General features: G+C 70.6%; 52 protein-coding genes (2 of these 52 running past the window's edge). 30 read left to right on the forward strand and 22 right to left on the reverse strand.

Going from position 1 to position 56103, the window contains the following annotated elements:
• The 9 genes from fliF to AC3RXZ_RS07445 all read right to left on the reverse strand — a co-directional run.
• A protein-coding gene (gene fliF, locus AC3RXZ_RS07405; protein ID WP_491493609.1) for a flagellar basal-body MS-ring/collar protein FliF crosses the window boundary here: on the reverse strand, nt 1–416 show its 5' end (the start). The gene continues 1234 nt to the left of window position 1, outside the view; only the first 416 of its 1650 coding nucleotides appear in the window; the start codon lies at nt 414–416; the stop codon falls past the left edge of the window.
• Nucleotides 416–748 (reverse strand): flagellar hook-basal body complex protein FliE, encoded by a 333-nt coding sequence (fliE, locus tag AC3RXZ_RS07410; protein ID WP_374208988.1) that lies wholly within the window; start codon nt 746–748, stop codon nt 416–418. The genes fliF and fliE overlap by 1 nt, the downstream gene beginning before the upstream one ends.
• Complete coding sequence (locus AC3RXZ_RS07415) at nt 748–1140, reverse strand: flagellar basal body rod protein FlgC (protein ID WP_243230484.1); 393 nt, start codon at nt 1138–1140, stop codon at nt 748–750. Before AC3RXZ_RS07415 ends, fliE begins: the two co-directional genes overlap by 1 nt.
• Nucleotides 1137–1481: a flagellar basal body rod protein FlgB gene (locus tag AC3RXZ_RS07420; RefSeq protein ID WP_243230485.1), complete on the reverse strand. Its 345-nt coding sequence runs from the start codon at nt 1479–1481 to the stop codon at nt 1137–1139. The genes AC3RXZ_RS07415 and AC3RXZ_RS07420 overlap by 4 nt, the downstream gene beginning before the upstream one ends.
• A gap of 109 nt (nt 1482–1590) precedes the next feature.
• Nucleotides 1591–1878 carry a hypothetical protein gene (locus AC3RXZ_RS07425; RefSeq protein ID WP_491493610.1) on the reverse strand — a complete coding sequence of 96 codons (288 nt, stop codon included), beginning with the start codon at nt 1876–1878 and terminating at the stop codon, nt 1591–1593.
• Nucleotides 1875–2261 carry a flagellar export chaperone FliS gene (gene fliS / locus AC3RXZ_RS07430; protein WP_243230497.1) on the reverse strand — a complete coding sequence of 129 codons (387 nt, stop codon included), beginning with the start codon at nt 2259–2261 and terminating at the stop codon, nt 1875–1877. Before fliS ends, AC3RXZ_RS07425 begins: the two co-directional genes overlap by 4 nt.
• Before the next feature lie 2 nt (nt 2262–2263).
• Nucleotides 2264–3646, reverse strand: coding sequence for a flagellar filament capping protein FliD (gene fliD, locus AC3RXZ_RS07435; protein WP_243230508.1), 1383 nt, complete (start codon nt 3644–3646; stop codon nt 2264–2266).
• Between the two features lie 60 nt (nt 3647–3706).
• Nucleotides 3707–4582 (reverse strand): flagellin N-terminal helical domain-containing protein, encoded by an 876-nt coding sequence (locus AC3RXZ_RS07440; protein WP_243230511.1) that lies wholly within the window; start codon nt 4580–4582, stop codon nt 3707–3709.
• 94 nt (nt 4583–4676) lie between these two features.
• Nucleotides 4677–5495, reverse strand: a complete 819-nt coding sequence (locus AC3RXZ_RS07445) for a sigma-70 family RNA polymerase sigma factor (RefSeq protein WP_491493611.1) — start codon at nt 5493–5495, stop codon at nt 4677–4679.
• Between the two features lie 195 nt (nt 5496–5690).
• Between AC3RXZ_RS07445 and AC3RXZ_RS07450 the strand changes: the two genes are divergently transcribed.
• From AC3RXZ_RS07450 to AC3RXZ_RS07490, 9 genes are read left to right on the forward strand one after another with little or no spacing between them, the layout of a single operon-like run.
• Nucleotides 5691–6173: a flagellar protein FlgN gene (locus AC3RXZ_RS07450; protein WP_491493612.1), complete on the forward strand. Its 483-nt coding sequence runs from the start codon at nt 5691–5693 to the stop codon at nt 6171–6173.
• Nucleotides 6174–6185: 12 nt separating this feature from the next.
• A complete protein-coding gene (gene flgK, locus AC3RXZ_RS07455) occupies nt 6186–7592 on the forward strand; it encodes a flagellar hook-associated protein FlgK (protein ID WP_491493613.1) in 1407 nt (468 codons plus the stop codon).
• Nucleotides 7593–7605: 13 nt separating this feature from the next.
• The gene (gene flgL, locus AC3RXZ_RS07460) at nt 7606–8487 is read left to right on the forward strand and encodes a flagellar hook-associated protein FlgL (RefSeq protein ID WP_243230531.1); all 882 of its coding nucleotides are present in this window, start codon (nt 7606–7608) and stop codon (nt 8485–8487) included.
• Entirely contained in the window at nt 8484–8855 is a 372-nt protein-coding gene (gene fliW / locus AC3RXZ_RS07465; protein ID WP_243230532.1) for a flagellar assembly protein FliW, read from the forward strand. Before flgL ends, fliW begins: the two co-directional genes overlap by 4 nt.
• A gap of 23 nt (nt 8856–8878) precedes the next feature.
• Nucleotides 8879–9502, forward strand: a complete 624-nt coding sequence (gene tsaB, locus AC3RXZ_RS07470; protein WP_243230535.1) for a tRNA (adenosine(37)-N6)-threonylcarbamoyltransferase complex dimerization subunit type 1 TsaB — start codon at nt 8879–8881, stop codon at nt 9500–9502.
• Nucleotides 9499–9981: a ribosomal protein S18-alanine N-acetyltransferase gene (gene rimI / locus AC3RXZ_RS07475; RefSeq protein ID WP_491493614.1), complete on the forward strand. Its 483-nt coding sequence runs from the start codon at nt 9499–9501 to the stop codon at nt 9979–9981. The genes tsaB and rimI overlap by 4 nt, the downstream gene beginning before the upstream one ends.
• Nucleotides 9978–11048 carry a tRNA (adenosine(37)-N6)-threonylcarbamoyltransferase complex transferase subunit TsaD gene (tsaD, locus tag AC3RXZ_RS07480; RefSeq protein WP_491493615.1) on the forward strand — a complete coding sequence of 357 codons (1071 nt, stop codon included), beginning with the start codon at nt 9978–9980 and terminating at the stop codon, nt 11046–11048. Before rimI ends, tsaD begins: the two co-directional genes overlap by 4 nt.
• Nucleotides 11045–11500: a hypothetical protein gene (locus AC3RXZ_RS07485; protein ID WP_491493616.1), complete on the forward strand. Its 456-nt coding sequence runs from the start codon at nt 11045–11047 to the stop codon at nt 11498–11500. The genes tsaD and AC3RXZ_RS07485 overlap by 4 nt, the downstream gene beginning before the upstream one ends.
• A gap of 3 nt (nt 11501–11503) precedes the next feature.
• The gene (locus AC3RXZ_RS07490) at nt 11504–12616 is read left to right on the forward strand and encodes a hypothetical protein (RefSeq protein ID WP_491493617.1); all 1113 of its coding nucleotides are present in this window, start codon (nt 11504–11506) and stop codon (nt 12614–12616) included.
• Nucleotides 12617–12622: 6 nt separating this feature from the next.
• Here the strand turns inward: AC3RXZ_RS07490 and AC3RXZ_RS07495 are convergent, their stop codons facing one another.
• Entirely contained in the window at nt 12623–13891 is a 1269-nt protein-coding gene (locus AC3RXZ_RS07495; protein ID WP_491493618.1) for a class I SAM-dependent methyltransferase, read from the reverse strand.
• A gap of 158 nt (nt 13892–14049) precedes the next feature.
• Here AC3RXZ_RS07495 and groES point away from each other — a divergent pair, with 158 nt between their 5' ends.
• The 3 genes from groES (at nt 14050) to AC3RXZ_RS07510 (ending at nt 16805) form a co-directional block, all read left to right on the forward strand.
• On the forward strand, nt 14050–14346 hold the full coding sequence (gene groES, locus AC3RXZ_RS07500; RefSeq protein WP_017203655.1) for a co-chaperone GroES: 297 nt from the start codon (nt 14050–14052) through the stop codon (nt 14344–14346).
• Between the two features lie 139 nt (nt 14347–14485).
• Entirely contained in the window at nt 14486–15415 is a 930-nt protein-coding gene (gene rarD / locus AC3RXZ_RS07505; RefSeq protein WP_243230545.1) for an EamA family transporter RarD, read from the forward strand.
• Between the two features lie 133 nt (nt 15416–15548).
• The gene (locus AC3RXZ_RS07510) at nt 15549–16805 is read left to right on the forward strand and encodes an ABC transporter substrate-binding protein (protein WP_243230552.1); all 1257 of its coding nucleotides are present in this window, start codon (nt 15549–15551) and stop codon (nt 16803–16805) included.
• A 54-nt stretch (nt 16806–16859) separates the two neighbouring features.
• Here AC3RXZ_RS07510 and AC3RXZ_RS07515 read toward each other — a convergent pair whose 3' ends face one another.
• From AC3RXZ_RS07515 to AC3RXZ_RS07530, 4 genes are read right to left on the reverse strand one after another with little or no spacing between them, the layout of a single operon-like run.
• Nucleotides 16860–17657 carry an ABC transporter ATP-binding protein gene (locus AC3RXZ_RS07515; protein WP_243230554.1) on the reverse strand — a complete coding sequence of 266 codons (798 nt, stop codon included), beginning with the start codon at nt 17655–17657 and terminating at the stop codon, nt 16860–16862.
• Nucleotides 17654–18661, reverse strand: a complete 1008-nt coding sequence (locus AC3RXZ_RS07520) for an ABC transporter ATP-binding protein (RefSeq protein ID WP_374208989.1) — start codon at nt 18659–18661, stop codon at nt 17654–17656. Before AC3RXZ_RS07520 ends, AC3RXZ_RS07515 begins: the two co-directional genes overlap by 4 nt.
• Nucleotides 18651–19628, reverse strand: coding sequence for a branched-chain amino acid ABC transporter permease (locus AC3RXZ_RS07525; RefSeq protein WP_243230556.1), 978 nt, complete (start codon nt 19626–19628; stop codon nt 18651–18653). Before AC3RXZ_RS07525 ends, AC3RXZ_RS07520 begins: the two co-directional genes overlap by 11 nt.
• A 3-nt stretch (nt 19629–19631) precedes the next feature.
• Nucleotides 19632–20984, reverse strand: a complete 1353-nt coding sequence (locus tag AC3RXZ_RS07530; RefSeq protein WP_243230558.1) for a branched-chain amino acid ABC transporter permease — start codon at nt 20982–20984, stop codon at nt 19632–19634.
• A gap of 215 nt (nt 20985–21199) precedes the next feature.
• On the opposite strand from AC3RXZ_RS07530, the gene guaB reads away from it, so the two are divergent.
• Nucleotides 21200–22702, forward strand: coding sequence for an IMP dehydrogenase (gene guaB / locus AC3RXZ_RS07535; RefSeq protein WP_243230567.1), 1503 nt, complete (start codon nt 21200–21202; stop codon nt 22700–22702).
• 84 nt (nt 22703–22786) lie between these two features.
• Here guaB and AC3RXZ_RS07540 read toward each other — a convergent pair whose 3' ends face one another.
• Complete coding sequence (locus tag AC3RXZ_RS07540) at nt 22787–23185, reverse strand: hypothetical protein (protein ID WP_243230569.1); 399 nt, start codon at nt 23183–23185, stop codon at nt 22787–22789.
• Between the two features lie 141 nt (nt 23186–23326).
• Here AC3RXZ_RS07540 and AC3RXZ_RS07545 point away from each other — a divergent pair, with 141 nt between their 5' ends.
• From AC3RXZ_RS07545 to AC3RXZ_RS07555, 3 genes are all read left to right on the forward strand, one after another.
• A complete protein-coding gene (locus AC3RXZ_RS07545) occupies nt 23327–24685 on the forward strand; it encodes an MFS transporter (protein ID WP_491493619.1) in 1359 nt (452 codons plus the stop codon).
• Nucleotides 24682–26133 (forward strand): pyridoxal phosphate-dependent decarboxylase family protein, encoded by a 1452-nt coding sequence (locus AC3RXZ_RS07550; protein WP_491493620.1) that lies wholly within the window; start codon nt 24682–24684, stop codon nt 26131–26133. The genes AC3RXZ_RS07545 and AC3RXZ_RS07550 overlap by 4 nt, the downstream gene beginning before the upstream one ends.
• Nucleotides 26134–26210: 77 nt before the next feature.
• Nucleotides 26211–27899 (forward strand): ABC-F family ATP-binding cassette domain-containing protein, encoded by a 1689-nt coding sequence (locus tag AC3RXZ_RS07555; protein WP_491493621.1) that lies wholly within the window; start codon nt 26211–26213, stop codon nt 27897–27899.
• On the opposite strand, the gene AC3RXZ_RS07560 is transcribed toward AC3RXZ_RS07555, so the two are convergent.
• A complete protein-coding gene (locus tag AC3RXZ_RS07560; protein ID WP_491493810.1) occupies nt 27900–28985 on the reverse strand; it encodes an FAD-dependent oxidoreductase in 1086 nt (361 codons plus the stop codon).
• Between the two features lie 94 nt (nt 28986–29079).
• On the opposite strand from AC3RXZ_RS07560, the gene AC3RXZ_RS07565 reads away from it, so the two are divergent.
• The 3 genes from AC3RXZ_RS07565 (at nt 29080) to AC3RXZ_RS07575 (ending at nt 35861) form a co-directional block, all read left to right on the forward strand.
• A complete protein-coding gene (locus AC3RXZ_RS07565; RefSeq protein ID WP_243230898.1) occupies nt 29080–30198 on the forward strand; it encodes a GuaB3 family IMP dehydrogenase-related protein in 1119 nt (372 codons plus the stop codon).
• A 54-nt stretch (nt 30199–30252) separates the two neighbouring features.
• Nucleotides 30253–31008, forward strand: coding sequence for an SURF1 family protein (locus AC3RXZ_RS07570; protein WP_491493811.1), 756 nt, complete (start codon nt 30253–30255; stop codon nt 31006–31008).
• 227 nt (nt 31009–31235) lie between these two features.
• Nucleotides 31236–35861, forward strand: coding sequence for an ExeM/NucH family extracellular endonuclease (locus AC3RXZ_RS07575; RefSeq protein ID WP_491493622.1), 4626 nt, complete (start codon nt 31236–31238; stop codon nt 35859–35861).
• Between the two features lie 57 nt (nt 35862–35918).
• On the opposite strand, the gene AC3RXZ_RS07580 is transcribed toward AC3RXZ_RS07575, so the two are convergent.
• Complete coding sequence (locus tag AC3RXZ_RS07580; RefSeq protein ID WP_491493623.1) at nt 35919–36527, reverse strand: glyoxalase; 609 nt, start codon at nt 36525–36527, stop codon at nt 35919–35921.
• Nucleotides 36528–36634: 107 nt separating this feature from the next.
• Here AC3RXZ_RS07580 and AC3RXZ_RS07585 point away from each other — a divergent pair, with 107 nt between their 5' ends.
• Together AC3RXZ_RS07585 and guaA are read left to right on the forward strand one after the other, a co-directional pair.
• A complete protein-coding gene (locus tag AC3RXZ_RS07585) occupies nt 36635–37168 on the forward strand; it encodes a DUF3817 domain-containing protein (RefSeq protein ID WP_491493624.1) in 534 nt (177 codons plus the stop codon).
• A complete protein-coding gene (gene guaA / locus AC3RXZ_RS07590; RefSeq protein ID WP_491493625.1) occupies nt 37165–38742 on the forward strand; it encodes a glutamine-hydrolyzing GMP synthase in 1578 nt (525 codons plus the stop codon). Before AC3RXZ_RS07585 ends, guaA begins: the two co-directional genes overlap by 4 nt.
• A 75-nt stretch (nt 38743–38817) precedes the next feature.
• Here the strand turns inward: guaA and AC3RXZ_RS07595 are convergent, their stop codons facing one another.
• On the reverse strand, nt 38818–40794 hold the full coding sequence (locus AC3RXZ_RS07595; protein WP_491493626.1) for a TPM domain-containing protein: 1977 nt from the start codon (nt 40792–40794) through the stop codon (nt 38818–38820).
• Between the two features lie 198 nt (nt 40795–40992).
• Here AC3RXZ_RS07595 and AC3RXZ_RS07600 point away from each other — a divergent pair, with 198 nt between their 5' ends.
• Nucleotides 40993–41418, forward strand: coding sequence for a YciI family protein (locus tag AC3RXZ_RS07600; RefSeq protein WP_243230591.1), 426 nt, complete (start codon nt 40993–40995; stop codon nt 41416–41418).
• A 1-nt stretch (nt 41419) separates the two neighbouring features.
• Nucleotides 41420–42700, forward strand: a complete 1281-nt coding sequence (locus AC3RXZ_RS07605; RefSeq protein ID WP_491493627.1) for an RNA polymerase sigma factor — start codon at nt 41420–41422, stop codon at nt 42698–42700.
• Nucleotides 42701–42776: 76 nt separating this feature from the next.
• Here AC3RXZ_RS07605 and AC3RXZ_RS07610 read toward each other — a convergent pair whose 3' ends face one another.
• Together AC3RXZ_RS07610 and AC3RXZ_RS07615 are read right to left on the reverse strand one after the other, a co-directional pair.
• Nucleotides 42777–43049, reverse strand: a complete 273-nt coding sequence (locus AC3RXZ_RS07610; protein WP_243230594.1) for a GlsB/YeaQ/YmgE family stress response membrane protein — start codon at nt 43047–43049, stop codon at nt 42777–42779.
• Nucleotides 43050–43175: 126 nt separating this feature from the next.
• Nucleotides 43176–44090 carry a Bax inhibitor-1/YccA family protein gene (locus tag AC3RXZ_RS07615; protein WP_491493628.1) on the reverse strand — a complete coding sequence of 305 codons (915 nt, stop codon included), beginning with the start codon at nt 44088–44090 and terminating at the stop codon, nt 43176–43178.
• Between the two features lie 87 nt (nt 44091–44177).
• On the opposite strand from AC3RXZ_RS07615, the gene AC3RXZ_RS07620 reads away from it, so the two are divergent.
• Nucleotides 44178–45164, forward strand: coding sequence for a glycerophosphodiester phosphodiesterase family protein (locus tag AC3RXZ_RS07620; protein WP_491493629.1), 987 nt, complete (start codon nt 44178–44180; stop codon nt 45162–45164).
• Nucleotides 45165–45173: 9 nt separating this feature from the next.
• Here AC3RXZ_RS07620 and AC3RXZ_RS07625 read toward each other — a convergent pair whose 3' ends face one another.
• Nucleotides 45174–45572, reverse strand: coding sequence for a YccF domain-containing protein (locus AC3RXZ_RS07625; RefSeq protein ID WP_243230600.1), 399 nt, complete (start codon nt 45570–45572; stop codon nt 45174–45176).
• Between the two features lie 97 nt (nt 45573–45669).
• Here AC3RXZ_RS07625 and AC3RXZ_RS07630 point away from each other — a divergent pair, with 97 nt between their 5' ends.
• The 3 genes from AC3RXZ_RS07630 (at nt 45670) to AC3RXZ_RS07640 (ending at nt 50959) form a co-directional block, all read left to right on the forward strand.
• Nucleotides 45670–46716 carry an ABC transporter ATP-binding protein gene (locus tag AC3RXZ_RS07630; protein WP_491493812.1) on the forward strand — a complete coding sequence of 349 codons (1047 nt, stop codon included), beginning with the start codon at nt 45670–45672 and terminating at the stop codon, nt 46714–46716.
• Nucleotides 46713–47732 carry an ABC transporter permease gene (locus AC3RXZ_RS07635; RefSeq protein ID WP_491493630.1) on the forward strand — a complete coding sequence of 340 codons (1020 nt, stop codon included), beginning with the start codon at nt 46713–46715 and terminating at the stop codon, nt 47730–47732. Before AC3RXZ_RS07630 ends, AC3RXZ_RS07635 begins: the two co-directional genes overlap by 4 nt.
• Before the next feature lie 119 nt (nt 47733–47851).
• Nucleotides 47852–50959, forward strand: a complete 3108-nt coding sequence (locus tag AC3RXZ_RS07640; protein ID WP_491493631.1) for a lamin tail domain-containing protein — start codon at nt 47852–47854, stop codon at nt 50957–50959.
• A gap of 62 nt (nt 50960–51021) precedes the next feature.
• Here the strand turns inward: AC3RXZ_RS07640 and AC3RXZ_RS07645 are convergent, their stop codons facing one another.
• Nucleotides 51022–51420 (reverse strand): pyridoxamine 5'-phosphate oxidase family protein, encoded by a 399-nt coding sequence (locus AC3RXZ_RS07645; protein WP_491493632.1) that lies wholly within the window; start codon nt 51418–51420, stop codon nt 51022–51024.
• Between the two features lie 70 nt (nt 51421–51490).
• On the opposite strand from AC3RXZ_RS07645, the gene AC3RXZ_RS07650 reads away from it, so the two are divergent.
• The 3 genes from AC3RXZ_RS07650 to ligD all read left to right on the forward strand — a co-directional run.
• Complete coding sequence (locus tag AC3RXZ_RS07650; RefSeq protein ID WP_491493633.1) at nt 51491–53908, forward strand: ATP-dependent helicase; 2418 nt, start codon at nt 51491–51493, stop codon at nt 53906–53908.
• Between the two features lie 54 nt (nt 53909–53962).
• Complete coding sequence (locus tag AC3RXZ_RS07655; RefSeq protein ID WP_491493634.1) at nt 53963–55114, forward strand: SseB family protein; 1152 nt, start codon at nt 53963–53965, stop codon at nt 55112–55114.
• Between the two features lie 83 nt (nt 55115–55197).
• Nucleotides 55198–56103, forward strand: the 5' portion of a protein-coding gene (gene ligD / locus AC3RXZ_RS07660) for a non-homologous end-joining DNA ligase (protein WP_491493635.1). It continues 147 nt past the right edge of the window; 906 of the gene's 1053 nt are visible here — the first part of the coding sequence; the start codon lies at nt 55198–55200; the stop codon falls past the right edge of the window.

Raw genomic sequence — 56103 nt, forward strand, 5'->3', positions numbered from 1 at the left:
AGTTCGCCTTCGATCGCGCGCTTGTAGGTGACCGACTGCTGGAACTCCGAGGAGGTGACCCCCATCTCGTCGAGCAGCGTGTACCCGCCCGAGCTCGCGCTGGGGATGCCCGCGGCCGCGGCCGTGAGGCGCTGGTCGTACACATCCGCCTCAGGGACGAGCACGGTGCCTCCGCCGTCCGTGAGCTCGTAGGAGACGCCGGCCGAGCGCAGCTGCTCCACGACCGTGTTTGCGTCGGTCGCGCTCAGGCCGGAGAACAGCGGAGTCATGTGAGGGCGGCTCATCCAGCCGACCAGCGCGATCGCGCCCAGCAGCACGGCGGCGATGCCGATGATCGCGAACGTGCGCTGAGCGAGGGTGAATCCGGCGACCGCGCGGCCGAGCCGCTGGAAGACGCCGGTGACGGCCTTGGGCATCAGGCCTGCATCCGCATGATCTCATTGAAGGCGTCGACGCCCTTGTTGCGCACGGCCGCCACGAGCTCGAGTGTGACGGCGGCGCGGCTCGAGGCGATCATCGACGCATGGATGTCGTTCAGATCGCCCGTGACGGCCGCGACCTTGAGGGAGTCCGACTCCTTCTGCAGGCCCTGCAGCTCGTCGACGGCGTCGGCCATCCGCGTCGCGAAGCCGGAAGCGCCGTCTGTACTCTCCGGCGCCCCCGGGACCGAGATGCGATCCGCGACGGTCGGGACGGCGGAGAGGCCGGACGCGACTCCCGCGATCGACTCGATGCCGCCCAGCGCCATCAGCTGCGTCCGATCTGGAGCGCGGACTCATACGTGTTGCGGGCACGGTCGACCACGGCGGCGCTGGCCTCGTATCCGCGCTGAGCCAGGATGAGCTGGCTCATCTGGTCGCCGAGGTCGATGTCCGGAAGCCGCACGAAGCCCTCGGCGTCCGCGAGCGGGTGATCGGGCTGGTAGGCGAGCCGCCCCTCGGCGTCGCCGAGAGCGGTACCGGCGACGTAGACGCCCGGTGAGGCGTCGCTGGTCTGCACGAGCACGTAGCGTTCGCGGAACGCCGCACCGTCGGTCGCGGAGACGGTGTTGATGTTGGCGATGTTGTCGCTGAGGGCGTCCAGCCACTTGCGGTGGACGGTCAGCCCGGTGCCGGCGATGCCGATCGCGTCGAAGGTCATGACGTCGTCCGCATCGCCGTGCGCAGAGACGAGAAGGAGCCGTTGATCGCCTGCGTCGCGAACTGGTACCGCAGCATCGTGTCGATGCCGGACAGCGTCTCGGTGTCCAGGTTGACGTTGTTGCCGTCCAGGCGCGTGGGCTCGAGGGACCGCGCGGTCGTGGCCGTGACGTCTCCGTCGCCGGCCGCCACCGAGGACGCCAGCGCCTCTTCGAACAGCACGCGCTTGGCGTGATAGTCGGGGGTGTTGATGTTGGCGATGTTGTCGGCGATCGCGCGCTGACGCAGCGCGAGGCCGTCCAGGGCGCTCGAGAGCGCCGTCATGGTCACAGAATCGAACACGAACTCGGTTCCCGTCGGTGGCGAGGTGGCCGATCCCTGGCCGCATCTGGCGAGCTATCCCTGCTCGGAATGCTCTATCGGACGCCGCGTCCGGTTCGTAAGCCGCCGCTCACGCCTGCGTGTCGAGATACGCCGAGCCTCCGCGTGCGGCCGGGATCCGTCCCAGCGCGTCCCGCTGGCCGCGGAGGTCGCGCAGCACGGCGCGAGTGCGCTCGCGCTGCGCCCTCTGCCGATCGAGCAGCCGGCGCACGCGGCCTTCGAGCTCGCGAGGCAGCGGCGCGGCGGGCGGCTCCCAGGGGGCGAGCACTTCGCCGGAGGCCTCGTCCCCGGCCGCCGCGATCGTCTCGAGATCCCGCTCGAACCGCTCCAGCAGGGCGACCCACGCAGGATCGGTCATGCGGATGCCGCCCCGAGATCGGCGGACGCCGCATGCCACGCGTCGCGCAGCGGTGCGACGAGTTCGCGGCACGCGTGCGCCTGCTGGGGGTCGCGATCGACGTTGGCGGCGATGAGCGTCCGGGTCAGGAACGCGTAGATGTCGCGCAGTCCCTGACTGCCGCTCCACGCGTCGGTGAGCGTCGCGGACAGTTCGGCGACGATGGCCTGCGCGTGCTGCAGCTGCCGGTTCGCGTCGGCCCCGTCGCCGCGGCGCAGCGCGGCCTCCCCGCGATCGATGTCCAGCAGCAGCCGGTCGTAGAGCATTGTGAGGAGGCGCTGCGGTGTGGCCGACAGCACGGCCTCCTCCTGATAGCGCTGCTGCGCGCGGACGGCGGCGTTCATGCTCAGGCTCCCTGCTTCGACGGGGACAGGCTCGCGAGCTGCGAGGTGAGGTAGTCGGACTGCGACTGCATCTGCGACAGCATGGTCTCCAGCCGCGCGTAGGTGCGCTCCAGGGTCGCGCGTCGCTGTTCGAGGCGTACGTCCCAGCGTTCGATCTGCTCGCCGAGCGAACGCACCTCGCTCTCCTGTCCCAGGATGCGGGCCGTGAGCAGGCCGTCGTAGCGGTCGGAGTAGGTCTCCGCCGTCTCCTGGACCCGCGCGGCGATCGCGGAGACCAGGCTCTGGACGGCATCCGGGTCCTTCGCGAGCGCCGCCGTGAAGGTCTCCTCGTCGAAGGACAGCGCGCCGTGGCGGTCGAGGGAGATGCCGATGGATGAGGGAGACGTCCCGCCGACGGGGTGCTGCACGGCACCCGCGAGCGCCTGACGCAGCGCGCGCACCGTGCTGTCTCCGGTGAAGACTCCGAGCGTCGTGGCCGTGCCCTGCCCGTCCGCGACGGTCGCCTTCGAGCCGTTGTCGATCCGGGTGAGGAGGCCGGCGAGCTGCGAGACGAAGTCGGCCGTGGCCTTGGTGCGTCCCTCCACGTCGGTGTCGACGCCGACGGTCACCGGATCCGCGGATGCCCGGGCGATCGTGACGTCGACGCCGGCGAAGAGGTCCGTGAAGGTGTTGGTGGAGCTCGTGACGACCTGCTCCGCCGCGGTCCCCGCCCAGAGGCGGATCCGGGCGTCGGCGCCGGTGGTGATGACGGCGCCACCGGGCTCCGCAGCGAGGTCGACGGCGGTGCCGGCGGCCACCGAAGCGGCATCGCCGCGATGGATCCGGAACGCGGCGTCCTGACCGGTGTCGGCCGAGGTGAACTGCAGGCGCTGCAGCGGGGCTCCTGCGGCGTCGGTGCCGGCGGACACGACCATCGCGGAGATCCCGAGTCCCGCACCGTTGACCGCGCGTGCGATGTCAGCCGCGCTGCCGGAGGCCGCGGAGATCTCGGTGAGCTCGCCCGCGGCGTTCTCGATCGTGAGGACGGCGGGCGCCTCCGGCCGCTGCGCGAACGCGGCGGTGACGACGGAGTGGCGCGTGGCGACGCGGTCGACGACGATGTCGGTCGTGAGAGGAGACGCCTCGGGGCGGGCGGTCACCGCGACGGCATCCGAGGAGGACGTCGCGCGCATCCCTGCGAGCGCCGAGCCGTCCGCGGCGGCCTTCGCGCGCGTGGCGAGGTCCTGCAGGGAGCTGTTGAGCGTCTGCAGCTGCGAGATGATCAGGCCCTTGTCGTCCGCCTTGGCCTTGAGCAGCGTGCGCGGGATGGCGTGCACGTCCATCAGGGCGTCGATGAGGGCCGTGGTGTCGAGGCCGGAGACGAGCCCGTCGAGTGAGAGTGCCATGTCGACCTTCCGGAATCAGCCGGTGCCGGGACGGCGGACCGCCCCGGCACCGGAAGGGGATCAGCGCAGCAGCTGCAGCACGCCCTGGTTGACCTGGTTCGCCTGAGCCAGCATGGCCGTGCCCGCCTGCGACAGGATGTTCGCAGCCGTGAACTTGACCATCTCGGACGCCATGTCGGTGTCGCGGATGCGGCTCTCGGCGGCGGCGAGGTTCTCGGACGAGACGTTCAGCGAGTTGATCGTCGACTCGAAGCGGTTCTGAGCGGCACCGAGGCCTGCGCGGGCCTCCGAGACGCTCGTGATCTGCGCGTCGATCGTGCCGATCGCCGCGAGTCGTGCCGCAGCCGCGGCATCCGCGTCCGCCGCACCGGCCTGCTCGAGGTCGAGAGCGCTGATCGCGGTGGCCACGGCCGTGATGTCGGCGCCGGTCAGGTCCACCGCGATCTGGTCGTTCGCGGCCGTCGCACCTGCGCCCACCTGGAAGGTGAGCTTGCCCGTTCCGTCGCCGGCCGTCGCACCCGTCAGCAGGTCGATGCCGTTGAAGTTCGTGCCGGAGGCGATACGGCTCAGCTCCTCGCCGAGGGCTGCGACCTCGGTCTGGATCGCGGCGCGCGAGTCCGCATTGTTCGAGTCGTTGCCGGCCTGCACGGCGAGGTCGCGGACCCGCTGCAGGATCGAGTGGACCTCGGTCAGGGCGCCTTCTGCGGTCTGGATGACCGAGATGCCGTCCTGGGCGTTGCGCGCGGCGACGTTCAGTCCGTTGACCTGCGAGCGCAGGCCCTCGGAGATCGCGAGGCCGGCGGCGTCGTCCGCCGCGCGGTTGATCCGCAGGCCGCTGGACAGCTTCTCCAGCGACTTGGACAGGTCGTTCTGCGTGTTGGACAGGTTGCGGTAGGCGTTGAGCGCCGACACGTTGGTGTTGATCTGCATACCCATGGTGTTCTCCTCCGTGACTGGGTCGAGCAGGAGCCCGTCCGTGGGCTCCGATCTCACCTATCGGCAGTGCGGAGGCAGGCGTTAGGGCAGCGGTTCAGAGTGCCGCCGGAACCGGCGCGGGGGCGACGGCGGCGAACACGCGCGCGAGCCGCGGGCCGCCGATCTCGGCGACCCGCGCGTAGAAGCTCTCCCGCACCGACACCGACACGCGGGACACCGGCTCCGGCGGGGTGTCCTCGGCGAAATAGCGCGACAGCACGTCCCGCAGCATGCGGACGGCTTCGGCCCGCTGCTGGGAGACCGCGGAGTGAGAGACGCCGAGCTCCTCGGCGATGTCCTTCACGGGACGCTCTTCGAGATAGACCGCGATGACGATGCGGCGCATGCGCTCCGGAAGGGCCGCGACCGCGGACTCCAGCACGTGACGACGCTCGCCGAGCGACGCGGACTCCTCGGGCAGCGGCAGGTCGGTCGCGAGGTCCGCGGTCGCCGGATCGTCCAGCGTGGTCACGATCCGAGCGGAGTCCGCCAGCGCCCCCGACACGACGTCCTCGCCCACGCCCATCGCCGTGGCGATCTCGGTCACGGTCGGAGTGCGCCCGAGGGATGCGGCGAGAGTGTCGCGAACCGATACCGTCTCCTTGATGCGCGTGCGCGTCCCGCGGGACGCCCAGTCCATCGAGCGCATCTCGTCGGCGAAGGCCCCGAGGATGCGACGGCGCGCGTAGGCTCCGAACGGGACGCCGAGCGTGGGGTCGAAGGCGTCCGCCGCTGTGACGAGGGCGAGCGCTCCGACCGCCGCGAGCTCCTCGCGGGGGATGTGGGTGGCTCGGGCATGTGTTTCGGATGCGAGGTAGCCGACAAGGGGGAGATTGTCTTCAACCAGGCGGTTGCGTTCGGCGCGCGGTGGCACGGGGGACTTCCACCTCTCAGGAGTTCCGACCGGGGGATCGGGGAATGACGAGAGCAGATGCACATATCATGAGGTACACGATCTGTCCATGGGGAGTACTGCCCATCACCAGTCCACATAGTAACCATATGGTGGCGATGGCCGACAGTGATACATGGATTCTCGATCGAGAGTCAGTGCGGGGATTGGGGAACCATGGGAGCCAATGAGCTGTCGATGCAGCTGTGGCGTGAGCGAGAGCTGCTGGAGATGCTGCTGTTCAAGCTGGACGAACAGCAGCTGCTGCTCGCCGCTGGGCGGTCGCGCTGGATCCATCTCGCCGCGCGCGAGATCGAGCAGGTGCTCGAGCGGCTGCGGGCGACCGGAATGGCGCGCGTCGTCGAATCGGACATCGTCGCTCTGGAATGGGGCGCGCCGGAGGGCGCGACGATCCGGGAGCTCATCGCGGTCGCGCCGCAGGACGCCTGGCGTGACCTGTTCGAGGACCACCTCCGGGCACTGACCCGTCTCACCGGCGAGATCGGTCAGCTCCGGGACGTGAACGACCAGCAGCTGCGAACGGCTCTGCGCGCGACCCAGGAGACCATCGCCGACCTCTCCGGCGACACCGGCGAGTACACCACGCGGGGCGATCGCGCGCGCAACGACGCCGCACGCATCATCGACACCCAGATGTGATCGGAAGGAAGCATGTCGACTTTCAGCGGACTGAACACCGCGGCCAGCGCCCTCGCCGCCGCGCGCCGGGGCATGGACGTGGTCGGTCAGAACATCGCCAATGAGCGGACCGAGGGCTACACCCGGCAGCGCGTGACGCAGTCGTCGATCGCCGCCGTCGCGCAGTCCGGGCGCTTCTCGACCGGAGCGGTGCCCGGAGACGGGGTCGCGGTCACCGGGATCGCCCGCCTCGGCGACGCCCTGCTGGACGCTCGGGTGCGCGACGCGCTCGCGTCATCCGGCTTCTGGTCGAGCAGGGCCGTTGCCGGAGCGACCGCCGAGGTCGCACTGGCCGAGCCGACCGAGAACGGTCTCGCCTCCGGGTTGTCCCGCTTCTGGGCGGGATGGCAGGACCTCGCCAACGCGCCGGACTCGGCCGCGGCGGCCGGCGCCGTGCTGCAGTCGGCAGCGCAGCTCACGGGCCAGATCGCCGGCGGATACCGTGCCGTCGCCGCCCAGTGGAGCGATGCCCGGTCGGCAGCCGACCGCACGATCACCCAGGTCAACGCGAGCGCCGACCAGATCGCGTCGCTGAACCGCGCCATCCGGGACGCCCAGGCGTCCGGGCGCTCGGCGAACGAGCTGATCGACCAGCGATCCGTGCTCGCACAGAACGTCGCACGGGCGGTCGGCGGCGTGTCGACCATCGAGGCGGACGGCACCCTGACGGTCCGCGTCGACGGCAACCCGCTGGTCGCCGGCACCACCGCCCGGCACCTCGTCCTGGAGGGGCCGCGCAGCATCGACGCCGGCGGGCGGCTGACGGTGACCTGGGCGGACTCGGGGGCCTCGGCATCCATCGCCGCGGGAGAGCTCGGAGGGACGCTGTCCGTGCTCGCGCCCGCCGACGAGGACGGCACCCTCGCGCAGCTGGCCGCCGCGTACAACGCCGTGGCGGAATCCCTCGTCAACACCCTGAACGCCCAGCACCGTGCCGGAGTGACGTCCGGCGGCGCGGCCGGCGGCGACTTCTTCACGCTGTCGGCGACCGGCCCCGCGGCGCTGGGGATCGGGGTCGCGGTGACCTCGGCATCCGATCTCGCCCTGGGCGCTCCCGGCGCGGGTGCGTGGGATTCCACGAACGCCGACGCGATCTCGCAGATCGGGGAGCGCGACGGCTCCCCGGACGCCCTGTGGGTGGATCACATCACGCGACTGGGCGTCGGCGTGGCAGCGGATGCGCAGCGTGCGCGCCTGGCCGAGGCCTCCGCGGTCTCCGCCGTGACGGCGCAGCAGTCCGTCGCCGCGGTCGACGGCGACGAGGAGACGATCAACCTGCTCACCTACCAGACCGCGTATCAGGCGGCCGCCCGCGTCATGACCGCGGTCGACGAGGCGCTCGACGTCCTGATCAACCGCACGGGCGTCGTCGGACGCTGATCGGAGGACCCGCATGATCTCCCGAGTCACCTCGTCCTCGATGACGCAGTCCAGCCTGCGGCAGCTGCAGGCGAACCTCTCCGAGCTCGCCCGGCTGCAGGAGCAGGCGTCGTCCCAGCGGGCGTTCGCGACGGTGTCGGACGACCCGGCCGCTGCGGCGACCGCGCTGGGCCTGCACGCCGCTCAGCGCCGGGGCGAGCAGCACGCCCGCAATATCGACGACGCGCTCGCGTGGGTGACGACCGCGGACTCCGCGCTCGCCTCCGCCACCGCGCTCATGAACCGGGTGCGCGATCTCACGGTCCAGGGTGCGAACGACGGAGCGCTCGACGCCACCGCGAAGGAGGCGATCGCGGTCGAGCTGGAGGGGATCCGCGAGGAGCTGCTCTCGGTGGCGAACACGAGGCTGCTGGGACGGTCCGTCTTCGCCGGGACCTCGGACGAGGCCGCGTTCGATGCCGCCTACGCGCACTCCGGAATCCCCGGGGCCGAGGTCGTCCGCCGGATCTCGGACGGCGGCTCGGTCCGGGTGGACGTGGACGGGGCCGAGGCCTTCGGCACGGGAGCCGGATCCGCGTTCGCCCTGATCGACTCGATCGTCGCCGACCTGCGATCGGGCACGAACGCGGGCCCTCGGCTCGCGGAGATCGATGACCGTCTCACGGCCCTCCGAGGGGCCCACGCCGCGGTCGGAAGCCGGCAGGCGCAGGTCGAGCGAGCGAAGGAGGTCGCCGTGCAGAATTCCGTGTCGCTGGAGGCGAGGAGGGCGGCCGTCGAGGACGTCGACTCCGTGGAGGTGCTCGTGCAGCTGCAGGCGCAGGAGCTCGTGTACCGATCGGCCCTGTCGGTGACCGCGCGCGTTCTGCAGCCGTCGCTGATGGACTTCCTGGCATGAGCGTCGCGCTGAGCTTCGTCTCGCCGCCGCCGGGACTGGCGCCGCACACGGACTTCGCCCTCACGGCGATCGACGAGGCCGAGGGGCTGTTCGCCCTGCGCGCGGTCGCTGTGCCGGACCTGCGGCTGTACGTCGTGGATCCGCGGACCGTGATCGCCGGCTACGAACCCGTGCTGACCGACGAACAGGTCGCGGATCTCGGGCTGCATGCGCCGGAGGACGCGATGCTGCTCGTGGTGGCGCATCCCGCCACCGCGGGAGTCAGCGTCAACCTGCTCGCCCCGGTCGTCGTGAACCGCACGACCGGACGCGCAGCCCAGGTGATCCTGGACGGTCAGGACTACGACGTGCGCACTCCGCTGGGATGACCGCGAGCAAGTAGCCTGGGAGGGTGATCCTCGCTGTCGACACCTCGCTGGGCTCGGCCGTCGCCATCGTCGACGGCGACGGAGCGCTCGTCTCGGACGCCTCCAGCCCCGACCCGCTGGGGCACGCCGAGGTGATCGGGGATCTGCTCGCGTCCGCGCTGGATGAAGCGGGCGGAGGCGAGATCGCGCATGTCGTCGCCGGCATGGGGCCTGGGCCCTTCACGGGTCTGCGCATCGGCATCGCCACGGCTCGGGCGTTCGCGCTCGGACGCGGCATCGACGTCATCCCCGTCCCCAGTCATCTCGCCCCCGCCCTCACGGAGATCGAGCGGAACGGTGCGGAAGGCCGATTCGCCGTCGTGACCGATGCGCGCCGTCGCGAGGTCGCCGTCACGGTGTTCGAGGGGCTGGATGCCGACGGCATCCCGAACGTCGTCGCCGGGACCGTCCTGGTCCCGCGCGCGGACGCCGAGGCGCATCTGGACGGCGTCCGTGCCGTCGAGGTCGCCGTCCTGGATGCCGCGTCCCTCGCCCGCGTGGGCCGGCGGGCGGTAGGTGCGGGACGCGTCCTCGCCGGTCAGGAGCCGCTGTACCTCCGTCAGCCCGACGTGACGATGCCCGGAGCGCCCAAGAAGGTGAGCGCGTGATCCGGCCGGCGACCGCCGACGACCTCGTGGCGATCATGGCGGTCGAGAACGCCTCGTTCCCGACCGACGCCTGGAGCGCCGAGACCATGGCCGCGGAACTGGCGGGCGAGCACAGTCACTACATCGTCGACGAGGAGGACGGCGTCGTCATCGGCTACGCGGGACTGCGCGGCGTGCGGGGGGCGGCGGACGCCGACGTCCAGACGATCGCCCTGCTCGACGCGCACCGTGGCGCCGGGCGCGGGCGTGCCCTGCTGAGGACGCTGCTCGCCGAGGCATCCGCTCGGGGCGCCAGGGAGGTGTTCCTGGAGGTCCGGGCCGACAACCCCGCGGCCGAGGGACTCTACACCTCCGAGGGCTTCGTGGAGCTCGGCCGCCGGCCGCGCTATTACCAGCCCGACGACGTCGACGCGATCGTGATGAGGCTCGACCTCCGTGCGGGCGCCGCCCGCGCTGCGACGAAGGAGGAGACGGCATGAGCGGACCGCTGGTGCTCGGCATCGAGACGAGCTGCGACGAGACCGGGATCGGCATCGTGCGCGGGCGCACCCTGCTGTCGAACACGATCGCGTCGAGCATGGACGAGCATGCCCGCTACGGCGGCGTCGTCCCCGAGGTCGCCGCCCGGGCGCACCTCGAGGCGCTGCAGCCCTCGATCGAGGCGGCGCTCGCCGAGGCCGGCGTGCGGCTGGAGGACCTGGACGCCGTCGCCGTCACCTCCGGTCCGGGGCTCGCGGGCGCTCTCATGGTCGGGATCGGCGCCGCGAAGGGCCTCGCCGTGTCTCTCGGCACGCCCCTGTACGCGGTCAACCACCTGGTCGGGCACATCGCCGCCGACATCCTGACGCCGGATGCCGAGCCGCTGGAGTACCCGACCATCGCGCTGCTCGTGTCGGGCGGGCACACCTCGCTCCTGCATGTGCGGGATCTCACGACGGACGTCGAGCTGCTCGGCGAGACCATGGACGACGCGGCGGGGGAGGCCTTCGACAAGGTGGCGCGCCTGCTGTCCCTGCCCTACCCGGGCGGTCCGGAGATCGATCGGGCGGCGCTCGAGGGCGATCCGGACGCGATCCGCTTCCCGCGCGGTCTGTCGCGGGCATCGGACCTGGCGAAGCACCGCTACGACTTCTCCTTCTCGGGGCTGAAGACGGCGGTCGCCCGCTGGGTGGAGCGCTGCGAGGCGGAGGGACGGCCGGTGCCGGTCGCCGACGTCGCGGCGAGCTTCCGCGAGGCGGTCGTCGACGTCCTCGTCACCAAGGCTCTCGCCGCCTGCGCGGACCGCGGCGTGCCACGACTGCTGCTCGGCGGCGGCGTCATCGCGAACCGGCGGCTGCGCGAGGTCGCGCTCGAGCGCGCCGCCGCGGCGGGCGTCATGGTGCGCATCCCGCCGCTGTCGCTGTGCACGGACAACGGCGCGATGATCGCCGCACTGGCCGCGGAGCTGATCTCGTCGGGGCGGCAGCCTTCCACTCTGGCGTTCGGTGCGGACTCGACGCTGCCCGTCACCGAGATCCAGGTGGCGCGGGCGGGGGTCGCGGCATGAGCGACGAGACGAGAGCGCCGCGCGTCGAGGGAGCGAGCCCCGAGGTCGAGAAGCCGGCGGGAACGGCCCGTCTCCCCGGCGCACGCCGTGAGGGGTACACGAAGCTGCCCACCGGTCCCGTGGGCATCGAGCCCGTGGTGGCGAGCGGGCCGGATGCGGACGCGGTCGGTTCCTGGGCGCCGAGCACGTCGGAGCAGCCGATCGAGGAGGACACGGCCCGGCTCGGCCCCTGGGCCCTGCTGGCCGCGATCGTCGCGCTGATCGCCTCCTTCTTCGTGGGGTGGGGGATCCCGGTGGCGGTCGTCGCCGTCGTCGCGGCGATCATGTCGCTGCGGCGGCCGTTGGAGAGCCGAGCTCTCGCGGTATGGGCGCTCGTCCTGGGGATCATCGCCACGGTGTACAGCGCCGGGTGGCTCATCTGGGCCGCGATGCAGCCCGGAGTGTTCGGGTAGCCGTTGCTGTCGCCGGAGGAGTCCGCGGAGCTGCGGGAGCTGCAACGGAAGGCGTACGCGCCCGGAGCCGAGCCCTCGGATGCGGATGCCGCGCGCCTGCGCGCCCTCGAGGAGCGTCGGGTGGCGCCTCCCGCGCCCGCCGACTCCTCGCGAGGCGGTGACGACGAAGGATCCGCCGTCGCGGAATCTCCCGTCGACGGCGCAGCGTCCCCTGGAGCGCCAACGGCGCACGCCGCCGGTGGCACCGGGGAGGAGGTCGACCGTGCGAAGCCCGCAGAGCACGAGGCGCACGCCCCAGAGGAACAGGCCGCCCGCCCGCGATGGCGTCGCTGGGTGCCCTACGCCGCGATCGGCCTGGCGCTGCTCGTCGGGTTCGGGGTCGGGTTCGCCGTGTTCGGTCAGACGGTCGTGCGGTCGATCGCGCTGTCGCTCGCCGTCGGCGCGGAGCAGGCCGAGCTGGAGGCGAGCGACGACTACGATCCCGGTTCGATCACCGCAGTCGGTCAGGCGCACGGCGTGACGATCTGGCACGCCACGAGAGGCGAGGGCGCCGAGCAGTGCGTCATCGTCACGCACGACGCCGGGCGCGACGGCGGCTGCGCCACGAGTGCGGAGTTCGAGGACCGCAGCAGTGGCCTGTACGCCTCCGTGATCCTGTCCGGCGACGGGGACGAGGCGGGAGCTCAGCTCAGCGTCAGCCTCGCGCGCACCGTCGATGGCGAACTCGCCGTCATCGCGGAGGTCTGGACGCAGGACATGTGGGACTGGCGTTCGCAGTACACCGAGGATGAGCTCGCGATCCTGGAGCGCATCGAGCGGGAGACGGGTGTCGACGGGGGAGTCCTCCAAATCGTCGGCTACGACGACACGACACCGGTGTGGCTGGAGTACAGCGGCGTCGGGGTGTGCGCGATCGTCGTCGCCGAGGACGTCGAACGGGCCTGCGCGGACGATCCTGCCGCGCCGGTCGTCCTCGAGGTCCGCGCGGCGGACGGCGGCGTGACCGCGTACCACGTGTCGGAGTCGTCGATGCGGGGCCCCGTCCTCACGATCGAGCGCACGCCGGCGGTCGTGGACGTGACGATCGACGACACGACCGGGGACGTCGACGGCTGACCCGGGTCACACCCGATCGGCGAGCACGGCCATCCGCCGGTTCCCGACGCGTGTGAGGACGAGCGTGGCGCTCTGAGCGCCGTCCAGCCTGAGCTTCTTGCGGAACGCGGCCGGATCGATGTCCATGCCGCGCTTCTTGATCTCCAGCGATCCGATGTCCGCCGTCCTCAGTGCGGCGTTGATGGCCTTGGGGTTGGCCGGCATCGTCTCGCGCACCCGGAACGACTGCACGAACGGGCTCGTGACGGCGGCATCCCCGGTGAGGTAGGCGATGCGCTCGTCCAGCATCCCCGCATCCAGGCTCCGCGCCACATCGCCGATGAGGCGCGCGCGGATCACCGCCCCGTCCGGTTCGTGCAGGAAGGCGCCGAGCGGGCGCACAGCGGCGTCCTCGGCATCCGCGCCCGCAGTGAGCTCGTGGACGGAGTCCCCGCGCATCACCAGCGCCGCGCGGCGGACGCCGGGGCGCGCGAGCGATCCGCTCCACAGCACGAGCTCGACGACGCTGCCGTCGGCGCTGACCCACTGCGCCTCGGCGTCCTCGGGCAGCGCCTCCCGGTCGTGGCCGGGGCCGAGCTTGATGCCGGCAGGCATGCGCGCGGCGAGGTCGAACGCCCAGTCCAGCGGCGGCGAGTAGCCGGATGCCGTCAGGCGCCGGGTCTCGCCGTGACCGGAGGTGCGGCGGGCCGGATCCATCCACACCGCCGTGCGCTCCGCGCGCGGATCTCGCAGAACGTCACGGAACCCGTCCGTCTCCGCGGAATCGCGGCGAGATCCGTGCGTTTCTGCGAGAAGCGTGCGCGCGGCGTCCTCGGCCGTGCCGTGCGCGACCGAGGCTTCCTCCCCGAACGCGGCGAGATTGTACGCGGCGATCGCCGCCGTGACCTGATCGGCGTCCACGGCGCTCACGCGCAGCCCCGCGCCTGCGAAGGCCAGGGCATCGCCGCCGATGCCGCAGCCGAGGTCCGCGACACGGGTGAATCCCGCCTCTCGGATGCGTCCGGCATGACGTGCCGCGACGGGCAGCCGCGTGGCCTGCTCGAGTCCCGCCTGAGTGAACAGCATCCGATCGGCGAAAGGGCCGAACTTCGCGGATGCCCTGGTGCGAAGCCGGGCCTGGCCGACCACGGCCGACACGAGATCGGGGGAGTGCCCCGCGGCCCGCAACCGGCTGACCACGCGGGCGACATCCGTCGTGGAATCGATCCGCCCGACCTCGTCCAGCAGGCGAAGCCCGTCCGGGGTGAGCAGGGCGGTGAGCTCGGTCATCTCCACCGGTTCAGCCTACGCGCCGCGCGTTCGACCTCCGTGTCGCGCCGACTGGCACTCGCATTGCGTGAGTGCCAGCCGACGTCCTACACTGGCATTAGCACTCTCGGGTTGAGAGTGCGAACGAGTCTTTCGTGTCAGCGTCAAGAAAGAAGAGGTAGACCGTGTCGGTTTCCATCAAGCCGCTCGAGGACCGCATCGTCATCAAGCAGGTCGAGGCCGAGCAGACCACCGCGAGTGGGCTGGTCATCCCCGACACCGCCAAGGAGAAGCCCCAGGAGGGCGAGGTCGTGGCCGTGGGCCCCGGCCGCATCGATGACAACGGCAACCGCGTCCCGCTCGACGTCGCCGTCGGCGACCGCGTGCTCTACAGCAAGTACGGCGGCACCGAGGTGAAGTTCGGCGCCGACGAGTTCCTCGTGCTCTCCGCGCGCGACGTCCTCGCGGTCGTCGTCCGCTGATCGCAGCGCACATAGCCTCGAAGGCCCGGATGCATCAGCATCCGGGCCTTCGTGCATCCCCGGACGCGCGTCGCGCGATTCCTGCCGATCTCGCCGGCGGCGAGCATCCGGCATCCGGAGCCGGTCATAGAGTTGATCGGTGAGTACGCAGAGAACGCCCCGCACCGAGACCGCCGGGGTCGCCTACGCCCTCGGCGCCTACCTGCTGTGGGGTGTCCTCCCGCTGTACTTCCTCCTGCTCGCCCCCACCCAGGCATGGGAGGTCGTGGCGTGGCGCGTGCTGTTCTCGCTCGTGTTCTGCGTGATCCTGCTCGCCGTGATGCGCGGCTGGCAGCGGCTGTGGGCGATCGTGCGGCAGCCGCGACTGCTCGGGCTCACCGCCCTCGCGGGGCTGCTGATCTACGTCAACTGGCAGGCCTTCCTGATCGGCACCCTCGACGACAAGGTCGTCGAGACGGCGCTGGGGTACTTCATCAACCCGATCACCACCGTGCTCCTGGGAGTGTTCGTCCTGCACGAGCGGATGCGCCGCCTGCAGTGGGTCGCCGTGGGCATCGCGGCGCTCGCGGTGATCGTCATCATCGTCGCGTACGGGACGGTGCCGTGGATCGCGCTCACCCTGACGCTCTCATTCGGCGTGTACGGGCTGATCAAGAAGAAGATCGGCCCGTCCGTGGACGCCCTCAGCGGTCTGACGCTGGAATCGTTCTGGCTCATCCCGATCGCGGTCGTCCAGCTGATCGCGGTCGGCGCGACGACCGGCATCACGATCGGGAACAACGGGGTGTGGCACACGGTGCTGCTGGGCTTCGCCGGCGTCGCCACCGCAGTCCCGCTGCTGCTGTTCGCGGCCGGGGCCCGGCGCATCGACCTGACGGTGATCGGGATGATCCAGTTCATCACGCCGATCATGCAGTTCCTCATCGGCGTGGTCGTGCTGCAGGAGCCCATGCCGACCGAGCGCTGGATCGGCTTCATCCTGGTCTGGGCGGCCGTCGCCGTGTTCATCGTCGACCTGCTCCTCGCCGCCCGACGTCACCGACGCGTCGCCCCCGTCGAACCGGTCTGAACCCGCCAGGAACACCGTCATCTCCGCGAAACAAGATCGTTAGCGCACCGATACCCGCGGGCGCGCGGCCCGGTCTTAGTGTTAGAGCACCCGAACGTGGTACCGCCACGTCCGCTGTTGTCGAAGGAGCAATATGAACGGTTTGCAGGGTTCGCGCCCCAAGCTGCTGGCAGGAATCGCACTGCTGGGAGCGACGGCGCTGGTCATCGCGGGGTGCAGCACAGGCACCCCCGCTCCCGAATCATCGGAGCCGACGAACGAGCGTCCCGAGAACGTCGATCTGTCGCTGACTCTGGGTTCGCTCCTTCCTGCGACGGGAACGCTGGCGTTCCTGGGGGCGCCGATGGAGGCGGGCGTCCAGCTCGCGGTCTCCCAGATCAACGAGGCGGATGCCGGCATCCAGGTCGAGCTCGTCAGCGAGGACGAGGGCGACCTGGACAACAAGGCGTACGAGACCTCGATCACCAACCTCCAGAGCGCCGGGATCAACGCCATGGTGGGCGCCGCCTCCTCGAGCGTCACGAAGCTGATCCTTGACGGCAACGCCGGCGCCGGCATCCTCACCGTGTCGCCCTCGAACACGTCGCCGGACTTCACGGGCATCAACCCGCTGTACTTCCGGACCGCCCCGAGCGACAACCTGCAGGGCGAGGTGCTCGCCAACCAGATCGCCGAGGACGGCCACAAGACCCTCGGCATCATCTACCAGAACGACCCGTACGGCACCGGACTGTTCGAGGCCATCAAGACGACGTTCGAGGGCACGGGCGGCGAGGTCGTCGCCGAGGCCTCGTACAACCAGGGCGACGGACAGTTCAACGCGCAGGTCCAGACGATCGCGGCCGAGAACCCGGACGCCGTGGCCGTCGTGTCCTACGACCAGTTCGCGACCATCGCACCGCTGCTGGGCAACGCGGGCGTCGACACCGGCGCGCTGTACCTCGTCGACGGCAACCTGAAGGACTGGCCGGACCTGCCCGTGAGCCTCGAGGGCTCCAAGGGCACGCGTGCGGGCGCCGAGCTGCCGGATGACTTCATCGACCAGCTCAACGAGGTCTGGACGGCGGGCGGCAACGAGCCGATCGACGCTCTGACCTACTCGGCCGAGGCCTACGACGCCGCGACGCTCATCGCCCTGTCGGCGCTGTACGCCGTGTCGGTGGAGGGCGAGGACATCGCGGGCGCGATGCGCCTGGTCTCCGGCGGCGAGGGCGAGGGCGAGAAGTGCACGAGCTTCGCCGACTGCGCCGAGATCATCAACGCCGGGGGGACCCCGGACTACGACGGCTACTCCGGTGAGATCACGTTCGACGAGAACAACGATCCGAAGGGCGCGGCCATCGGCGTCTACGAGTTCGACGCGGAGAACATCCAGTCCCGCATCAAGTGAGACGACGGAAGGGCTCCGGATGCTCGGCATCCGGAGCCCTTCTTCGTGCGTCGGTTACGCCGCGTCGGTGCCCAGGGTGCCGAGGTACAGGCCGATGACCTTGGGGTCGTTCAGCAGATCGCGCCCCGTTCCCTCGTAGGCGTCGCGTCCCTGATCGAGCACGTACCCGCGGTCGCAGATCTGCAGGCAGCGCCGGGCGTTCTGCTCCACCATGATCGTCGTGACGCCGGCCTTGTTGATGTCCGAGACGCGGATGAACGCGTCGTCCTGACGCACCGGCGAGAGACCCGCCGACGGCTCGTCCAGCAGCAGCACCGAGGGATCCATCATCAGCGCCCGCGACATCGCGACCATCTGGCGCTCACCGCCGGACAGCGATCCCGCACGCTGCTTGAGGCGCTTGCCGAGCTCCGCGAAGATGCCGGTGACGAATTCGAGCCGCTCCGCGAACGCCTTCGGGTTCTGGTACAGGCCCATCTGCAGGTTCTCCTCGATCGTGAGCGAGGGGAAGACGTTGTTCGTCTGCGGCACGAACGCGACGCCGCGCGCCACCAGCTTGTCGGCCTTCAGGCCCACGATGCTCTCGCCGTTGACGGTGATGTCGCCCTGACGCACCTGCACCATGCCGAAGATCGACTTCAGCAGCGTCGATTTGCCCGCGCCGTTCGGGCCGATGATGCCGATGAGCTCTCCTCGGCGCGCGGTCAGATGCGCTCCGTTGAGGATGTTCACTCCGGGGAGATACCCGGCGTGAACATCCGTCAGCTCGACGACGACGTCCTCTCCGGCGTGGACGCTCGGCGTCGCCTGCCCCGAGTCGGGCGAAGGGACGCCGCGGGTGTCCTCGGTCATGACTTCTCCTCCTGCGTGTCCTCGGGCGCGGGTCCGCCCTCGATCTCCGCCTCCGCCTCGGTCTCGATCTGCTCGCGGAGGCGGGTGGCCGCGGCATCCGAGACCACCGAGATGCGCCCGGTCACCGCGCCCAGGTCGACGTCCTGGTGCGCGCCCAGGTAGGCGTCCACGACAGCCGGGTCCTCCATGACCGTCTCGGGCGGGCCCTCGGCGACCACGCGCCCCTCGGCCATGACGATCACCCAGTCGGCGATATGGCGCACCATGTGCATGTCGTGCTCGACGAACAGCACGGTCATGCCGAGGTCCTTCAGGCCCAGGATGTGGTCGAGCAGTGACTGCGTGAGCGCCGGGTTGACCCCGGCCATCGGCTCGTCGAGCATCACGAAGCTCGGCTCGCTCATCAGCGCGCGCGCCATCTCGAGCAGCTTGCGCTGTCCGCCGGACAGCGAGGCCGCGAAGTCCTTCTCCTTGGCGTCCAGCTTGAAGCGCACCAGCAGCTCGCGCGCCCGCTGCTCGATCTCTGCCTCCTGATCGCGCCACAGGAACGGGAAAAGACTCGCCCAGAACCCCTCGCCGCGCTGGTGCGGGGCGCCGAGCTTCATGTTCTCGAGCACCGTGAGCAGCGACAGCGACTTGGTGAGCTGGAACGTGCGCACCTGCCCGAGCTGGGCGACCTTGAACGACGGGACGCCCGACAGGTTCTTCCCGTCGAACGACCACGTCCCCGCGTTCGGCTTGTCGAACCCGCACAGCAGGTTGAACAGCGTGGTCTTGCCCGCGCCATTGGGGCCGATGAGCGCGGTGATCGCGCCGCGCGGGATCTCGACGTGGTCCACGTCGACGGCCGTCAGGCCGCCGAAATGACGGGTCACGCCGTCCGCGACGAGGATCGGGTCGACCTTCGCGACCCCTGGTGCCGCCGGGCCCTTGGCCAGGCCGGTCGTCTTCTGCCGCGGGGCGCTCGGCGTCGTCGGCTGCGACGGATTCACTTCACTTGACAAAGGTCATCTCCCTCTTGTTCCCGAGGATGCCCTGCGGCCGGAAGATCACGATCAGCATCAGGACGACACCGATCAGGATGTACCGGACCATGTCGGCCTGGGCGGCGCTCATGGGCAGCAGTCCGGCGTCGGCCATCGCGGGCAGGAGGCTGCCGAGGAATGCGAACACCACCCAGAACAGCACGGCGCCCAGCGTCGGCCCGAGCACGGTGGCCGCTCCGCCCAGCAGGAGGATGGTCCACAGGAAGAACGTCAGCGACGTCGAGTAGCTCCCGGGCACCACGGCCGAGGGAAGCACGAACACGATGCCGCCGAGCGCTCCGAGCACACCGCCGACGACGAGCGCCTGCATCTTGTACGCGAAGACGTTCTTGCCCAGCGAGCGCACCGCGTCCTCGTCCTCGCGGATGCCCTTGAGGACGCGGCCCCACGGGCTGCGCATCAGGGCCCACACCAGGAGTACCGCGAGCGCGAGCACGATGAGACCGAACACGCGCACCCACAGGTCGTTCGCGTTGTAGGTCCACGGACCGAAGCCGTAGGTGCCCGGCGGGAACGGGTTGATGTCGCGGAAGCTCTGGTGGTAGCCGGACAGTCCGCCGGCCGAGTTCGTCCACTCCTTGAACAGCTCGGTGAGGAACAGCAGGCGGACGACCTCGGCGGCCGCGATGGTCGCGATCGCGAGGTAGTCGGCGCGCAGGCGCAGGGTCGGGATGCCGAGGACGAGCGCGAACAGCGCACCGCCCGCGAGGCCGGCGAGCATGCCCGCCCACCACGGGGCGCCGAAGCTGAGGATCGCGATGGCGTAGCCGTAGCCGCCGATGGCCATGAAGGCCGCCATGCCGAAGTTCAGCAGGCCCGTGTAGCCGAAGTGCACGGCGAGGCCGGTCGCGGCCAGCGCGTAGGCCATCGTCGTGGGGCTGAACAGGTACGAGGCGGTGTTGCCGAAGATGTTGCCGAAGTCCATGCGTCAGCCCAACCTTTCCTTGCGGCCGAGCAGGCCCTGGGGCCGTACCAGCAGGATCACGATCAGCGCGACGAGGGCGCTGGCGTACTTGAGGTCGCTCGGCACACCAAGCAGCGTCGACACCTCGACCGCGAGGCCGACGATGATCGATCCGATGAGCGCGCCGATCGCGGAACCGAGCCCGCCCAGCGTGATCGCGCAGAAGATGAGCAGCAGCATCTGCATGCCCATGTCCCACTTCACGCCGGGCCGGAAGTACGCCCACAGGATGCCGGAGATCGCGGCGAGCACGCCGGCGAGGATCCACACGATGCGGATCACCTTGTCGACGTCGATGCCGGAGGCCGCGGCCAGCTGCGGGTTGTCCGAGATCGCGCGGGTGGCCTTGCCGACGCGCGTGCGCGTGAGGAAGAACGCGACGCCCAGGATCACGACCAGGCTGATGGTCATGCCGATGATGTCGATGTACGACAGCGAGATCGGCCCGAGCTTCATCGGCGTGGGGCTCGCACCCGGCAGCTGCTGCGTGCCGCCGCCGATCAGGTACTGCAGGCCGTAGCGCAGTGCGAGCGACAGTCCGATGCTCACGATCATGAGCTGCACGACGCCGAGCCCGCGACGGCGCAGCGGCCGCCACAGCCCGGCGTCCAGCGCCCAGCCGAGCAGGCCGCCCGCGGCGATCGCGGCGATGACGCCGAGCCAGACCGGCAGGTCCCAGTAGGCCGTGACGATCAGCGCGACCACGGCGCCCCACGTCACCATCTCGCCGTGGGCGAAGTTCGACAGCCGGGTCGTGCCGTAGATGAGTGCGGCACCCATCGCGGCAAGTCCCAGCAGCAGGCCGAAGTTCAGCCCGCCGACGATCCGCGACAGCAGCTGGTCGAGGAACGACGTGGTCTCGCGCACGCCCTCGCCGAGGAAGAGGTTGACGATCTTGGTGCCGGTGAGTCCGAACTCGACCTCGAACGACGCCGTCGTCCCCGACACCGGCTGCATGCCCTCGGGCAGCTGCGACGCATCCACGATCACGCCGTCCGGCAGCGTGTCCTCATCGACGGTCAGTGTGTACACCGCCCTCTCGGGCACGTACAGGCGCCACCGGCCCTCGGCATCCGTCTCGGTCTCGGCCTCGAAGCCGCCGCCCTCGACGGACATCGTGACGTCCGCGACGGGCTCGTCGTCGAACGTGATGACACCGGCGAGGTAGAAGTCGGTGACCTCCTGGCCGTCGTCGGTCTCGTCCGCCGCCGCGGGCGGTGGTGGCTGCAGCACCAGGAAGGCGAAGGCGAGGAGCGTACCGATCAGGGCGATGGCCCATCGGATTCCGCTCCGTTTCGCCGAGATCGTCGGACTCACAGAACCTCCTGTCCAGTACACAGACCAAGACGGAGTTGTTCATCGGCCCTGATGTACGACGGTACGAGCGTAGTGTGTCGATTCTGTTTCGGCCAAGGCACGATATGGCCACGGTCCGTCGCGGGCACCGGGGGGGCGCTCCGGGAATTTTCCCACCCCCGCGGCGCTTAGAATTGGTACACCCTCGCCGCCCGTCGCCCCCAGGAGGATCATCCATGGACCAGCACGATCCGTTCGGCTTCGTCGGACTCACCTACGATGACGTGCTGCTCCTGCCGGGGCACACCGACGTCATCCCGAGCGAGGCGGACACCTCCTCGCGGATCACCCGGCGCATCTCGGTCGCCACCCCGCTGCTCTCCAGCGCCATGGACACCGTCACGGAATCGCGCATGGCCATCGCCATGGCACGCGAGGGCGGCATCGGAATCCTGCACCGCAACCTCTCCATCGCCGACCAGGCCGCGCACGTCGACCGCGTCAAGCGCAGCGAGTCGGGCATGATCACCGACCCGATCACGACGACGCCCGAGGCGACCGTCGAAGAGGTCGACGCGCTGTGCGCGAAGTACCGCATCTCCGGTCTCCCGGTCGTCGACCCCGACGGCAAGCTCGTCGGCATCGTGACCAACCGCGACATGCGCTTCGTGTCCGGCTTCGAGCGCCAGACCACGTTCGTCAAGGACGTCATGACCAGCGAGGGTCTGGTCACCGCGCCCGTCGGCGTCGCCGCGGGGGAGGTCATCGCGCTGTTCGCGAAGCACCGCGTCGAGAAGCTGCCGCTGATCGACGGCGAGGGCAAGCTCGCCGGTCTCATCACCATCAAGGACTTCGACAAGAGCGAGAAGTACCCGCTGGCCACGAAGGACGACCAGGGCCGCCTGCGCGTCGGCGCGGCGATCGGGTTCTTCGGCGACGCCTGGGAGCGCGCCGAGGCGCTGCGCGATGCCGGAGTGGACGTGCTCGTGGTGGACACCGCCAACGGGCAGTCGCAGGGAGTCATCGACCTCGTCAAGCGGCTCAAGGCCGACCCGACGTTCGAGCACATCGACGTCATCGGCGGCAACGTCGCCACCCGCGAGGGCGCTCAGGCGCTCGTGGACGCCGGGGTGGATGCCGTGAAGGTCGGCGTGGGCCCGGGGTCCATCTGCACCACGCGCGTGGTCGCCGGTGTCGGCGTCCCGCAGGTCACCGCGGTGTACGAGGCCTCGCTGGCCGCCGCCCCCGCCGGGATCCCGGTGATCGCCGACGGCGGTCTGCAGTACTCCGGCGACATCGCCAAGGCCCTGGTCGCCGGCGCGGACGCGGTCATGCTCGGTTCGCTCCTGGCCGGCACGGACGAGTCGCCGGGCGAGATCGTCTTCCAGTCGGGCAAGCAGTTCAAGCAGTACCGCGGCATGGGCTCGCTCGGAGCCATGCAGACGCGCGGCAAGCAGACCTCTTACTCGAAGGACCGCTACTTCCAGGCCGACGTCCCCAGCGACGACAAGCTGATCCCCGAGGGCATCGAGGGCCAGGTGCCCTACCGCGGCCCGGTCTCCGCCGTCGCCTATCAGCTCGTCGGCGGGCTGCGTCAGTCGATGTTCTACGTCGGGGCCCGCACGATCGAGGAGCTCAAGCAGCGCGGCCGGTTCGTCCGCATCACGGCCGCGGGTCTCAAGGAGTCGCACCCGCACGACGTGCAGATCGTCGTCGAGGCGCCCAACTACAAGCGCTGAGCGTCCAAGCCGACAGACACCACGACGTCGCAGGAATCCGGGTCGGATCCTGCGACGTCGTGCTGTTCGGCGGCGGTGGGAGGGTCAGCCGCAGGTGTAGGTGACGCCACCCACATCCCACACGCCGGGGCCGAGCTCCGCGCATGTGGCGAAGATGCCGGCGAACAGCGTGATCAGCGCGATGCCGACGATGATCCCCACCACTGTGAGGATCGCGCCGATGATGATGCCGGCGATCGAGAGCCCCTTGGGGGCTCCGGCCTTTCCGAGCTTCACGGTCGCGATGATGCTGATGATGAGTCCGATGAACGGCAGCACGAAGGCGAGCACGAATCCGGTGATCGCGAGTCCGCGACCGGGGACCGGCGCGGGGGCCGCCGCGGGGTCGGGATAGACCGGGTACCCGGATGCCGCGGGCGCCGGCTGCCCGGTGGCGGGCGCGGGCGGGGTGTAGTTCGGCTCGGGGCTCGTGGGGTTCGTCATGTCGCTCCTGTCGAGGATGTGTTCGTGGAATGCTCCGGCCTCCGAGGGTAACGAGCGGTGCCCTGCACCCGCCACCGCCGAGCATGGGCACCTCTTCCCCGGATGCGCTGCCCGGCCTGCCGGACGCCCTAGAGTGAGCCCATGGATTCACCGGGGAGTTCTGCGCTGACCAGGGGGCAGGTCGCCCGCTACGCCATCGGGTCGCTCGGCACGGGCGGGTTCGCCACGCTGCCGGGTCTCGTCCTCGTGTATTACCTCACTGATTCCCTCGGTGTGACGGCCCTGGCCGCGGGCGCGATCGTCACGGCGGCGAAGATCTGGGACGTGCTCATCGACCCCGTCATCGGCGGCCTCAGCGACCGCTCGTATGCGCACGCCGGGTCGCGGCGCCGCTTCATGATCCTGGGCGGCATCGGGCTGCCGGTCGCCTTCGTCGCGACTTTCGCCGTGCCGGGCGGGCTGGGGCCGGTGTCCTCCGCGCTCTGGGTGCTCGTGGCCTTCATGCTCGCCGCCACCTGCTTCAGCCTGTTCCAGGTGCCCTACATCGCGTTGCCCGCCGAGCTCACCGACAGCTACCGCGAGCGCACGCGACTGCTGAGCTGGCGGGTCGTCGTGCTGACGCTGGCGATCCTCCTCTTCGGCGCGGGCGGGCCCGAGCTGCGCGGTCTGTTCCCCGACGATCCGCTGCGCGGCTACCTGGTCATGGCGCTCGTCGCCGGGATCGTGCTGGCGGCGGGGATGCTCGTGGCGGCATCCGTCGCGCCGCAGCGACCACCGCTGCCCGTCGTCGCCGGCCTGTCGATCGGAGCGCACTACCGCGCCGGGATCCGGGTGCTGCGCGAGAGCCGTCCGTTCCGGGCGCTGCTGGCGACGTTCATGATCCAGGGACTCGCGACCGGGCTCATGCTCGCCGCCGCGCAGTTCGTCGCACGGTGGATCCTGCACGACGAGGGCGCCGTGACCCCGTTGTTCGCGGCCCTCATCGCTCCGGCGCTGCTGATGGCCCCGGTGTGGAAAGCCGTCGCCGATCGCGTGGGGAAGGAGCGGGCGTTCCGGCTCGCCAGTCTGGTCTTCCTCGTGGCGACGCTCGTCCTGGTGGGGATGGCGTGGCTGCCGGGCTGGTGGATCCTCGCTCCCGTCGCGCTGGCCGGCGCCGCGTACGCCGGGATGCAGACGCTGCCGATGGCGATGCTGCCGGACGTCATCGCGCACGACCGTTCCGCGCAGCGCGGCGAGAACCGCTCCGGCGTCTTCAGCGGCGTCTGGACGGCGGGGGAGACCACGGGCATGGCGCTGGGGGCGACCGTGCTCTCGGTCGTGCTCGCCGCCACCGGGTATGTCGAGTCGACCGCCGGCGTGTCGGTCGATCAGCCGGGGGCCGCGGTCGCGGGGATCGCGGTGGCCTTCAGCGCGCTGCCCGCCGCGCTCATGGTCCTCAGCCTCGTGACCCTCTCCGGGTATCGTCTGCGCGAGCGAGACATCGTCGGGACCTCGGCGTGACCGGCATCCTCGACCGCCTCCGGAATCTGCGTGCGGCCGACGCGCCCACGCACGGCGGCCGCGTGCTCGCCTATGTCTACGACGCCGGGGTGCCCGAGCTGGACGAACTGGCGGATGCCGCGGCATCCCTCGCCCGGCCCGTGAACGCCCTCGACCCCACGGTCTTCCCGTCCGTGGCCGTCATGGAGCGGGAGGTCCTCGGATTCGTCCGTCGGGCGCTGCACGGGCGGCGCGATGTCGTCGGCTCCGTGACGAGCGGCGGCACGGAGAGCTGCCTGCTCGCCGTGAAGACCGCGCGCGACCTGTGGCGGGCCGAGCACGGGGAGACGGCGTCCGGCCGCCGTCCGCGACTGCTGGTACCGGCCACCGCGCACGCGGCGTTCCAGAAGGCGGCCAGACTGTTCGACCTGGAACTCGACACGGTTCCGTGCCGCCCGGACGGCGCGGTGGCCGCCGAGGACGTCATCGCCCGGATGGACGGGGACGTCGCGCTCGTCGTCGTGTCCGCGCCGGCGTACCCCAGCGGCGCGCTCGATCCGATCCGCGCCGTCGCCGCCGCCGCGCAGGCGCACGGCATCCGCTGTCACGTCGACGCGTGCTTCGGCGGTCTGGTGCTGCCGTGGTGGACGGATGCGCCCGCGTGGGACTTCCGGGTCACCGGCGTGACGAGCATCTCGGCGGATCTGCACAAGTACGGGTACGCCCCGAAGGGCGTCTCGGTGCTGCTGCACCGCGGGCGGCGTCAGCATCGCGCGCAGTTCTTCGCGACCACGCAATGGCCGGGCTATCCGGTCGTCAACCCGACCCTGCTCGGATCGAAGTCGGCGTCTCCGCTCGCGGCATCCTGGGCGATCGTGCAGCGGCTGGGGGACTCCGGATTCGCCGAGCTCACCGCATCGATCCGGCGAGTGGCGACGGGCATCCGGTCGGAGGTGGACGGCATCCCCGGTCTCGTCGTTCTCGGCGACCCGGTCGGCCCCGCCCTCGCCCTGATCGCGGATCCCACAGCGATGCCCGCGCTGAGGGTCGACCCGCATCGGCTCGCCGACGAGCTCGCGCGGCGCGGCTGGCGTATCCAGCATCAGCCCGGCTTCGTCCAGGCGGACGGAACCCGGCTGCCGCGCAGCGCCCACCTCACGCTCACTCCTGTGCTCGAACGGGAGCTCGGCGGGTTCCGCCGCGCTCTCGTGCAGGCGGCGGATGCCGTGCGCGGGCGTCCCCCGGCCGACGGGCGCGCGCTCGCGGCGGCGGTCCGCGCGCTCGGGTACGGGGCGCGGCGCGTCCCGGGGCCCGCCGCAGCCTGGCGGCTGCTGCGACTTGCCGGAGCGGCCCGCGCGACCTCGGACCGCCCCCTGGCGGGGCTGATGGCGCTCGTGGAGGAGCTGCCGGCGCCGGTCGCCGAGGCGCTGCTCACCGAGCTGCTCGCCCGTCTGTCCGAGCCGCGGTGAATGCCGAGTCCGCCCGCGCCCGGCGACGCTGATAAGCTGGCTGGCTTGCCATGCGGCGGGCGGAAGGACGACCCACCGTGGGCTACATCGATGTCTCGGCGATCTCGCTGACCCTGCCGGACGGCAGGCCGCTTCTCGACGAGGTGACGTTCCGCGTCGGCGCGGGATCCACCAGTGCCCTCATCGGGCCGAACGGCGCCGGCAAGACGACACTGCTGCGCATCATCCGCCAGGACACCCCCACCGACTCCGGCGTGGTCACGATCGACGGCGGGCTCGGCGTCATGGACCAGTTCATCGGGCACGGCGAGCCGGGGCAGACCGTGCAGGACCTGCTCGTGCGCGTCGCCCCGCGACGCATCCGCGCGGCCGCGGAGGGACTGGAGGCCGCCGAGAACGCGCTCATCGAACGGGACGAGAACGACACGCAGATGGCGTACGCCGCCGCCATCGCCGAGTATGCGGACGCCGGCGGCTACGAGCATGAGACGGTGTGGGACCAGTGCACCATCGCGGCGCTCGGGGTGCCGTTTGAGCGCGCACGTTATCGCGAGCTCGTCACGCTGTCGGGAGGCGAGCAGAAGCGGCTCGCACTCGAGGCGCTGCTGCGCGGACCCGACGACGTGCTGCTGCTCGACGAGCCGGACAACTACCTGGACGTCCCCGCCAAGCGCTGGCTCGAGGAGCAGTTGCGCCTCACGCCCAAGACGGTCCTGCTCGTGTCCCACGACCGCGAGCTCCTGGCACGCGCCGCGGACAGGATCGTCACGCTCGAACCCGGCGGAGCCGGTGCGACGGCCTGGGTGCACGGCGGCGGCTTCGCGACATACGCCCAGGCGCGCGAGGACCGGATGGACCGGCTGGACGAGCTCCGTCGGCGCTGGGACGAGCAGCACGAGAAGCTGCGCACCCTCGTCGCGACGCTCAAGGTGAAGGCCGAGGCGAACGACGGATTCGCGTCCCGCTATCGTGCGGCGCAGACCCGGCTGCGCCGCTTCGAGGAGGCGGGGCCGCCGCAGGAGCGACCGCCGTCGCAGGACTTCGACATGCGGTTGCGCGGAGCCCGCACCGGCAAGCGCGCGGTCGTCGCCGAGCGACTCGAGCTCACCGGGCTCATGCGGCCGTTCGATGCCGAGATCTGGTTCGGCGACCGCGTCGGCGTGCTGGGATCGAACGGCTCGGGCAAGTCGCACTTCCTGAGGCTGCTCGCGCGGGGCGGAACCGATCCGGATCCGACGCTCGGGCACGTCACCTCGACGGGGGAGCAGCTGGCCGAGGTCGCGCACGCCGGCCGTGCCACCCTCGGCGCCCGTGTCGTCCCCGGGCTCTTCGCCCAGACCCACGCGCATCCCGAGTTCGCCGGACGCACGCTGCTGGAGATCCTCCATCGCGGCGATGACCGGCGTGCCGGCCTCCCGAGGGATGCCGCGAGCAGCGCCCTGGACCGGTACGGCCTCGTCCGGCAGGCGCAGCAGAGCTTCGACTCGCTCTCCGGAGGACAGCAGGCCCGGTTCCAGGTGCTGCTGCTCGAGCTGTCCGGGGCGACGCTGCTGCTGCTCGACGAGCCCACCGACAACCTCGACCTGGAATCGGCCGAAGCGCTGGAGGAGGCGCTCGCGCGGTTCGACGGGACCGTGCTCGCCGTGACGCACGATCGCTGGTTCGCGCGCTCCTTCGACCGGTTCCTCGTGTTCGGGTCGGACGGCGAGGTGTACGCGACCGACGAACCGGTCTGGGACGAGCGCCGGGTGGCCCGCGCCCGCTGATCAGGGAAGCCGGAACGGGTTCGCCGCCCGCGCGGACGGATCGAGAGCGAGGTCGGCCAGCACCGCGCCGACCCCGGTGGCGAACTTGAACCCGTGCCCGGAGAAGCCGGCGCCGACGACGACGCGCCCGCGGCGATCCAGGACGAAGTCGCCGTCGTCGGTCGAGGTGTAGGTGCAGCTGAGGTGCGCGGCCGAGTCCGGGTCGAGTCCCGGCATCCATTCCCGCACGTACTCGCGGAGGGACTCGGCGTGGGTCGTGCGGTGCGGTCGGGCATCCGGATCGACCTCATCGCCGACCTGGTGGAAGCCGACCTTCACGCCCTCGCCGGGCGTGGGCATTCCGTACACCGTGGCCGGATACGTCCCGGCGGGGACGTAGTGGTTGAACGACGGCCAGGGAACATCCGCGCGGGGACGGAAGTGCGCCGGGGTCTCCTCCGTCACCCGCAGAGGCGGGAGCCCGATGCTGCCCAGAAGCTTCGCGCTCCAGGCGCCGGCCGTGACGACCACCGTGCCGGCGCGCAGCGTCGTCCCGTCGGACAGCGCGAGCACCGCGCTCGCCGGATCCTGGCCGATGCGCTCCACGGGCGTCTCCCAGCGGACCTCCCCGCCGCCGGCGAGGATCCGCCGCTCCAGCTCCCGCAACGCGTCCGCCGCGCGCACGACGCCCGCGTCCGCCGACCAGAGCACGTCCGTGGCGAAGCGGATGCCCGGCCACCGGAGCGCGGCCTCAGATGCCGTCAGCAGCTCCGCGGGAATGCCGCGCGAGACGAGCGCGGCCTGCACGGATGCCACGTCGACGTCGCCGCGCGTCACCAGGCCGTGCAGCCGCAGCAGAGGCGCGCCGTCCACGGGCCCGAGGGCGTCCCACCCGGCGCGGGCCCGGGTCAGCAGATCGAGGTAGTGCTCCTCGGCGTAGGCGTTGTTGAAGTTGCGGGTCGCGCCGTGCGATGCCCCATGTGTGTGACCGCGCGCGAATCGCTCCAGGACGACGGGACGGTGCCCGCGCCGCACCAGCTCCCACGCGGTCGCGAGTCCCATCACGCCGCCGCCCACGACGGCGACGTCCACGGCATCCTGCGTCATCTCGACCTCCAGCTCGCTGCCAGTCTGCCAGCCGCGGTGCGCGCCGAGCCGCGAGAAGGCGGTCGCGGGGTCCGGGTAGGCTGGACGGGTGACCATGGACATCGAGCTCGGCCGAGGCAAGCGCGCGCGCCGCGCGTACACGTTCGACGACATCGCGGTGGTGCCCTCGCGACGCACGCGCAATCCCGAGGACGTCTCGACGGCTTGGACGATCGACGCGTACGGCTTCGACATCCCGGTACTGGGCGCACCGATGGACTCGGTCGTGAGCCCGGCGACCGCCATCGCCCTCGGGCGTCTCGGCGGCCTCGGCGTGCTCGATCTCGAGGGTCTGTGGACGCGGTACGAGGACCCGGAGCCGCTGCTGGCAGAGATCGCGGGCCTGGCCCCCGAGAAGGCGACGCAGCGCATGCAGCAGCTGTACAGCGAGCCGATCAAGCCCGAGCTCATCAAGGCGCGTCTGGCCGAGATCCGCGCGGGCGGTGTCACGGTGGCGGGATCCCTGACTCCCCAGCGCACCCAGGAGCTGTACGAGACCGTCGTCGCGGCGGGCGTCGACCTGTTCGTGATCCGCGGGACGACGGTGTCGGCCGAGCACGTCTCGAGCGCCGCCGAGCCGCTGAACCTGAAGAAGTTCATCTACGACCTCGACGTTCCCGTGATCGTGGGCGGCGCGGCCACCTACACTGCTGCCCTGCACCTGATGCGCACGGGTGCCGCCGGCGTGCTCGTGGGCTTCGGCGGGGGCGCCGCGTCGACGACGCGGGCGACCCTCGGTATCCACGCACCCATGGCCACGGCCGTCTCCGACGTCGCGGCTGCGCGCCGCGACTATCTCGACGAGTCCGGCGGCCGTTACGTGCACGTGATCGCGGACGGCGGCGTCGGCACGTCGGGCGACATCGTCAAGGCCCTCGCGATGGGCGCGGACGCGGTCATGCTCGGCGTCGCGCTGGCACGCGCGACCGATGCGCCGGGGCGCGGCTTCCACTGGGGCCCCGAGGCGCACCACCCCAAGCTCCCGCGCGGTCGCCGCGTGGCGGTCGACGGCATCGCTCCGCTGGAGGAGATCCTCTACGGGCCGGCGCCGGTCGCCGACGGCACGGCGAACCTCATCGGGGCTCTGCGCAAGTCCATGGCGACGACCGGGTACTCCGATCTGAAGGAGTTCCAGCGCGTCGAGGTCGTGCTCGCCCCCTACGAGCAGGGCTGAGTCCGTTCCGCCGTGACGACACCCGAGGTCTTCCCGCCGACTCTGCGCGAGGTCATGCTGCGTCCGCGCTGGATCGGCGTGCTCGGGCTGTGCCTGCTGGTCGCCGGCGTGTTCGCGTTCCTCGGCCAGTGGCAGCTCGGTCGTGCGATCGAGACCGACCCCCCACCGGCCGGCGTGACCGAGGAGCTCCGGCCCCTCGCAGACGTCGTGGAGCCCGGCGCGTACCTGCCCGAGCCGTACGTCGGACAGCGCGTCGAGACGAGCGGTACCTGGGTCGGCGGCGACTTCCTCGTCGTCTCGTCCCGGTTCAACGACGACGTCGAGGGGTACTGGGTCACCGGGCAGCTCCGCGTCGCCGACGGCGTCTCGATCGCGGTCGCCCTCGGGTGGGCTCAGGATCGGGAGGACGCGGATGCCGCGGCCGCGGTGCTGGAGCAGCAGGCCGCGGGCGCCGAGGCGTCGATCACAGGACGACTCATCTCGGACGAGGGCGTGCAGGTGCCTCCGCCCGGCGACCCGCAGCGCATGGACCGGATGTCTCCGGCGGCGCTGCTGAGCCACTGGCACGACACCGAGCGCCTCGCGGTGTACCGTCCCTATCTGGCCAGCGCGTCGGCTCCGGAGGGGCTCGTCGACATCTCATCCCCGGCCCCGGACGAACTGTCCCCGGTGAACTGGCTCAACGTCTTCTACGCGGCCGAGTGGGCGATCTTCGCCGGCTTCGCGTTCTACATCTGGTACCGGCTCGCGAAGGACGCCTGGGAGCGCGAGATCGAGGACTTCGAGGACACCGTCGCCGCGGCATCCTGAGCGGGTCTGCCGAGCCGGCTGCTCATCCGAGCACCGGAGGCCGCGCATCCGAGCGGGTCCGCGGCCGATCGATGCAGATCCGGTGAGCAGTCGGTGACCAATCGGCGAACATCATTGATCCTGTCCCTGCCTCTCCGTATGCTCCAGACATGTGTGCGCGCTGTGAGCGCTCACCGCGGCGCTTCACAAGAGCCGCCGCCGCATCCCGACCCGAGGAGACAGCAACGATGATGCCCGCCCCCGGCGCTGAGAACCACGCGGTTCCGGCGTCATTCCGCAGCAGGGGGCGCGTGCGCGTCCTCGCCGTGACCTGCGTCGCCGCTCTCGGCGCCGGCGCTCTGGTCGCCACTCCCGCCTTCGCGAACACGACCGGCACCGGCATCGTCATCAACGAGGCCTACCTCTCCGGCGGCAGCTCGGGCGCGGCGTTCACGAACAAGTTCGTGGAGCTCTACAACCCGACCAGCGAGCCCGTCACCCTCGACGGTCTGTCGCTGCAGTACCGGTCGGCGACCGGAACGGGCCCCTCCCACGGCGTCGCCGCGCTGACCGGCGTCATCCCGGCCGGCGGGTACTTCCTCGTGCAGGGCGGCAGCAACGGCTCGAACGGCCAGGCGCTGCCGACGGCCGACGTCGTCGGCGCCCTCAACCCGAGCGGCACCAACGGCACCATCGCGCTCGTGGAGGGCACCGCGGCCGTGACGCTCGCTCCGGGATCCTCCGTCGGCGCGCAGGGCGTGATCGACCTCCTCGGCTACGGCAGCTCGAACACGTTCGAGACGGCTGCGGCCACTGCGCCGGCGGGCAACACCGACGTCAAGTCGCTGAACCGCACCGACGGCGCCGACACCGACGACAACAGCGCCGACTTCACGCTCTCGGCGACCATCACGCCGCAGAACTCCGGAGGCACCGAGCCGGAGGAGCCCGAGGAGCCGGAGGAGCCCACCGCGGTCTCGATCGCCGAGGTGCAGGGCACCGGAGGCACCTCTCCGCTGGACGGGCGGACCGTGCAGGTCACCGGCGTCGTCACCGGGGACTACCGCACCGGCGGCTACCGCGGCATCACGATCCAGACCGAGGGCTCCGGTGGAGAGGACCACGCCGCAGGCGACGCCTCCGACGGGGTGTTCGTCTTCCTCGACGCGCTGACCGCGGATGCCGAGATCGGAGACCTGGTCTCGGTCACCGGCGTCGTCGGCGAGTACTACGGCCAGACCCAGATCTCGCCGGCCGCGGCATCCGACGTCGAAGTCGTCACGCCGGACGCGGGCGTGCCGGCGACGACGCCGCTGCCGGACACGGTGACGGGCGATGCGCGCGAAGCGTACGAGAGCATGCTCGTCGCTCCGACCGGCACGTACCTCGTCGCCTCCAGCCACCAGCTGTACAACTACGGCACGCTCTGGCTGAACCCGGGAGAGCTCAACGTCAAGAGCACCGAGACGACCCGTCCCGGCGACGCCGCGAACGCGATCGCGGCCGAGAACCGCGCCGAGCGCATCCTGCTCGACGACGGCTGGTCCTCCCAGGTCACCAGCAACGCCCACCCGGGCGAGCAGCCGTACTTCACCGCGGACACCGTGGTGCGCAACGGCGACGCCGTGGACTTCGCCGACGCGGGGTACATCCTGCAGTACGGCTTCGACGACTGGAGGCTGCAGCCGGTCATCCCCATCGACGATGCGAGCGACGCGTCGTACACCGCGACCTTCACTGCGCAGAACCCGCGCACCGAGGCCGCGCCGGAGGTGGGCGGTGACGTGCAGGTCGCGGCGTTCAACGTCTACAACTACTTCACGACGCTCTCCAGCGAGAACCCGGACGCTCGGGGCGCCGAGACCGCCGAGGAGTTCGCGATCCAGAAGTCGAAGATCGTCACCGCGATCAACGCCCTGGACGCCGAGGTCGTGTCGCTGATGGAGATCGAGAACTCGATCCACTTCGGCAAGCCGGCCGACTCGGCGCTGGCCGATCTCGTCGACGGGCTCAACGACGACGCGGGCTCCGAGGTGTGGGACTTCGTCCCGACCCCGGACGCGCTTCTCGAGACCGACACGGACGTGATCACGAACGCCATCATCTACAAGAAGGATGCCGTGACCGCCGTGGGCGACAGCGCCACGATCGTCGACGAGACGGTGTGGGGCAACGCCCGGGAGCCGATCGCGCAGACGTTCGACGTCGACGGCAAGCTCGTCTCGGTGGTCGCGAACCACTTCAAGTCGAAGTCGCCGCCGTCCGGAGGCGGCACCGAGCCGGCCGACGGTCAGGGCTTCTTCAACGCCGACCGCGTCGCGCAGGCCCAGTCGCTGCTCGCCTTCACGGAGACGATCGCCGACACGAGCGGCAGCTCCGACATCCTGCTGCTCGGCGACTTCAACGCGTACGGTCAGGAGGACCCGATCGACGTGTTCGCGCAGGCCGGCTGGACCGACCTGGTCCCCGCGCAGGCGGACGGGCAGTACACGTACACCTACGACGGCGAGCTCGGCTCGCTCGATCACGCGATCGCATCGCCGTCACTGGCGGCATCCGTGACCGGCACCGGCGTGTGGTCGATCAACTCCCCGGAGTGGAGCGACCGCGGGTATGCGTTCGGCGCTGTCGAATCGGGCACTCCGTACCGCTCCAGCGATCACGATCCTGTCATCGTCGGCATCTCGAGCGAGATCCCGCCGGTGTCGATCGACATCGTCACGATCAACGACTTCCACGGTCGGATCGAGGCGGACGGCGCATCGGCCGGAGCAGCGGTGCTCGCCGGAGCCGTGCAGCAGCAGCGCGAGGCGAACCCGAACACCGTGTTCGCGGCGGCGGGCGATCTCATCGGCGCCTCGACGTTCACGTCGTTCATCCAGGACGACAACCCCACGATCGATGCGCTCAACGCCGCCGGCCTCGACGTCAGCGCGGCGGGGAACCACGAGTTCGACCAGGGCTGGGACGACCTCGAGGGTCGCGTCCAGGACCGGGCGGACTGGGAGTACATCAGCGCGAACGTGTTCGTCACCGAGACCGGCGAGCCGGCGCTCGCTCCGAGCTGGGTCACCGAGCTCGACGGGGTGAAGGTCGGCTTCATCGGAGCGGTGACGGAGGAGCTCGACTCCCTCGTCTCGCCGGAGGGCATCGCCGATCTGGAGGTGCGCAGCGTCGTCGACTCGGTCAACGACGTCGCAGCCGACCTGACCGACGGCGAGGCCGGCAACGGCGAGGCCGACGTGCTCATCCTCCTCGTCCACGAGGGCGCCACGAGCACCGAGGTCGAGAGCATCACGCCGGAGTCGGCGCTCGGCGAGATCGTCGCCGGCGTGGACGACAGCGTGAGCGCGATCGTGTCGGCGCACACTCACCTCGCCTACAACCACGTCATCGACGGCCGGCCGGTCGTCTCGGCGGGTCAGTACGGCGAGAACTTCGGGCTGATGAACCTCCAGGTCGACCCCGAGTCGAAGGAGCTGCTCTCCATCACCAACGAGATCAAGCCGCTCACCGAGGGCGGCGAGGCCCTCTACCCGGCCGTCGCCGAGGTTCAGGAGATCGTCGACGCCGCGAAGGCGGAGGCCGATGTGCTCGGAGCCGAGAAGGTGGGCGAGATCACGGCGGACTTCAACCGGGCACGTCAGTCGAACGGCTCCGAGAACCGCGGTGGCGAGTCCACGATCGGCAACTTCGTCGCGGACGTGCAGAAGTGGGCCACCGGTGCCGATCTGGCGCTGATGAACCCCGGCGGCATCCGGGCGAACCTGTCCTGCGCGAGCACGGGGGAGGCGGACCCGGACGGCAACGTCACCTTCCGCGAGGCGGCGACGGTCCAGCCGTTCGCCAACACGCTCGTGACGCTGGAGCTCACAGGAGCGCAGCTGAAGAGCGTGCTCGAGGAGCAGTGGCAGCCGGAGGGCGCGAGCCGGCCGTTCCTGAAGCTCGGCGTCTCGGAGGGGCTGGTCTACACCTACGACCCGACGGCGGCGCAGGGCGAGCGGATCACGTCGATCACGCTCGACGGGACGGCGATCGATCCCGCGGCGACCTACGTGGTCGCGGCGAACTCGTTCCTCGCTGCGGGCGGTGACAACTTCGCCACCTTCGCCGACGGCGCGAACAAGGCCGACACGGGCAAGATCGACCTCTCGTCCATGGTCGACTGGTTCGACGCGAACGGCACGGCCACTCCGGACCTCGCGCAGCGCGCGGTCGGCGTGACCCTCAGCCCTGCGGATGCCGACGGTTACAGCGCCGGTGACCAGGTGTCGATCGATCTGTCCTCACTCGCGTTCAGCGCGGGAGAGGCGAACGGCACCGAGGTCGCCGTGTCGCTCGGCGACACCGTGCTCGCCTCCGGGTCGATCGATCCGGCGATCGTCGACACGACCGACGAGGCCGGCCGTGCGAGCCTTTCGTTCACGGTGCCCGATGGCGTGACCGGCGACCAGGCTCTGACGGTCTCCGTGGCCGAGACGGGCACGACCGTGCAGGTGCCGTTCACCATCGCGGGTGAGGAGCCGGCGGAGTTCGCCGGAACGATCGACGCGGACCGGAAGGTCAGCGCCGGCAAGAAGCTCGGCATCACGGGTGCCGACTTCGAGCCGGGCGAGACCGTCAGCATCCGCCTGCAGCCCAAGAAGGGCGAGGCGATCGAGCTCGGTGAGGTCGTCGTGGCGCAGGACGGCACGTTCGAGGCCTCCGTCACGGTGCCTCGGAGCGCGCAGCCGGGGAAGTACACCGTCGAGGTGTCGCAGGCCGACGGCGACACGGCGACCGACACGGTCACCGTCAACCGTGGCGGCGGCATCGGCGGAGCCATCGGGGACATCCTCGACTGGCTGTGGGACCTCATCACCGGCTGGTTCTGACATCGAACGACGAAGGCCGTCGGGGCGATCCCGGCGGCCTTCGTCGTGTGCGCGCGCTCAGGCGGGCGAGGACCAGGTGAAGCCGTCGGGATCCGTGACGTCGCCGAGCGAGCCGCCGATCACGAGGCGATGCGATCCGGAGCCGTCCGCGTCGACGCCGGCGGATTTCGCGAGGGCGGCGCGCTTGTACAGCCCGAGGCCGATCGACCCCGTGGGGGTGTCGAAGTCCACGTAACTGCCGAAGCTCTTCTTCACGGCGAAGCCGCGGTCGACGTAGAACTGCTTGCTGATCGAGACCTTCTCGACGCCCAGGAGCAGCACGAACTCCTGGAACGCGCGGCTCGGGGGCGCGGCGTCCTTCTTGGCGGAGGTCGCGATGTTCCACACCGATCCGTCCGGAGCCTGCACGGTGCCGCCGAACCCCCACAGCGACTTCGCCGCGGGCTTGAGGACCGTGGCTCCCGCGGCGATCGCATCGTCCAGCAGCAGCCGGGCGTCGGCGGGCTGGGCCGCGATGAGCGAAAGAGTGTATCCGCGGAACCCCGATGTCTCGGCATCCGTCGCGCGTAGCCGCAGCCGGTCGCGGATCCCGAAGGCCCGGGAGTAGAACGTCTCGGCCGCTGCCGGATCCGAGACTTCGAGGGTGATGCTGTCGATGGTGTTCATGCCGATGACGTTACGAGGGCGGTCGCGCCCGCGCTTCTCGATTCCTGACGGATCCGCGTGAACCGGCGCGCCGGGGCCGGCGTTCCGGCGCGGGTAGACTGGACTCCATGCCCGAACCGAAAGCCGCCTCGTTCCCGAAGATCCGCGGGGCGCTGAGGTTCTATCAGATCGCCTCGATCATCACGGGTGTCATGCTCCTGCTGCTGCTGGCGGAGATGATCCTCAAGTACAGCCCCACGCATGTCGAGCTCTTCGCGGGCGGCTCCGGCGGGTTCCTCTGGTTCGCGCCCGTCATCGTGGGCGAGGGCTGCCAGTGGTACTCGCTGTTCGTGCCCGGGGGGATGGGGTGCGAGCTCGACTCCACCGGCCAGACCGCCGGCGGGCTGAACCTCTCGCTGTTCATCCTCGTCGCGCACGGCTGGTTCTACGTCGTCTACCTCTTCGCGTGCTTCCGGGTGTGGAGCCTGATGCGCTGGCCGTTCCCGCGCTTCATCATGCTCGCGCTCGGCGGCATCGTCCCGCTGCTGTCCTTCTTCATGGAGGCCAGGGTCTCCCGTGAGGTGAAGACCTATCTCGCTTCCCGCGAAGCCGCGATCGCGGCCGACGCATCCGACACCACCACCCAGGAGGCCGCGCGATGAGCGCTGACACCGCCCAGCGTCCCGTGCTCGTCGTCGACTTCGGCGCCCAGTACGCGCAGCTGATCGCCCGCCGCGTCCGCGAGGCCGGCGTGTACAGCGAGATCGTCCCGCACACCGTCAGCGCGTCGGAGATCGCCGAGAAGAACCCGGTGGCGCTGATCCTCTCCGGCGGCCCGTCGTCGGTGTACGAGGCGGGCGCGCCGGATCTGGACGGCGGGATCTTCGACCTCGGCGTGCCCACACTCGGCATCTGCTACGGCTTCCAGGTCATGGCGCGCGCGCTCGGCGGCGAGGTCGCCAACACGGGCCTGCGCGAGTACGGCGCCACGGATGCCGCGCTCGCCGGAGACGGCGGCGTGCTGCTGGGCGGGCAGCCGGCTGCCCAGAACGTGTGGATGAGCCACGGCGATCAGGTCGCGCGCGCGCCGGAGGGCTTCGAGGTGCTGGCGTCGACGGACGCGACGCCGGTCGCCGCCTTCGGCAGCGACGAGAAGTGCTTCTACGGCGTGCAGTGGCACCCCGAGGTGAAGCACTCCGACCACGGCCAGGAGGTCATCGAGAACTTCCTGCACAAGGCGGCCGGACTCGCGGCGGACTGGAACAGCGGCAACGTCATCGAGGAGCAGGTCGCGCGCATCCGCGAGCAGGTCGGCTCGGCGCGGGTCATCTCGGCGCTCTCCGGCGGTGTGGACTCTGCTGTCTCGACCGCGCTGGTGCACCGGGCGATCGGCGATCAGCTGACCGCGGTGTTCGTCGACCACGGGCTGCTCCGCAAGGGGGAGCGCGAGCAGGTCGAGCAGGACTACGTCGCCTCGACCGGCGTGCGCCTGATCACAGTGGATGCCGCCGAGACGTTCCTCGGGCACCTGGCGGGCGTGACGGATCCGGAGCAGAAGCGCAAGATCATCGGCCGCGAGTTCATCCGCGCGTTCGAGAAGGTGCAGCGCGAGCTCGTCGACGAGGCGAAGGCGTCCGGTGAGCCGGTGCGCTTCCTGGTGCAGGGCACGCTGTACCCGGACGTCGTGGAATCCGGCGGAGGCACGGGCACGGCGAACATCAAGTCGCACCACAACGTCGGCGGACTTCCCGACGACCTGGACTTCGAGCTCATCGAGCCGCTGCGCACGCTGTTCAAGGACGAGGTGCGCGCGATCGGACGCGAGCTGGGGCTTCCGGAGGCGATCGTCGCGCGTCAGCCGTTTCCGGGCCCCGGCCTCGGCATCCGCATCGTGGGCGAGGTCACCGCTGACCGTCTCGAGGTTCTGCGCGAGGCCGACGCCATCGCCCGTGAGGAGCTGACGAAGGCGGGCCTGGACGGGGAGATCTGGCAGTGCCCGGTCGTGCTGCTGGCGGACGTGCGCTCGGTGGGCGTGCAGGGCGACGGTCGCACCTACGGGCATCCGATCGTGCTGCGGCCGGTCTCGAGCGAGGACGCCATGACGGCCGACTGGACGCGGCTGCCCTACGACGTGCTCTCCAAGATCTCGAACCGCATCACGAACGAGGTGCGCGAGGTCAACCGGGTCGTGCTCGACGTCACCTCGAAGCCCCCGGGGACCATCGAGTGGGAGTGATCTGAAGGAGCGGATGCTGCGGCATCCGCTCCTTCGCCGTTCGCCTGGGTTCTCCCCGGCCCGCGGTGCCGGATCCTAGAACCGGCGGCCGCCGGAACGTCCGGACGACCTGCTGCCGCCCGAGGACCGGCCCCCGCCGAAGGATCCGAACGACCGGCTGCCGGACGATCGGGACGAACCGCCCCAGGAGGAACGCGAGGACCCGCCCCACCCGGAGGAGCTGCCGCCGTCCCGGCCGAACGCGCCGGAGAGCGCGCCGAGGACGACCCCGCCGATCACGAACATCACGATCACGCCCGGCTCGTCGCCGGCGACCCCGATGCTGCTGACGAATCCGGCGACCCCGCCGACGACGCCTCCCCACACAGCCTTCCCGCCGCGCCCGTCATCGTCGGAGGCGTACGAGCGCCGCCGATCCGAGGCGCCGCTCACGCCGGAGGAGGGCGGATCGAACATCACGGCTTCCCGCTCAGCGGACGCAGACGAGCGCGCGTATCGGCGCCGTTCCGAGGCGACCGGTGCACTGATCAGACTCTGCACCTGTTCGGCCGCGGCGAGAGCGGAAGCGGCCAGTCTCTCGGCCTCCTCCGTCTCGGCGGCCGCCGTGGCCGCGGCCAGCTGACGTTGCGCGAAGTACAGACGACTCAGCTGGAACGAGCTCACCCCGCCCGCACGGGCCCGCACGGACAGTTCGGCGGCATGCACGGCGGCCTCGGCCTGCGCGAGAACCGAGGCGGTCGACGCCGTCGGTGCGGCGGCCTCGGCCGCCTCCGCTGCTCGTGCGGCCGCCACGCCGGCGCGCGCGGCGAGGGCTTCCGCCTCCGCGCCGACGGCGTCGCGCAGGTCCTTCGCCTCGGCCAGCAGCCGCTCGATCTCGTGCACCGCACGCGTGATCGCCTTCGCCCTGCGCGCGTCCACGGCCTTCTGCAGCGCCGCGAGCTGCTCGTCGGCGGCCTCCAGCCGGTCCGTGATCTCGGCGGGGTTGTCCGCCACGCCCGCCAGTTCCGCGGCGGAGAAGACCTCGGTGAGGGATGCGAGACGATCCGCGGCCTCACCGGGGAATGCCGCAGCCGCAGCGCGCTCGGATCGCAGCCGTGTCAGGGTCTCCGTCGCCGAATCGGTCAGAGCGCGCAGGGAGGCCAGTTCGCGCTTGCGTCCCTCGAGGTCCGCATCCACCTCACCGCACAGCCGGATGATGGTGTCGGTCCAGGAACGGGTCTCCGCGGGACTGTCCTCATCGGCGTCCTGGAGCTTCTCGAGGAGTTCGAACGCCTCCTGCAGGCGCGAGCGGCAGGCGGACAGCACCGTGGCGAACTCGGTCGTGGTCTCCTCTCCGAACTCGGCCGTGACGAAGCCGAGCTCCTGTTCGCTGGTGCGCACCGCCTCGTCCGTCCGGACCAGTTGCCGGGCGGCGCGCTTCTTCTGCCCTTCCAGCGTCCGCAGCTCCGCGGCCAGTGCGGCCCGGCGCCGCAGGAACAGCACGAGGCGCGTGACGAGGAAGATGATCAGCGCCAGGATGGCGAGGCCGAGCAGCCAGACCCACCACGGCCACGGGACCTCGTCGAACTCGTCGGCGACGAAGGCGATCCCGCCCGCCCAATCGTCGTCGGCGAGGTGCTCCGCCCCGAGCTCGTCCTCGATGCCGAGCACGCGCGACTCGGAGAGCGGTCCGGCGGCGACGCCGTCGCCTCCGTATTCGGCTGAGATGGCGAGGCTGCGTCCTTCCGTGGCGATCGCCAGCAGGTACTGATCCGAGCCGAGGTTGTTCCGCCTCGCCGTGGCATCCGCCCAGGCGAGCGCGTTGCTCGGATCCTCGAAGTCGGGCACCAGCACCACGAACAGCTCCGGCCGACCGTCCGCGGATGCGAGCTCCGCGAGACGCTCCTCGAGCCGGGCCTCCTCCGTCTCGGCGAGCACATCGGACACGTCGGTGATGTGCCCCGGGTCGAGATCGAGCGGAGTCGCGGCCCGCGCCGCGACTCCGGGGCCGAGGATCAGGCCGAGGAGCAGCGCCATCGTTCCCGCCGCGGCCAGGGGTCGTCTCGATCTCATCGTTCCTCCGCCCTCGAAGATCGTCCTGGGTAAGCATGGCATGCCGTCAGGGCGCTTCCCACGCGCCGGCGCGCCAGACCCGGGGCATACGCGCAGAAGGATTTCGGAGAAATTCCGGATGCCGTGTCGATCCGGCGTCTTCCGGTTCGACGTCTTCAGTGAGAGGGTCGAGACACGACCCGGACGAGGAGAAGAGAAATGAAGTACATGCTCATCATGCGCGCAGACGACTCGGGCGTCGAGGCGTACAACGAGATCCCCTTCGAGCAGGTCATCGAGGCGATGGGGAAGTACAACGAGTCCATGATGAAGGCGGGCGTCCTGCTCGCCGGAGAAGGTCTGACGGATGCCGCTGAGGGATTCGTCGTCGACTACTCCGCCGAGGCCCCGCTGGTCACGGACGGTCCCTACGGCGAGACCAAGGAGCTCTTCAACGGCTTCTGGATCATCGAGGTGTCCTCCCGGGAAGAGGCGGTCGAATGGGCCAAGCGCGCCCCGCTCGGTCCCGGTGCCTTCCTCGAGGTGCGCCGCGTGACGGAGATGGAGGACTTCCCGGCCGACAACGAGTGGATCCAGAAGGAAGAGGGCTGGCGCGAGGAGCAGGCGCAGCGCGCCCAGAAGTGACATGCCGGAGATCGAACGCGCGCAGGGGACGCGCTCCGCGGATGACGTGGAGCGCGCCCTCGCCGCCGTGTGGCGGATCGAGTCAGCGAAGATCACCGCGACGCTGACCCGCATGGTCGGCGACTTCGCCCTGGCCGAGGACCTCGCGCAGGAGGCGCTCGTCGAGGCGCTGAGGCAGTGGCCCGCCGAGGGCGTTCCCCGCAATCCGGCGGCCTGGCTCACCGCCGTCGCGAAGCGCCGGGCGATCGACACCTGGCGCCGGCAGGAGCGATACGACGATCGGCTCTCGGCGATCGCGCACGATCTGGAGCGCGAGCAGGCGGATGCCGCGACCGCCGATCCCTGGGATCCCGATGAGATCGACGACGACGTGCTCCGACTCATCTTCATCTCCTGCCACCCGGTGCTCTCGCGCGAAGCGCGGGTGGCGCTCACCCTGCGGGTCGTCGGAGGCCTGTCGACCGAGGAGATCGCGCGCGCGTTCATGATCCCGGTCGCCACCGTGCAGCAGCGCATCGTGCGTGCGAAGAAGACGCTGTCGGCGGCGAACGTGCCGTTCGAGGTGCCGCCGCGCGACCAGCAGGCCGCGCGCCTGGGGGCGGTCCTCGGCGTGCTGTACCTCATCTTCAACGAGGGCCACGCCGCCACCAGCGGAACCGACTGGATGCGTCCGGAGCTGAGCATGGAGGCCATCCGCCTGGCCCGCGTCCTGGTGGCGCTGCTGCCGAAGGAGCGCGACGCGCTGAGCATCCTCGCCCTCATGGAACTCACCGCCGCCCGGTTCCCGGCGCGCGTGGACGCGAAGGGCGATCCGATCCTCCTCGCCGACCAGGACCGGCGTCGTTGGGATCGGGGCCGGATCGCGGCCGGGCGCGCGGCACTCGCGCGGGCCGACGCGCTCGGCGCGCGAACCGCGTACGGCCTGCAGGCCGCGATCGCGGAGTGCCATGCGACCGCGGCCTCCGTCGAGGACACCGACTGGGACCGGATCGTCGTCCTCTACGAGGCGCTCGGGCGCATCGCGCCGTCGCCGGTCGTCGAGCTCAACCGGGCTGCGGCGATCGCGATGGCGACCGGGCCGGCGTCGGCGCTGCGCGAGATCGACCGGCTCGCGGCATCCGGTGCGCTGAAGGGATATCACCTGCTGCCGGCGACGCGCGGCGAACTTCTGCTGCGACTTGGCAGGGACGACGAGGCTCGGTCCGAGTTCGCCGTCGCCGCCCGGCTCGCCGGCAACGAGCGGGAACGCGCGATCCTGGCGGCGAAGGCCGCCGGGAACTGACCGCCGACATGCCGAGAGGGCAGAAACGCACGGTGTCCCGCGTGGGGACGGTGCGCTTCTGCCCTCTCGGGGTCGGTCAGTCGTCGACCTTCTGACCCCGTCCGACGATCAGGCCGTAGATCAGCAGGACGAGGATCGCGCCGCCGATCGCGAGCAGCCAGGTGCCGAGGTCCCAGAACTCCGTGAGGGGACGGTTCAGCAGCAGGCTCCCGAGCCAACCGCCCAGGATGGCGCCGACGACGCCGAGGAGAAGGGTCACGAACCAGCCCCCGCCCTGGCGTCCGGGCAGGATAAGCTTGGCGATCGCTCCGGCGATCAGTCCGAGGAGAAGGAATCCGAGGAAGCTCATGAGGGGCCTCTTTTCTGTAGTCGGTCGTCCCAGACTGGCGGTCCGTCGACGGGACGACAAGGCCTTGACAACGTGAAACGACCCGCCTCCGAGGAGACGGGCCGTTCACGTGAATGAGGGTCGGAGTCAGTCGCTGCCGCGCACGATCGCGATGATGCGCAGGATCTCGACGTACAGCCAGACGACCGTGACCATGATGCCGAAGCCGCCGAGCCAGCCGTACTGACGGGGAGCGCCGTTGCGCACGCCCTGCTGGATCTGGTCGAAGTCCAGCACCAGCGAGTACGCCGCCATGAAGACGACCAGGACGCCGATGATGAGACCGAGCGGGATGCCCATGATGGGCTGGCTGTACAGGCCGAACGCCTGGTCCTGCGGCAGGACGCCGGTCCACATCAGGATGAGGTTCAGCACCGAGAAGACCAGGTAGCCGACCATCGCGATCATGACGATCTTGGTCATCTTCTTCGACGCGCGGATCTTGCCGCTGGCGAAGAGCGCCAGCGTGACGCCGACGACGGAGAGCGTCGCGAGCGTCGCCTGCATGACGATGCCAGGCCAGATGATCTCGAAGAACGCCGAGATCGCACCGACGAAGAGTCCCTCGAACGCGGCGTACGCGAAGATCAGCGCCGGGCGGACCTTCTTGCGCGACGTGAACGTGACGACCATGGCGAGCGCGAAGCCGCCCAGGGCGCCGACCATCCACGGCAGGAGGTTGGCCTGGCCGGTGTTGTAGAAGCTCGTGGCGGTCCAGATCCAGCCGACCGCGGCCGTGACGAGGAGGATCGCGAACAGGCCGACCGTCTTCCAGATCGTGTCCTCGACCGTCATCCGGTCGGTCTCGACGGCACCGGCGGCGGGGGCCGCGTACATGCCCTCGAGCTGCGCGTTGGTCGCGGCGTCGATGCTCGCGTGCTGGAACGAGGCGGCCTGCGCACCCTGGCCCGCCTGCGCAGCCTGCGGTCCACCCGGGTAGGTCGCGACGTTGCGCGGATCCTGCTGCTGGAACGCCGGGTTGTTGAATGCGAAATTGCTCATAAGGCCTCACTCCAAGGGGGTCTTGATATCGCTTGCGTCCAGACTACCCGCCCGGGTGATATCCGTGCGCTGTTCTACGCTGAGAGCATGCCCAGGAAAGCGCCCCTCGTCATCGGCCATCGCGGCGCACCGGGGTACCGCCCGGAGCACAGCCGGTCGGCGTACGAGCTCGCTCTGGCGATGGGGGTGGACGCCGTCGAGCCCGATGTCGTCGCGACCAGGGACGGCGTTCTCGTGGTCCGGCACGAGAACGAGATCTCCGGCACCACGGACGTCGCCGACCGTCCGGAGTTCGCCTCCCGCCGCACGACGAAGACCGTGGACGGGCAGGTGCTCACCGGCTGGTTCACCGAGGACTTCACGTGGGACGAGCTGGCGACGCTGCGCGTCCGCGAGCGGCTGCCGGAGCTGCGCACCTCGAGCGCGACCTTCGATGACACGCAGCCGATGCTGCGGCTCGTCGACGTGCTCGACATCGTCCGCGCGGGATCCGTCGAGCACGGCCGCGAGATCGGCGTCGTCCTCGAGATCAAGCACGCGACCTACTTCCAGGGCATCGGCCTCGACCTGGCGCCCCTGATCGCGCGCGACCTGCGCGCGGCCGGCTGGGCGGACGGCGAGCTGCCGCTGATCATCGAGTCCTTCGAGTCCACCGTGCTCGCGCACCTGCGGGCGGCCGGCATCGCAGCATCCTACGTCTACCTCATCGAGGCGAAGGGGCGCCCGTTCGACCTCGTCCAGGCACAGGGTCGCGCCGCCCTGAGCTACAAGGCCACCGTCCTGCCCGCCGGGCTCGACGCCCTCGCGGGGACCGTCGACGGCGTCAGCGTCAACAAGCGGATGCTGCTGGCCCGCGGGAACTCGATCGTCTCGGACGCTCATGCCCGCGGTCTCACCGTCTTCACGTGGACGTGCCGCCCCGAGAACGCGTTCCTCGCACCCGAGTATCGCGGCGACGGCGGCCGCTCGGACCATGGCGACTACGAGGCCGAATGGGATGCGATCGCGCGCACCGGGGTCGACGGCGTCTTCGTCGACCACCCCGATCTCGGCGTGGCGTTCTTCCGCGGCTGACCGCCGCACCTACAGGGTGCGGTCGAACGCCCCCGACCCGGTCTTCACGATCTCCTTGCCGAGCGGCATGAGCGACACCGGCACGAGCTTGAAGTCCGCGATCCCCATCGGGATGCCGATGATCGTGATGCACAGCGCGATCCCGGACACGATGTGGCCGATGGCCAGCCACCAGCCGGCGAGGATCACCCAGATGACGTTGCCGAGGAAGGAGCCGACGCCCGCGGTGGGCTTGCTGACGACCTCGCGCCCGAAGGGCCAGATCGCGTAACCGGCGATGCGGAAGGAGGCGATGGCCCACGGGATGGTCACGATCGGGATGCACAGCAGGATGCCGGCCAGCACGTAGCCCAGGAACAGGGCCCAGCCGGCGAGGATCAGCCAGATGATGTTCAGGATCGTGCGCATGCTCCGATCATGCCAGCGCGTGCTGAGCATCCGCCGCGCGCTGTGCGTCGCCTGCGAGTTCCCCGGCCGCGGAGCGAACGGATGCCATGATGACCGGATGACCGGAATCATCGCCGAAGGCGTCAGCAGATCGTTCGGCGAGGTCCACGCCGTCCAGCACGCGAGCTTCCATGCTCAGGCGGGGCGCGTGACAGGACTGGTCGGACCGAACGGAGCCGGCAAGACCACTCTGCTGCTCATGCTCGCCTCCCTGCTCGCCCCCGACGCCGGCAGCATCCGCATCGGCGATGTCGACCCGTTGGTCGATCCCCTCGCGGCTCGGCGGATGCTGGGCTGGATGCCGGACGCGCTCGGCGCGTGGCCGTCGCTGACCGCGAGAGAGACGGTCGCCACGACCGCCCGGCTGTACGACCTGTCGAAGCCGGATGCCGCCGCACGCGCGGCGGAGCTGCTCGCATTGGTCGGGCTGCAGGAGCTCGCCGACGCGCCGGCCAAGGTGCTCTCGCGCGGGCAGAAGCAGAAGCTCGGGCTCGCACGCGCCCTCGTGCACGACCCCCAGGTGCTGCTGCTCGACGAGCCCGCCTCGGGTCTGGATCCCGAGGCGCGCGTACAGTTGCGCCTGCTTCTGCGACGGCTTGCGGGTGAGGGGCGCACGATCCTGATCTCGAGCCACATCCTGTCGGAGCTCGAAGAGGTCGTCGACGACGCCGTGTTCCTCGTGGCCGGATCCGTGGTCGAGGCGGCACCGGCCCCGTCGACCGCGCGCGCGTGGCGGATCCGGTTGGCAGGGGCCGCGCCGGAGCGCTTCGCCGCCGACGCCTGGCAGGTCGCATCGACTCTCGGCCTGCCCGTCGAGTCGCTCGGAACGGACCGAGGGGCGATCCTGGTCGCGTTCTACGGCGAGGACACCGCGGCGGACGCGCTCCGGAGGCTGGTCGAGGCGCAGCTGGCCGTCTCGGAGTTCGCGCCGGCGCAGAGCGAGCTCGAACACGCCTTCCTCAGCATCCGCAGCGCAGCGCCTCGGGCCGTGCCGCCGACGGACGGCTCGCGCCCGCCGGTGCCGCCGCCCGCATCCGCAGCGCCGCCTCCGGTCTCCTCATCGCCGGCGACGCAGCCCTCGACCGGGACGGAGACCGAGGCATGAACGCCGCGCACATCGGCACCATCGCCCGCCTCGAGCTGACGCAGCGGCTGCGCAGCGTCGGCTGGTACATCCTGCTCGGCGTGTACGCGCTGCTGCTCATCGGCATCACCGCCCTGGCTTTCCTGGTCTACTCGTGGGGCGATGCGACCGGCGCCGGGGTCTACTCGATCGTCGTGAACGTCGTGCTGCTGCTCGTCGTGCTCGTGTCGCCGACGTTGAGCGGCAACGCCATCAACGGCGACCGCGACGCGGCGACCCTCGCCGCCATCCAGGTGACGGCCGCTTCGACGGGCGACATCATGCTCGGCAAGCTCCTCGCGGCCGTCGCGACCGGCGGGGCGTTCCTGCTCGTGGCCGTGCCCTTCCTGGCGATCTCCCTGGTGGGCGGCGGCGCGAACGCGCTCGTGCTGCTCGTCTCCTTGGTCGTGCTCGCCGTCGAGATCGTCATCGTCGCGGCGATCGGGGTCGGCCTCAGCGGCCTCATCGCGCGTCCGCTCTTCTCCGTCGCGGCGACCTACCTCGTCGTCGCGGCGCTCACGATCGGGACGCTCATCGTGTTCGGTCTCGGCGGCATGGCGCTGCGCAGCGAGGCCACGAGCTACAGCCGTCCGTACGACGCGCAGGGCGAGGTCATCTGCGACGAATGGGACACCTACACGTATGAGGTGCCGCGGTTCGACCGGGTGTGGTGGGTGCTGTCGGCCAACCCGTTCGTCGTGCTCGCGGACGCCACGCCCACCGAGTTCGACGACAACGGCTACCCGGTGGACCTCTTCGGGCAGATCAAGTACGGCGTCCGCATGGCGCAGCAGCCGCCGATCGAACAGCGCTGGGACGAGTGCGACCGCGGCTACGAGGCCTACCCGACGCCGCAGGAATCGATGGACGGCACCGTTCCGAGCTGGTTCGTCGGTCTCGGCGCCCAGATCCTCGTCGCCGGCGGGCTGTTCGCCGGCGCGTGGGCGCGGACGAGGACTCCCGCGCGCCGGCTGCCCCCGGGAACGCGCATCGCCTGAGGCCGTCAGGCCGAAACGGCCACGTGCTGTTCACCGGCGGTACACCGGTGCGTCGTCGTGCGGCCATGCGGCATCGCTGATCTGAGGGGGCACCCGTTCCTCTCTGACCCAGGAGTCCCATGTCCCGCCTGCTCCGCGGGGCGGCGCTCACGGCGGTCGGCGCGCTCAGCGCCGCCACCCTGCTCGCCGCACCTGCTGCCGCCATCGGCGCCGATTCCGGCATCCGTCCTGCAGAGGTCGTCGCGTCGCCGACGATCGTCCTCAACGAGATCGTCTACGACGACGCCTCGACCGGGCTCGCCGACCAGGTCGAGCTGTACAACGCGGGCGCCGAGGCGGTCTCGCTCGACGGCTGGCGCATCGCCGACGACAAGCGCGACTCGTACGGCCAGGCGCCGGCGGGCACCGTCCTGGAGCCCGGCGGGTTCCTCGTCCTCGAGAAGGACGTGGACTTCGACTTCGGGCTCGGCAAGGGCGACGAGGTCGTGCTGTTCGACCCGACGGATGCCGAGGTCGACGCCTACGCGTACGAGAACACCGCTCCGCTCGCGGTCTGGGCGCGCTGCCCCGACGGCACGGGGGAGTGGGCGCACGCCACCGCGGCGACGCCGGGAGCGGCGAACGACTGCACGGTCGCGCCGGTGCCCGGTGCGATCCTGATCAACGAGGTCGACTCGCAGCCGGCCGACTGGGTCGAGTTCCACAACCCGGGCACCGAGGCGCTGGACATCTCGGGATACGAGATCCGCGACAACTCGGACGATCACCGCTGGAGGTTCCCCGCCGGCACGCAGCTCGAGGCTGGAGCCTTCCTCGTCGTCGAGGAGGGGACGATGGGCATCGTCGACGGCGTCGAGACGGCGTTCCGTGACCCGATCGGCATCGGCAGCGCCGACCGCATCCGCCTGTTCGACACGAGTGGAGCGCTCGTCGACGACACCGAGCCGTGGGACGGTCACGCCGCGATCGACGGCGACTTCGCCGCGGCCACGCTGGCGCGGTGCCCCGATGGCCGCGGGGCCTTCGTGCTCGCGCACCCCACGCCGGGGACCGCCAACTCGTGCGTGACGCCGGATGTCGCGATCAACGAGATCGAGTCGAACGGCGACACCACCGACTGGGTCGAGGTCGTGAACCTCGAGAGCACGGCCGTCGACATCTCGGGCTGGAGCGTCATGGACTCCGACCCGGTCGGTCACGCGGCAGAGACCACGCCCTTGCCGGCCGGCACGGTCCTCGAGCCCGGCGCCTACTTCGTCTTCGATCAGCCCGCGGACTTCGTGTTCGGTCTGGGAGGCGGCGACACGGTGACGATCCGGGACGCCGCCGGCAGCACCGTGGCTGAGCACGTGTACGCGGATCACGCCGACGGCGTCTGGGCGCGCTGCGCGGACGGCACCGGCGAGTTCACGGACCTCGCGACCTCGACCAAGGGCTTGCGCAACGCCTGCGGGAACCCGGTCCGGATCAACGAGGTCGAGTCCGACGGCGGCTCTCCGGACGACTGGATCGAGCTCGCCAACCCCACGGCATCCGACCTGGACGTCTCGGGCGTCGTCGTGAAGGACGACGACGACGCGCACGCGTACGAGATCCCCGCCGGCACGATCATCCCCGCCGCCGGCCACCACGTCATCGAGCGGGAGGAGCTCGGCTTCGGCCTCGGTGATGGCGACGTCGTGCGGGTGTTCGACGGCGACCTCCTGGTCGACGAGACGAGTTGGGGCGACGGGCACGCCGCGACGACGTGGGGACGCTGCCCCGACATCACCGGCGCGTTCGCCGCGACGGCCGAGGCGACCAAGGGTGCGGCGAACGTCTGCGCGGGCGAGATCGCGGTGTCGCCGTGGCCCGGTTCGGCCGAGGTCCGGGTGCTCGACGCGGTTCCGGCCTTCCTCGAGGACAGTTCCGGTCTCGACATCCAGGAGACCGAGGACGGCGCATTCCTGTGGGCGGTCGACAACGGCGAGGGCCGCATCTGGAAGCTTGAGGCGAAGGCGGACGGATCGGTCGCGAAGGCCGACGGCTGGGACGAGGGCAAGCGCGTCCGGTTCCAGAAGGACGCGGCCGATGCCGGTGCCGCGGGTCCGGACACCGAGGGCATCACGGTCGACGGTGACGGAGCGGTGTATGTCGCCAGCGAACGCGACAACGCGGCCAAGGGCGTCAATCAGAACGTCGTGCTGAAGGTGGACCCGGATGCCTCGGCATCCGATCTGGTGGCCGAGCAGGAGTGGGACCTCACCGCCCTGCTCCCGGCGGTCGGCGCGAACCTGGGCATCGAGGCCGTCGAATGGGTCTCGGATGAGGTGCTCGAGGGCACTCTTTTCGACGACACCACCGGCGCCGCCTACGACCCCGCGGCGCATCCGGGTCACGGAGACGGACTGTTCTTCACCGCGGTCGAGGACAACGGCCACGTGTACGCGTTCGCGCTCGGCGCGGACGGATCCGCGACGCTCGTGTCGGAGATCGCTCCGGGACTCGCCGGCGTCATGGCGCTGGACTACGACAGCGTACGGGGCGTGCTGTGGGCGGTGTGCGACGACGGCTGTCAGGGTCGCTCGGCGCAGATCGCGCTGAACGGCACCGCACAGCCCGGCATCGCGCACTTCGCGCGTCCGGCCGGGATGCCCGACATCAACAACGAGGGCTTCGCGACGGCACCCGCCTCGCTGACGGTCGACGGCCAGCGGCCGGTGTGGTGGTTCGCCGACGGCTTCGCGTCCGAGGCGCTGCGCGTGGGGACCCTGCCCGGCGATGACGGAGAGAACCCGGGCGGCGAGAACCCGGGCAGCGAGAACCCGGGCGGTTCGACGCCCTCGCCGTCGGGAACGGACCTCGTCGAGGGCAACCGCAACGGCGTGACCGTGAATCCGTCCACGGCCGCCGCAGGTGATGAGGTGACCGTGACCGCAGGGGCGGAGCAGGCGGGCGCCGAGATCGCGGTCTGGATGTTCTCCGACCCGGTGCGCCTCGCGACCGGCACGCTCGATGCGGAGGGCGAGATCACCGTCACGATCCCGGCCGATGCGGCCCCGGGCGCGCACCGGATCGCCGTGTACGACGCCGACGGACAGCTCATCGGCTGGGCCGACATCACGATCACCGAAGCGGGCGGCCTCGCGGCGACCGGTGCCACGCTGCCCGTCGCCGCCCTGGTGCTGGCCGTGCTGCTGCTGGCGGCGGGCGCGATAGCGATCCGGCGCCGGGCCGCGGCGGTCTGACACGGCTGGGGGCGCGGGAGACGGAATCCGTCTCCCGCGCCCCTCGTCGTGACGGCCGCGGATCAGTCGCGCGGATCGCGGCGAACGCGTCGTCCGCTCACCTCGGACACGGCCAGGCGCAGGGCGACGTCGCGGTCCGCTCCCGCCCATGGGGACACCTGGACCCTGGCCGCGCTCTCCTCGGCGGGCGTCGCGAGGGCGAGGGTCGCCTGCAGCAGGACGCTCCAGCCGGATCCGGCGAGGTCCGTGTGATGGTCGACCTCGAACGCCACGGCAGCCCCCTCGTCCGCCAGCGAGCGCAGGATCCCGTCCGGTGCCGTGTGGAGGATCAGGTCCCGCCCCGACAGGGCGTAGTTGACCGGAATGATCTCCACCCGCGCGTCGCGGACGAATCCGATGCGCCCCACGGTCGTCGACCCGAGCAGGTCGTAGCACTGCTTCTCGTCCAGGGTGCCGATCATCCTCTGCCCTCCCGTGCGTCGTCCCCGATCGTACTCCCGTGTCGGATGCGCGGCCTAGACTCGAAAGGACATGACCGACGCACCTCTCATCGTCCCCGGAACGGCAGGCCCCGGAGCGCAGGACGACCTCCTCGCCGGCCTCAATCCGCAGCAGCTCGAAGCCGTCACCTATCGAGGCCCCGCGCTGCTCATCGTCGCGGGCGCCGGCTCCGGCAAGACCAGCGTGCTGACCCGGCGGATCGCGTCACTGCTGCGCGGACGCGAGGCGTGGCCGAGCCAGATCCTCGCGATCACGTTCACGAACAAGGCGGCCGGCGAGATGCGCGAGCGCGTCGGAGCCCTCGTCGGCGAGGCGTCGCGGGGCATGTGGATCTCGACGTTCCACTCCGCGTGCGTGCGGATCCTGCGGCGCGAGGCCGAGCAGTTCGGCTTCACCAAGACGTTCACGATCTACGACTCGGGCGATTCGCGCGCGCTCATCAAGCGGCTCGTCAAGGAGCACGAGGCCGACGCGTATGGCCTGACCCCGGCATCCGTGCAGTCCCGCATCTCCAAGCTCAAGAACGAGCTGTCGGATGCGGATGCATACGCCCGCCAGGCGAACATGTCCGATCCGGCCGAGCGCCTCTTCGTCGAGATCTTCGGCGACTACCAGCGCCAGCTGCACAAGGCCAACGCCTTCGACTTCGACGACCTGATCGCGCAGACCGTTTTCCTGTTCCGCGCGTTCCCCCAGGTGGCCGACACCTACCGCCGCCGGTTCCGCCACATCCTCGTCGACGAGTACCAGGACACGAACCATGCGCAGTACGCGCTGATCCACGAGCTCACCCGGCCCGTCTCCGCCAGCGCGCCCGACCCGTATGCCTCGAACGGCATGATGATCTTCGAACCCGAGACGGCCCCCGAGGTCGAGGCCTCCTCGCTCACCGTGGTGGGCGACTCCGATCAGTCGATCTATGCGTTCCGCGGCGCGGACATCCGCAACATCAGCGAGTTCGAACGCGACTTCCCGGGTGCGAAGGTGGTTCTGCTCGAGCAGAACTACCGGTCGACGCAGAACATCCTTTCGGCCGCCAACGCCGTGATCGGCAACAACTTCGACCGCAAGGACAAGAAGCTGTGGACCGACCGGGGCGAGGGCGAGAAGATCGTCGGGTTCACCGGCTACTCGCAGCACGATGAGGCGCAGTTCGTCGCGGACGAGGTCGAGGCGCTGCGCCGCGCCGGCGTGCCCTACTCCGAGATGGCGGTGTTCTATCGCACGAACTCGCAGTCGCGTGCGCTGGAGGAGATCTTCATCCGCGCGGCCGTGCCGTACAAGATCATGGGCGGCACGAAGTTCTACGAGCGTGCCGAGATCAAGGACGCCCTGGCGTACCTGATCGCGGTGGCGAACCCGGCAGACGAGATGTCGTTGCGCCGCATCCTGAACCGGCCGCGCCGGGGGATCGGCGACGTCACGGCGGCGTCGATCGCGCGGTTCGCGGAGGAGCACGGCATCACCTTCCGCGAGGCGCTGTCCCGCCCCGCCGAGCTCGGTGTCGGCCCGAAGCTGCAGGCGGCGATCGGCCAGCTGGATGCCGTGCTCACCGAGGCGTCCGAGATCCTGCTTCCCTCCTCGGGGGAGGTGCCGCCGGCCACCTCCGTCGCCGACGGGCTCACTCTGCTGCTCGCCAAGAGCGGCTACCTCGACGCCCTGCGCGCCAGCCGCGACCCGCAGGACGAGGCCAGAGTCGAGAACCTCGACGAGTTCGTGGCCGTCACGCGCGACTTCGCCCGGAACAACCCGGAGGGGACGATCGTCGACTTCCTGACCGAGGTGGCGCTCGTCTCGGACGCGGACGATCTGGACGACGAGTCCGGCACGGTCTCGATGATGACGATGCACACCGCCAAGGGGCTGGAGTACGACGCCGTGTTCGTCACCGGCGTCGAGGAGGACCTCATCCCGCACCGGATCTCGGCGGGGGAGCCGGGCGGACCGCAGGAGGAGCGCCGGCTGTTCTACGTCGGCATCACCCGTGCGCGCAAGAGGCTGCATCTCTCCCTCGCGATGACGCGCGCCCAGTTCGGCGAGGTGTCGGTCGCCATGCCGAGCCGCTTCCTGCAGGAGATCCCCGCGGACCTCATCGACTGGCGCCAGTCGCCCGGTGATGTGAACTCGCGCGGCGGCACCCAGTCCCGTGCGCTCAACGCGCGGCGTCCCGGCGGCGGAGGCGACCGCTTCGCCGTGAAGCCGCTGGGCGGCGCGCTCAAGCCGCTGTCGACGTCGATGGACCGCTTCCCGAACAAGGTGACAGCGAAGGTTCGCGACAACGGCGATCTGGAACTCGCCCCCGGAGATCGCATCCGGCACGACGACTTCGGCGAGGGCCGGGTGGACGCCGTCACCGGTGAGGGCGCGAAGCGGATCGCGCACGTCAGGTTCGACGCCGCGGGGCAGAAGAAGCTCCTCATCAAGATCGCCCCGATCGAGAAGCTGTAGTCCGGATGCCTGCGCGGACCCGGCGACGGGTGCGCGGCGATTAGGCTGACTGGCATGGCCTTGTTCTCCCGCCGCAAGAAGTCCGCCGACGACGCCGTCCCGGTCACCGAACCGGCATCGGTCGACGACGACGCCACCGCTGCGGCGGCGGACGCCGTCGACGAGACGCCCGAAGCCGCAGCCGATGTCGCGCCCGAGGCCGAGGCCGCAGCGCCGAGCGTCGGAATCTCCGTGCAGGCGTTCCGCGGGGTGGGGGCAGACGCCGGTCCCGAGGTCGCGCTCCCGACCGAGCAGGAGTCGGCGCGCCCAGCCGTCGCGCCGAAGCCGCCGTCCTCGGCGCCGACCACGCCGGCGGCCCCCGTCAAGCGCACTCTGCCGCTGGCTGCCGCGCTGCCCCCGGAGCAGACCGAGACCGTCCCGGGGATGAAGGACAACGTGCTGCTGCGCGAGGCGCTCGCGGAGCTGGCGGAAGGGGCGACGAACGAGCAGCTGCTCGGCGTGCTCCGCCAGGCTCTGCAGGGTCACCTGTACCTGCGCGTGAGCGGTGATGCGCGCGAGCAGATCAGCGAGGGGAAGCCATTGTCGATCGCCGTCGTGCGCGACGAGGACCGCTCCTTCCTGCTCGCGTTCAGCAACGCCGCGTCGGTCAGGGACTCGGTGCAGCGCGAGACCGATCCCACCGCGACTTCCGCGGTGGCGCAGCCGGTGACCTCGGTGATCCAGCAGGTGATCTCCGGCGGCTTCACCGGGATGATCCTGGACAACGCCTCCGGCGCGCACCGCGCGGTGTTCCCCACCGAGGTGCTGCAGAAGGCACTGGACCAGGCGGACGAGAACCTCACGATCAAGACGCTTCTCGCCGGACCCCGCGAGGCGGACACGGCTGCCAGGGTCGGTGAGGCGCTGGCCGCGACGAAGGCGTGGGTGGCCGTCAACGACGGCAGCGGCAGCGGCCAGGTCGGCATCGCCGAAGCGCAGACGCCGGACGGCAAGCGCTTCCTGCAGCTGTTCTCGCACCCGCTCGAGGTCGTGGCGCTCGGGCGGGGAGACCGCCCGATGCCGTTCGCCCCGGAGCAGCTGGCGAAGGTGCTCTCCACGCATCCCGAGATGGCCGGGGTCCTGGTGGACGCCGCGGGCCCATCGATCATCGTCGAGCGCGATGCGCTCGCTCCGGTGCTCGTGCTGGCCGTCGACCTGGGGGACTGAGCCCCGGGGCGTCGGAGCCGGCATTTCGGCGCGATGCGCCGTCGCCCCTGGCCCCGGCCGACGGTTCGGCATAGGGTCGACGCATGGCCTCCGAACGCGTCACGCTGACCGTGTCCGACCCTGAGGGGGAGCGCGAGATCGCGCTGTCCAGTCCGAACCGGGTGGTGTGGCCCGAACTCGGCATCACGAAGGCCGAGCTGGCCGAGTACGTCCAGCTCGTCGCGACGCCGTTCCTCACCGCGAACGGCCATCGCCCGGTGTCCCTGGAACGTTTCCGGGACGGCATCGGCGGAGAGAGCTTCTTCTCCAAGAACCCGCCCAAGGGCACCCCGGACTTCGTGGACGCCGTGACCGTCACGTACAACAGCGGTCGCCGGCATCCGCAGATCGTCTTCAACCGGCCGAGCGCGATCGTCTGGGCCGTGCAGATGAACACGATCGTCTTCCACCCGTGGGCCTCACTTGCCGACGAGCCCGACAACCCGGTCGAGCTGCGCATCGACCTCGACCCTCAGCCCGGCACGGACTTCGCGGATGCCGTGGTCGCCGCGCACGGACTGCGCGAGGTCCTGCGCGAGGGCGGACTCGAGCCGTTCATCAAGACGAGCGGCAACCGGGGCCTGCACGTGTTCTGCCCGATCGTCCCCGAGCACGAGTTCCTCGACGTGCGGCACGCCGTGATCGCCGCCGGGCGCGAGCTGGAGCGGCGCATGCCGGACCGGGTGACGATGAGCTGGTGGAAGGAGGAGCGGGGCGAGCGCATCTTCGTCGACTTCAACCAGGCCAATCGCGACCGCACGATGGCCGGCGCCTACAGTCCGCGCGCCCTCCCGGCTGCGACGGTGTCGACGCCCCTGGACTGGGACGAGCTCGACGACGTGGACCCGATGCGCTTCACGGTCCGCAGCATCCCGGAGCGGCTCGCCGAGATGGGCGATCCGTGGGCCGAACTGCAGGCCGCACCCGGCCGGATCGACACGCTCCTGGGA

Source organism: Microbacterium cucumeris (assembly GCF_058349845.2).

What these genes read in the sequence shown, in the direction of transcription:
- AC3RXZ_RS07645 (WP_491493632.1), bottom strand. Translation starts at nt 51,420, where the DNA reads ATGATCGGCACCCTGGACGAGAAGCAGTGCTACGACCTGCTCGGGTCG.
- AC3RXZ_RS07655 (WP_491493634.1), top strand. Translation starts at nt 53,963, where the DNA reads ATGGCCTTGTTCTCCCGCCGCAAGAAGTCCGCCGACGACGCCGTCCCG.
- AC3RXZ_RS07450 (WP_491493612.1), top strand. Translation starts at nt 5,691, where the DNA reads ATGGGAGCCAATGAGCTGTCGATGCAGCTGTGGCGTGAGCGAGAGCTG.
- AC3RXZ_RS07625 (WP_243230600.1), bottom strand. Translation starts at nt 45,572, where the DNA reads ATGCGCACGATCCTGAACATCATCTGGCTGATCCTCGCCGGCTGGGCC.
- guaA (WP_491493625.1), top strand. Translation starts at nt 37,165, where the DNA reads ATGAGCGCTGACACCGCCCAGCGTCCCGTGCTCGTCGTCGACTTCGGC.
- AC3RXZ_RS07425 (WP_491493610.1), bottom strand. Translation starts at nt 1,878, where the DNA reads ATGACCGATCCTGCGTGGGTCGCCCTGCTGGAGCGGTTCGAGCGGGAT.
- fliE (WP_374208988.1), bottom strand. Translation starts at nt 748, where the DNA reads ATGGCGCTGGGCGGCATCGAGTCGATCGCGGGAGTCGCGTCCGGCCTC.
- AC3RXZ_RS07415 (WP_243230484.1), bottom strand. Translation starts at nt 1,140, where the DNA reads ATGACCTTCGACGCGATCGGCATCGCCGGCACCGGGCTGACCGTCCAC.
- AC3RXZ_RS07525 (WP_243230556.1), bottom strand. Translation starts at nt 19,628, where the DNA reads ATGGACTTCGGCAACATCTTCGGCAACACCGCCTCGTACCTGTTCAGC.
- flgL (WP_243230531.1), top strand. Translation starts at nt 7,606, where the DNA reads ATGATCTCCCGAGTCACCTCGTCCTCGATGACGCAGTCCAGCCTGCGG.
- AC3RXZ_RS07580 (WP_491493623.1), bottom strand. Translation starts at nt 36,527, where the DNA reads ATGAACACCATCGACAGCATCACCCTCGAAGTCTCGGATCCGGCAGCG.
- AC3RXZ_RS07600 (WP_243230591.1), top strand. Translation starts at nt 40,993, where the DNA reads ATGAAGTACATGCTCATCATGCGCGCAGACGACTCGGGCGTCGAGGCG.
- AC3RXZ_RS07570 (WP_491493811.1), top strand. Translation starts at nt 30,253, where the DNA reads ATGCTGCGTCCGCGCTGGATCGGCGTGCTCGGGCTGTGCCTGCTGGTC.
- AC3RXZ_RS07485 (WP_491493616.1), top strand. Translation starts at nt 11,045, where the DNA reads ATGAGCGACGAGACGAGAGCGCCGCGCGTCGAGGGAGCGAGCCCCGAG.
- AC3RXZ_RS07620 (WP_491493629.1), top strand. Translation starts at nt 44,178, where the DNA reads ATGCCCAGGAAAGCGCCCCTCGTCATCGGCCATCGCGGCGCACCGGGG.
- AC3RXZ_RS07545 (WP_491493619.1), top strand. Translation starts at nt 23,327, where the DNA reads ATGGATTCACCGGGGAGTTCTGCGCTGACCAGGGGGCAGGTCGCCCGC.
- fliD (WP_243230508.1), bottom strand. Translation starts at nt 3,646, where the DNA reads ATGGCACTCTCACTCGACGGGCTCGTCTCCGGCCTCGACACCACGGCC.
- AC3RXZ_RS07630 (WP_491493812.1), top strand. Translation starts at nt 45,670, where the DNA reads ATGACCGGAATCATCGCCGAAGGCGTCAGCAGATCGTTCGGCGAGGTC.
- AC3RXZ_RS07595 (WP_491493626.1), bottom strand. Translation starts at nt 40,794, where the DNA reads ATGAGATCGAGACGACCCCTGGCCGCGGCGGGAACGATGGCGCTGCTC.
- AC3RXZ_RS07585 (WP_491493624.1), top strand. Translation starts at nt 36,635, where the DNA reads ATGCCCGAACCGAAAGCCGCCTCGTTCCCGAAGATCCGCGGGGCGCTG.
- AC3RXZ_RS07540 (WP_243230569.1), bottom strand. Translation starts at nt 23,185, where the DNA reads ATGACGAACCCCACGAGCCCCGAGCCGAACTACACCCCGCCCGCGCCC.
- AC3RXZ_RS07635 (WP_491493630.1), top strand. Translation starts at nt 46,713, where the DNA reads ATGAACGCCGCGCACATCGGCACCATCGCCCGCCTCGAGCTGACGCAG.
- AC3RXZ_RS07640 (WP_491493631.1), top strand. Translation starts at nt 47,852, where the DNA reads ATGTCCCGCCTGCTCCGCGGGGCGGCGCTCACGGCGGTCGGCGCGCTC.
- AC3RXZ_RS07615 (WP_491493628.1), bottom strand. Translation starts at nt 44,090, where the DNA reads ATGAGCAATTTCGCATTCAACAACCCGGCGTTCCAGCAGCAGGATCCG.
- AC3RXZ_RS07560 (WP_491493810.1), bottom strand. Translation starts at nt 28,985, where the DNA reads ATGACGCAGGATGCCGTGGACGTCGCCGTCGTGGGCGGCGGCGTGATG.
- flgK (WP_491493613.1), top strand. Translation starts at nt 6,186, where the DNA reads ATGTCGACTTTCAGCGGACTGAACACCGCGGCCAGCGCCCTCGCCGCC.
- AC3RXZ_RS07440 (WP_243230511.1), bottom strand. Translation starts at nt 4,582, where the DNA reads ATGGGTATGCAGATCAACACCAACGTGTCGGCGCTCAACGCCTACCGC.
- guaB (WP_243230567.1), top strand. Translation starts at nt 21,200, where the DNA reads ATGGACCAGCACGATCCGTTCGGCTTCGTCGGACTCACCTACGATGAC.
- fliS (WP_243230497.1), bottom strand. Translation starts at nt 2,261, where the DNA reads ATGAACGCCGCCGTCCGCGCGCAGCAGCGCTATCAGGAGGAGGCCGTG.
- fliW (WP_243230532.1), top strand. Translation starts at nt 8,484, where the DNA reads ATGAGCGTCGCGCTGAGCTTCGTCTCGCCGCCGCCGGGACTGGCGCCG.
- AC3RXZ_RS07515 (WP_243230554.1), bottom strand. Translation starts at nt 17,657, where the DNA reads ATGACCGAGGACACCCGCGGCGTCCCTTCGCCCGACTCGGGGCAGGCG.
- AC3RXZ_RS07650 (WP_491493633.1), top strand. Translation starts at nt 51,491, where the DNA reads ATGACCGACGCACCTCTCATCGTCCCCGGAACGGCAGGCCCCGGAGCG.
- AC3RXZ_RS07605 (WP_491493627.1), top strand. Translation starts at nt 41,420, where the DNA reads ATGCCGGAGATCGAACGCGCGCAGGGGACGCGCTCCGCGGATGACGTG.
- AC3RXZ_RS07575 (WP_491493622.1), top strand. Translation starts at nt 31,236, where the DNA reads ATGATGCCCGCCCCCGGCGCTGAGAACCACGCGGTTCCGGCGTCATTC.
- AC3RXZ_RS07610 (WP_243230594.1), bottom strand. Translation starts at nt 43,049, where the DNA reads ATGAGCTTCCTCGGATTCCTTCTCCTCGGACTGATCGCCGGAGCGATC.
- tsaD (WP_491493615.1), top strand. Translation starts at nt 9,978, where the DNA reads ATGAGCGGACCGCTGGTGCTCGGCATCGAGACGAGCTGCGACGAGACC.
- AC3RXZ_RS07565 (WP_243230898.1), top strand. Translation starts at nt 29,080, where the DNA reads ATGGACATCGAGCTCGGCCGAGGCAAGCGCGCGCGCCGCGCGTACACG.
- AC3RXZ_RS07510 (WP_243230552.1), top strand. Translation starts at nt 15,549, where the DNA reads ATGAACGGTTTGCAGGGTTCGCGCCCCAAGCTGCTGGCAGGAATCGCA.